The sequence below is a fragment of the Ruminococcus sp. D54t1_190329_F1 genome, from assembly GCF_015551645.1.
GTDB classification, from domain to species: Bacteria; Bacillota; Clostridia; order Lachnospirales; family Lachnospiraceae; genus Blautia_A; species Blautia_A faecis.
The window spans coordinates 1-40,475 of sequence record NZ_JADNDC010000037.1 but is presented as its reverse complement, the minus strand read 5'-3'; the positions used below and the strand labels follow the sequence as shown (position 1 = coordinate 40,475).

Below are 40,475 nucleotides of genomic sequence, written 5' to 3'. Positions count from 1 at the left end.
ATCAATATAACAAGCCCCAGCAAAAAGCCGGGGCTAATACTTCAATTATTTTAGGACATTTTCAAAAACGCTTGACAAAAATTTTTATTCTACTTTTTGAAGTTTTGACATATCCAATCCATGCCGGATCATCATCAGAATATCCCATTTTTAATTCTATGTACATTAAATTGTTAATCATTCTTATTCTCTCCTGATTCCAAATTTTGCAACATCTCAACAAACTGGAAGCTGTAAACCTGATTGTTCCTAAATTAACTGTGGCATACCATTGATAAACATATGCCATGCCTGTCATTTTTCGCACTAAGTTTCCATCCGTGCATTTCAACGATTTCTTTTGAGAGGGCAAGCCCTATTCCGCTGTTTCCGTTTTGTCCCGTATGAAAACGTTCAAACATATGGGAAAAATCCTCTGTGCTAAGTTCTCCTCCATCGTTCCAGATGGAAAGGACTTGATTTTTCCACGATATTTCGATTTGACTACACGCATATTTTACGGAATTAGTTATCAGGTTAGCAACAGCGTGTTCCAGCTTCTCCGGGTCTCCGTTGACATATCCTTCGTCCAGTTCTAACGATACTGAAAGGTTTCGCCTGTTCACAATTCCTTCAAGCGGCATCAAAATATCTTGAACCAGTGATGCCATTTCTATTGGTTCACACTTTAATGGTTCCGTACCGCTTTCCATTTTTGATAAATACAGGATATCCTCAATAAGTTTACTCATACGCTCCGTCTGAGACACTATCATTCTGCCCGCTTGAGAATAATCGGTAATGACTCCCATTTCAATCTCCTCCGCATATCCGCAAATTGCCATAAGCGGGGTTTTTAATTCATGAGATGTATTTTCAAAAAAGGTCTTCTGAGCTTTGTCATTTTGTTCAAGTTTTTTCCCGAGAAAATATCCAATGGCAGCACCGAGAGCGGCAATGACAAAAGCATCCAGCAAAATACCAAAACTGATTTCTTTTACGAGTTCTGGTTCGCCGGTAACATCCACATAAGCAAGTAATCTCTCATTGCCGTCTTCGTAATACTCTGTTCTGGCTTTCATATAATAAGTTGCTTCGTTAATTTTTGCCCTTTGTATTTTATCAGACGGGTGTGTTTCATACCAGTCAATAAGTTTCTTCTCTTTGGGTGTCAGAATCTGATATATGTCATCCCTGTTTTCTGAATCTGCCCCCATATATACAAGTGAGGCATAATATAAAGAGCCCGTATCATTTTCAGATTCGTAATTCAAATATTCGTCTGAATCCAAAGTAAAAGCGTATTTAATTGCCTTCTCAGCTCTCAGCTCTATTTTTTTATTAAAAACTATGTTCAGAATCAGCAGGCTCAAAAGCATGGCTGCCATAACGGCGGAACCTGTAAGTGCGGCAATTTTATAACGTGTCTTATTCATTACAATCCTCCAGTTTATAGCCATAGCCCCAGACAGCACTAATGCGAACTTTGCTGCCTGCTGTCTTCATTTTCTGCCTGACTCTTCTTACTGTCTCATCGACAACTCTGGTTTCTATCTCCGTAGAATCTATTCCCCATACTTTGTCGAGAATTTCATTCCGGGGAACTGCCGTTCCACCATGTTCCATAAGACATCCCAGAAGCGAAAATTCTGTCATAGTCAGACCAATATCATGTTCTTTCACAATGGCATTATGGTTCTCCCATGAAAAACACACATCACCAAAGGAAACATCTGCCTTTACCGGTATATTCATTTCAACTCTTCGGAACAACGCATTTACCCGGACAACAAGAAGTGACGGCGAAAATGGCTTAATCAGATAGTCATCCCCTCCATACATAAATCCCTTCATATGGTCAGACTCTGAATCCTTTGCCGTCAAAATAATAATAGGAACTGATGATATTGTCCTTAGCTTTTTACATATGGAAAGACCGTCTGAACCCGGCATCATAATATCAAGAATAACAAGATCACAGGGCTTCTCCTGAAAAGCAGAAAAGAGTGTATCACCATTCTTGTATGCTGTTACCTCATATCCGGCATTGGATAAAAATTCTGTGAGTATTTCTCGTATATCCTGTTCATCATCTGCCAAATAGATTTTTTTTGCCATATCTTTAACCCCATATGAGGGGAGTCCCTCAGAAATTCTGTGAGACTCCCCATATTATATCTTTCAAAATCAGTATATCTGTATTTTAGTTGCACCCTGCTTTCTCTTCAAGAGCGATTGCCTGTGCCTCCAAAGCATCAATCTCATCTAAATACTTCGCATAGCGAGAAGCAAATTCCTCTTCAGAGAGGTTATCAGAGCCGTTATAAATATTGTCATAGATTGCATCAATTTTATTGTAAATACCGTTAAGCTGATTGACTTCATCTTCGCTCAGATTTCCATAGTATCCCTCATACCACCCCGCTTTCTTTTCAAGCGTTTCAATCTGTGCGTTCAGTGATGTAATCTCGTCATCATACTTTGCATAGCGGGCTTCGATCTCATCGTCTGAAAGATCATCGTCCGTCCACACTTCCGCATCAATTTCTTCGATTCTTTCATATGCTTTCTGAAGCTGTTCTGCTTCCTCTGCGGTGAGCTTGCCTGTATCATACAGAGCACTATACTCATCCTCGGAATATTCATATTCCTCGTTGTCGATCCACCCAGCTTTTTTATCAAGCTCCTCAAGGCGATCCATGAGGGTATCGGTTTCATCCTGATACTGATCGTATCTGGCATAGATATCCTCATCAGAAAGACCATCTGCATCTTTCATTACCTCTTTGTCGATAGCGTCAAGTCGGTCATAAATGGAGTTAAACTCTTCAATCTCCTTCTGAGTGAGAGAACCATAATCTACATTTGTTTGTGTTACCTCTGATGTAGTCACTGTCTCATCCAGTGTCTCCTTCTGGGCAGCCATGGCAGGGATACCTGCGGATGTAGTCATTGCTGCTGCAAGTGCTATTACCATTCCTCTTTTGAATAATCTGTTCATCATTTTAGTTCCTCTTGATTTTTTATTTACCAGTTGTTCGGTATGGCTAAAGTATAGCTCAGGCAAATGTAAAAATATCCTTAGAACAGTCATGAAAATGTCAAGAAAGTGTAACAGCACAAGATTTCCTATAAAACCATATTTACTCTCGCCTCTTAAGGGTTACAATCTTTTTTCAAATACCCACAATTTTTCTAAATCTGCAATTCCGATTTACCTTCACTTTATTTTACCATAGTGCTTTCTAAAGTGCTATTCTAATATATACAAAAGTGTAAAAGAGCGATCTTTTCTCTCACCCTCACACATATACCATGTTTTTCAATATAATCTCTTCTGCACTAACTTTTATATTATTCATTAACCCAACCCACTTCATCTGATCCTGTACCTTTAATTCTTCAGTTACACCCTTTTTTCTTCCATCTGTTTCATAAGCATTTCCACCTGTTCTCTGGCTTCCTGATCTGTCTGATTCAGATGTTCATTCAGTTTCCCAGTCAATAACAGATACTGATACCTTGCTGATCTGTGTTCTTTTAAGAACTGCTTTCGTAACATTCCATATTTTCCATATGTCGGTTCTTCTTCGTTCAAAACCAGATCCGGCAAATAGTAATCTCCATGCAATGTATAACTCATTCCTTTTTTCTCATCATAAATCTGTTTTCTCATAGCTTTAAATCTCCAATCCTTTGTATTTTGTTTTATTCTTTTTACGTTGTTGGTTTTCCATCTGGCTCTTTTGAGTAGCCCATACCAACTGTCTCAGAACACTTCCCTTTGGCATTTGCTCCATTCGACGTTTTTCTTCCAATGCATTTTGTTCTTTAATGTCCTGCTGTACCACAGGCAGATATGCGAAGGTTTTCATTTTCTTCCCATACCTGCCTGTTTTTAATTTATTTGCTATTCTTTACAGCCTTATTTTAAACTTTTTACTCAACAGAAAAACCCCGGAAACCTTACGGTTCCGGGGTATCTTACGTTTGGACACATGTACCTTACGGTACTCAATATATATAATTTAAGATGTTATGCTAAATTATTCGATAACTGTAGCAACACGTCCTGATCCAACAGTACGTCCACCTTCACGATACTTTAATCCCGTTTTATCTCATATTTTTTATGGTTTTCTCTCCAAAATATAGTGAAAAACGGCTGATTTACACCATGTATTTTTATTCGCCTGATTTCTTGGCACCGTTTTGGCACCGGAAAATACTCAAAAAATTTTCTTCTACAGTTGCTGGATTCTGCTCTGCCAATTTTATATTGCACCGACAGTTTCAGACTGTTATAATCAGAACATGGGTGCTACCATAACGGTAGGCGGTTAGTCCTTCTCCAGAGGGACTGTGACCCTCTGATTACATAGAAACCTGTAAAGGAATCCAGTGGAAAGGAGGGCTAAGCCAATGAGTATTGTGGACTTCATAGCAGTAGTGAGCTTCGGCTTAACCTGCTTTAGTATCGGATATACATTAGGCAAAGATAATCATAAACCACAAAAATAACCGCCCCAGCCTGCAAACTGAACGGTTATTTTTGTAATCAATAAGTATGTGGACTAACCGTCTATCGGTAGCACTCTTTTTCTATAATCATATTAGCACGCATCTGTGGAAATGTCAAAAATTTTCTTCTTTCTCAACTACATCTATTTCCATACATTTTTACAACCTATTTCAAGTGTTCCTCAAAAATTGATTCGAGTTTCTTATTCCCCCTCAAGAATTCATACTCTTTCTTATTTTCAATTTCCGAATACAATTCACGAACAAAATTTTTTCCAAGTCCCGAAAAAGCTTTTCCCTGTGCAGTATCTTCATACCTGTAATACAAAGGGGATTGTGTCATATTCCAAGGCTTCTGTGATTCACTTAATAATCGCTTAATTAACTGGATACATTTTTCTACATCTTTTCGATATCCAGCAATCAGCAGATATGGAACTGTGTTGCCATAATTCCATAGTCCAAACAATGATATCATGTGATCTGTAATCTCAGCAATTTTCTCTGCTTTATCATGATTTCCTGTCTCTTCTTCCATTTCTATTAACTTATACAAGTAGCTTTGGATATTGATAACTGCCTGTAGCAATTTCCCTTCTAAGAATAATGCAGCAGTATCTGTTCCTTCCTGATGTGCTAATACACTTGTTTTCATAATCGTTGCATCAATTACAGTATCAGGAATTTTTTTCAAAAGGGCATTTGCTTCTTCATATTTCTCCATTTGGACATATTTTGTTGCAAGTATAAAAACGCTTGAATTTCTCACTCTTTCATCCTGACTATCTGCTGTTCGTTCCAGCCACTCAATAATAGCTGTATTATATTCCATTCGTTCTTCGTCATTAAGATCTGACAAAGTCAAAGATCCGTTCAGAACGGTTGCGATCGTATATATTAATAAGTCGCAATGAGGATACTCCTGTATTTTACGAGATGCCATCTCGAAAGCCTCTGTAAAGCTGTCCAATGAAACTTCCGAAAGTTCATTCACAAATTGTCCAATCTCTTTTTCTGTCAATTCTTCATGAAACGAAAACAATTCATTCATATCAATTTTCAATAGTCGTGCCAAAGCTGGAAGTAATGAGATATCGGGATATGTATTTCCCTTTTCCCATTTATTTACCGCTGGAGTAGAAACACCCAGATAATTTGCCACCTGTTCTTGTGTTAATCCCGCAGTTTTTCGATAGTTTTTTATCTGCTCACCAATACGCATTGTTCACACCTCCTGTCCTTATTTCCATTATAGCGTTCCCAATACATGTTTACAATTGAGCCTTTGTTTACTTATTACTTTCTTTTTTTAACTTTCAATTAATTTTCTCTAATATTTATATCATCAGCAACAAACTGCCCACAAGTTTAAGAACGGGCTACTAACCCTCAAACGACAGTGTATTACATTGCATCAACTAAACCAACCTTGTTATCCTGAATCACCACTCCTTCATCTTCGCTTCATGCCTATTTTTCATAATTTGCAACTGGTATATAATGACAGGGATTAGAAAAATCACAGCAACTATGCCTAAAATAACAGACCGATTTACAGTAGCAAATACCGCGAGCATAAGCATTAATAAAAGCCAGGGATTTCGCAAATTACTGTAATAATTTGCCCTATCTTCATAGGACGTATGAAGGTCAAAAGGTTTTCCATCATTTTCTTTTTCTACAATCAGCAATTCCCTGTTAAATGTTGTAGTGTTTGTTGCAACACGACCGCCAATTTCAGCCCACGGACGCCAGCGAACTTTACCAACAGAATAATTAAGATTGATATTTTTATAGAATACGGAATATCCCATTTCTTCCAAGAAATCATGGTAATCTTCAGCATTAGCTTTTGATTTTTGTCCTATAAACTCCACGCAATATTGAACTTGACCTGGCTTACATTTTTCAAATTCATAGAGTAATTTTCCCGTTCGAATAAGGCGATAACCTTTTTCAGCCATCTTATTCAGCCAGTTTTTCTGTACCGTTAATAGCCCACCAAAAAAACGATAACACTTTTTGCTCATAGTGTACCTCCTACAATTCCGCTTGCAATACCTACAAGTTCACGAAGTCTGATAAGTTCTTTTTCAGCTATCTCCTTTCCTTTTACAGTGATAAGATACTCTTTTTTTCTACCTTCACTATCTCCGAAAAGCTCAATCCATCCCTTTTCCAGCATTGAATTTAATGCACCATATAAAGTGCCTGCTCCCAATGAAAGCCGCCCACCTGTTTTTTCTTCAATGAACTGCATGACAGCATATCCGTGTTTAGGTGAATAGAGTGAAAGCAAAATATAGAATGTCACTTCTGTGAGTGCACCACTTTTCACATTATCCCTCATGGCATTCCCTCCTTATTACGGTTACTGTAATAACTATATCAGTAACCGTAATAAAAATCAAGAGATGTGAAATAAATCTTAATAAGCCGGATAGTATTATGCTTTTCCTGTTCAGTCCTTTACAAACAATACTTATATATAAAGTATTTCTCTCAACACCATTTCTTCTGCACTAGCTTTTATATTATTCATCAGTCTAACCCACTTCGTCCGATTCTGTACCTTTAATTCTTCAGTTACGCCCTGTTTTTCTGCCATCTGTTCCATAAGCATTTCCACCTGCTCTCTGCTCTCCTGATCAATTTGATTCAGGTGTTCCGTCAGCTTTCCAGTCAACAACAAATATTGATATTTTGCTAATCTGTGTTCCTTCAGAAACTGTTTCCTCAGCATTCCATATTTCCCATATATCGGTTCTTCTTCATTCAATACCAAATCCGGCAAATAATAATCTCCATGCAAAGTATAGCTTAATCCGTTCTTTTCATCATAAATGTGTGTTTCCATAATCTTATCTCTCCATTTCTCTGTTTTTTGATTTAGTTTTCTTACGCTGCTGATTCTCCATCTCGCTTTTTTTCATTCCCCATGCCAATCTTTCATGAATATTTCCCTTCGGCATTTGTTCCATCCGTCGCTTTTCTTCCAGGACTTTCTCGTTTTGAATATCCTGCTGTACTGCTGTATCTACAGTTTCTATTCCAAGAACACGCACAACACGATCATACCTATCAGAAACACCTTGTAATATATCTTTTTCTTCTGACAATTTCTGATTATCTTTACGTATATCATCCAGTTCTCTCTGAATAGCATTATATTTTTGTTTCACCTTTTGATATTTTCTCTTCCAACCTTCCACCTCTTTCGTGAGTTCTTTAACCTGAGCCGCCATTACAGCAACCTTATTCTTTATTTGAAGAAACAGTGGTTTAATTTTTTTATCTCGATAGGTTACTGCCCGTTCTAGCGTGCCCGCCTCCGGCAGTAACATTTTAACCGTTCCATATTCTTTGATTTCTTTGCTCACACTATCCATAATCGGTTGTAGCTGTTCTCTGCGATCTTCCAGGCTTTTTAGTTCTTTTTCTGCGCTCCCTGCCTTTTGTTCTGCTTCTTGCTTCGCCTTGATTGCCTGTTCCTTATCGTCTTTTAAATTCTGGATATCTGCTCTGGATTCTGCAATTTGTGCTGTTAATTCTTCTTTTTCAGCAGTTAGATGCTCTTTCTCCTGCTCCAATTCCTGTACTTCCTTTTTCCGTTCTTTTTTCTTGAAGTTATAGACATCCAGATGTTCCTCATGAGTACCTTTCTGTTCCCATTCAATTCCATACTGCTTTGCAGTCTCTGCCAGAACTTCTTTTTCATGATTTATCCACTGATTCAGTTCCGTATCATGCTTATTTCCACCTTGAAATCCAAGACTTTTTAATGCCTGTTTCAGTGAAACTCTGGTATCCATTCCTTTTCCTTTCCAGTCCGTCACATAAGGAATAAAGTCAATATGGAGATGTGGAGTAGCCTCATCCTGATGCAGATAGCAACTAAATACCCGAAGTGTCGGATTCCGTTTCTGGAAATCTTTTACATACTCATCCAGTACGTTTACAGCCAGATCTCCTGCTTCTGTTCCAACAGCCATATCTTCTCGGTTTCCAATCTGGAAAATCACTTCATGGAACAACTTTTCCTGTTTTCCTTGGCGAATCTTTTCATAATAATTTGTAATCTGCCGATCTTTTCTTTTCCCGACATTATACCGTTCTACAGCTTCATCAAACAGCTCTTTATAGACTTCTTTCAGATTCTCATTCCGGTAACAAATATTTAATTGCACTCTGTCTGGATCAACATTTTCTGCTATAAAATCTCGTCTGTTATGAGCCAGAGACCCTGTCCCGATCATACCACTGATTGTTCGTTTCATCGTCATATTCCTCACCCCGCTTTCTAAAACCAGTGCCAGACATGGCACATAAATTTGTATCTTTGCCAGCTATAGTATAAAAAGAAATATTCGCCGGATACGGCGGTTTTGTTACTTTTGTCAAAAGTAACGCAAAAGCACTTTCGACAGCCGTACCGTCCATCAAAAGTACCCTTGCGCCCTCCGGGGGTACAGAGACCTTTACTCCGGTATCCTTGCCCGAATATATTCCAAATCACCACAATACGGTGTCCCTACAAGATACCATTCTCTTGCAGGATTCATTTCCATTCTGGTCTGAAACCATTCATCATCAAGCAACACTTCCAGGTATTCTCCACAGTGAAATCCTGTATCAATCCATAGATCTGATGATAATAATCCATATCTTTTGTTATAACTGTTATATCCTAATCTTCCTTCTCTCATTGTGCCAATCTCCTTTCATCTACCGTTTCCGCAGGGGCGCCCTGAATCAGGGCTCCCTTTTGAAAATTCTCTTCTACGCCAGTCAACTCCCGACTACACCTTACCAACATTCTCCTTATCTGCTATCTACAGGTGCGTGACACGCTCCTGTAATAAAGTGTTCAGAAAGAACCTTTACCATCGAAAGTTCTCCGGTATTCCCCGTCTGTCCAGATATTCCTGCCGGAACTTTTCTCTTTCTTCTTCCGTTGGTGCTGTTTTGGATTTGCTGTATACTTCACGATTCACCATTGCATCCAGTTTTTTCTCCAATCCCAACCGGATTATTTCTTCACCATCGTAGTTATCCATCAAAAAATATTGCAAGAGCTGAAAGAATAACTCGTATGGAATCTGTACACTTTTATTTTGCATCTGTTCTCCTTTCAAGGTAGCAAGATTCCCTCTTCTTAAGAAATGGTAATCTTGCCATCTTCCATTTTTATTCTGGCAACATCCAATACCATTGCTTTCCACGTTTTACGGAATCAATTTCAAGTTCCCGTTTGGCGTTCCATAGCGTTTTACTTTTGATTCCTCTGGCTTCTGCTTCTTCTGCAATTTTCTTCTGAGTCATTCCTCCATTTGCCAGTATCTCAAGGAGAAATTCTTTTGCTTTCCGACTTTTCTGTCCTCTTCCGTCTCCATTAAGAAGTTCATCGGCACTGATATCATATTCTCCAATCCATTCAAACCCATTATTCTTATCCAGTCTGAATGCAATGGACGTTCCTTCCGGTGCAAGAGAACTCTTCGTATGACATACCACTCTTACTTCCGGTTCATCTTTCACTCGCCCGACAATCAAAACACTTCTTGCAGCAGCCTGAAAATCAATGGAGCCAAGTCCTCGATAAGAAGATTTGCCGTTGCTGTTTTTGTTCATATGACCGATTAAAATGACTGCACAGTGATATTTTTCTGACAGCACTGCGATACGCTTCATCAGTGGTCTGATCTCATTTGCCCTGTGCATATCTACGTCCGCTCCCAGAAAGCCCTGTATCGGATCAAGAACAACCATTTTTGCTTTTGTCTGCACGATTGCTTCTTCCAATCTGACATCTGCCATTGTCAGTGGCTGGTCACTGTCATCAATCACCAGCACCTTTGAACAATCTGCACCTGCAGCAAGTAATCTGGGTTTGATAGTATCTCCAAGTCCATCTTCTGCTGTCTGATAGATTACATTTACAGGTGACACAGAAGACTGTTCCTGCATATTATCTTCAGCATCTAAATCTTCATTCTCACTATCGACTTCATCACTTCGTTTTTCTTTTGTTTTCGTTGTATCAGTAACAGGAAGAATCGGCTCTCCTCTGGTCAGTTTTGCAATAATCTGAAGTACCATCGTTGTCTTGCCTTCTCCTGGATCTCCCTGTATAATGGTCACTTTTCCATAAGGAATAAACGGATAAAGCAGCCATTCTACCTGTTCCACCTCTACTGAATCCATATTGATCAGTTTCAGTTTTGGTTCTATTCTACAATTCTCAATTTTATTTTTTTCATTCATATTCATTCCATCATCTCCTCCTGCCCTTCCGGGCAAGTCTCTGATGAACAGATATTCGGGAATTGTCGTATTTCCCGATTCGTGATATACTGAATCTGCCAAGATGGTATATCAGTGAATCTGATTATCAGAGAACTTGCTCAGATTATTTATCTGGGCTTTTTCTTTTGCCTTTTCAACATTCATCTCTTTCTTCTCCCAATCCGGTAACAGCATTTCCATTTTCATTATCCAGAAGATTTGCAATCTTTCTCTGCTGATTTGGATAAAGATGTCCATAAGTGTTCAATGTGATACGAATATCTTTATGACCTAATCTGTCCCGAATCAATAACGGTTCCACACCTTTCTCAATAAGATAAGCCACATGGCTGTGCCTGATATCATGCACTCGAATTTTCTTCACTCCTGCCAGCTCAATCTGCCGTTTCATCTTATGCTGTACCGCTTCTTGAACAACCGGAAATAATCTTTCTGTATCCGGCATTCCGTAATGACCATCTACAAATTCCTTAATTTCCTCTTTCAGAAATTCCGGAATTTCGATTGTCCGAAAGGACTGTTTTGTTTTCGGTTCTGTGATAATATCCTGCATTCCTGTCCGGTAATAAGTCTTATTGATACTAAGCTGATTCTTTTCAAAATTGATATCAGCTTTTGTAATCGCAAGCAGCTCCCCGATCCTGCATCCAGTCCAGAACAGCATCTCAAACATAAGATAATATCTTGTTCCCGGCTCCATTGTCTGTATAAACTGTTTGTACTCGTCCAGTGTCCAGAAGTTCAAACTTCTTGAATCTGAATTTCCCATTCGTTTCACTTTCTTGCATGGATTAACCGGCAAGTCATAGATTTTAGCTGCATGTGTAAACAGACTGGTCAACTGATTCTGAATCATTCTCAGATAAGAATCTGAATAGCCTTTTTTCTGAATTTCATTCTGCCACTGAATAATCTGTGAAGCCTTGATTTCACTCATCATCTGATTTCCGAAGTATGGAACGATATGCTGTTGCATCATATATCTTTTATTTTTGATTGTTCGATCTTTCAGATCATTTTGTTTGTCTGAAAAATAAATCTCAATAAAATCGCTCAGCTTCATATCCATACTTCGCTCATTGCTCAACTTTTTGCTTCGTTCAAACTCCAATGCTTCTCGCTTTGTTTCAAATCCACGCTTTCTGCGTTTTTTCTTCTCACCCATGACATTTGTCTCAAACCACTGGGCTGTCCATTTTTTTGTGTCTTTTTCTCTGTAAGCCATATTGATCCTCCCTAATTTCCTGCTATTTCATAGCCATACATCTTTTTTGCCCAAAACGCCTTTGGTATTCTGCCAGCCATCGTAATATATCCCTGTGCAGATAATTCTTTATTCATAGCTTTCACCAGTTTATAGGCATGAGATTTTGAGCAGTTTAATTCCTGTGCCACTTCATCAGCACTCATCATATAATTGTAACTTGCCATATTGCCTCCTCCTTTCCTCTCCAGATATAGAATACGTTTACTGTATTTCTATATCTGTACGATTTTCGTAAATTGATAATATCATGTATTTCTATCGTTGTCAATATTTCGTAAACACATTTTTACGAACTTCGTACACTATTTTTTCTTTATTTTATTCCACGTCTGTGTTATGATATTTTATAGATTTATGTTTTTCGTAATTTTCTAATATATGAAAAAGGAGGATTCTATGGGTGACGGTAAAAATTTAAAGAAATATCTTGATGAAAAAGGCACAAATGTCCGCAAAATTGCAAAGGCAACCGGAATCAGTGCTACAACCTTATATTCAATTATTCAAAAAGATTCCAATATTCGATTTGATTTTGCATTAAGACTTGCGAATGAATTGCAAATTGATGTGAATGAGATATGTTCTGCCAGTCCATTTTCTGGCACAATTAAGGAAGAAGAGATTTATCCTACACTTCCAGACGGTTTGAACGGAGCATTAGATGCAAGTCGTGTAAAGACTTACTTAAAAAATTCCATGTATCCGCTGATGTACCTTTTCGGTAAGAACAGTATGCCTGATGTAGATAATCTGCTTACATCATTCTATCAGCTTGATGATGAAGCCAGACAAGAGGTTGTGGAAACAATACGTCTGAAGCTGCAATATCATCGTGATCCGGAACGTGCTGAACAGATCAAACAGATCAAAGGCTGGTAAAAAAATTACTCCTGTGAATAGCAAACATTCGCAGGAGTTTCTTTTTGGCACCGTTTTGGCACCGCTAGCCTTATTTTTCAATTTTAAATTTATCCGTATTTCATCTTGCTGATAAATATTTCACTGTTTCTAATCTGATAAATTTACGAACAATTCTTTTCTTAGAGTACAGAAAAACCCCGGAAACCTTGCGGTTCCGGGGTATCTTACGTTTGGACACAACGTTATCTTACGATAACAAATCTATATTCAGATTGTATTACTCGATGATTGTAGCAACACGTCCTGATCCTACAGTACGTCCACCTTCACGGATAGCGAAAGTAAGACCCTGGCTCATAGCGATTGGGTGGATCAGTTCGATTGTCATCTCGATGTTATCTCCAGGCATGCACATCTCTGTTCCTTCTGGAAGGCTGATAACACCTGTAACGTCTGTTGTTCTGAAGTAGAACTGTGGACGATAGTTGTTGAAGAATGGTGTATGACGGCCACCCTCGTCTTTAGTCAGAACGTAAACCTGAGCTGTGAATTTTGTATGGCATGTGATTGTTCCTGGTTTAGCAAGAACCTGTCCACGCTCGATCTCGTTTCTCTGAACACCACGAAGAAGTGCTCCGATGTTATCACCAGCCTGAGCCTCATCAAGAAGTTTACGGAACATCTCGATACCAGTTACAACTACTTTACGAGTCTCTTCTTTGATACCAACGATCTCAACCTCATCAGATACGTGAAGAACACCAGCCTCTACTCTACCAGTAGCAACTGTTCCACGTCCTGTGATAGAGAATACATCCTCTACAGGCATAACGAATGGTTTATCTGTGTCACGCTGTGGATCTGGGATATAGCTGTCAACAGCATCCATAAGATCCATGATTCTGTCGCCCCACTCACCAGCTGGATCCTCAAGAGCTTTAAGAGCAGAACCTTTGATTACCGGGATATCATCTCCTGGGAAGTCATACTCGGAAAGAAGCTCACGAATCTCCATCTCAACCAGCTCAAGAAGCTCTTCATCGTCAACCATATCACATTTGTTCATGAATACAACGATGTAAGGAACACCAACCTGACGAGCAAGAAGAACGTGCTCTTTAGTCTGAGCCATAACACCATCGGTAGCTGCTACAACAAGGATAGCACCATCCATCTGAGCTGCACCAGTGATCATGTTCTTAACGTAGTCAGCATGTCCTGGGCAGTCAACGTGTGCATAATGTCTCTTCTCTGTCTGATACTCAACGTGTGCTGTAGAAATTGTGATACCACGCTCTCTTTCCTCTGGAGCTTTATCGATATCTTCGAAGTTCTCTACTACGTTTCCTGGAACTCTTTCAGCAAGAACTTTTGTGATAGCTGCTGTTAAAGTTGTTTTACCATGGTCAACGTGTCCAATAGTACCAATGTTACAATGCGGTTTTGTTCTCTCAAACTTAGCCTTTGCCATTTTAAAATGTCCTCCTTGATTAGTTGGCTCATTCTCTATAAAAATAGAGCGCCATATCGATTTTAAACTTGCTATCCTTGATTATATTGCAAATCAAGGATATTTGCAAGCTTTTTATTGTTTCATGTGAAATCCTGATTCAGCCTGTAGTTAAATCAGTCTTTCTTTGCCAGAACTTTTTCCTGAACACTCTTTGGAACTGGCTCGTATTTCTCGAAGAACATGGAGTAGTTACCACGTCCCTGAGTTCTGGAACGAAGATCTGTTGCATATCCGAACATTTCGGAAAGCGGAACATATCCACGGATCATCTTACCTCCGCCGATATCATCCATACCTTCGATACGACCACGACGGGAGTTGATATCACCGATAACATCACCCATGTAATCCTCTGGTGTGGTTACTTCAACCTTCATGATAGGCTCAAGAAGGATTGGAGCTGCCTTCTGCATAGCATCCTTGAATGCAAGAGAACCTGCAATGTGGAATGCCATCTCAGAAGAATCGACTTCATGATAAGATCCATCGTATACATTTGCATGTACACCAACAACCGGATATCCACCAAGGATACCAGCCTTCATAGCCTCTTCGATACCTTCTCCTACAGCCGGGATATATTCCTTCGGAATAGCACCGCCGACAACAGTAGACTCGAACTTGTACAGTTCTTCGCCGTTGGCATCCATAGGCTCGAATTTAACTTTACAGTGACCATACTGTCCACGACCACCGGACTGTTTAGCATATTTACTGTCTACGTCAACAGCCTTGGTGATTGTCTCTTTGTAAGCAACCTGAGGAGCACCTACGTTAGCCTCTACGTGGAACTCACGAAGAAGACGGTCAACGATGATCTCAAGGTGAAGCTCACCCATACCAGCGATAATGGTCTGTCCTGTTTCCTGATCTGTATGTGCACGGAAGGTCGGATCCTCTTCTGCAAGTTTTGCAAGAGCCTCACCAAGTTTGCCCTGTCCTGCTTTTGTCTTAGGCTCGATAGCCAGCTCGATAACTGGTTCCGGGAACTCCATGGACTCAAGGATTACTGGATGCTGCTCATCACAGATTGTATCACCAGTTGTGGTGAATTTGAATCCGATAGCTGCAGCAATATCACCGGAGTAAACCTTATCAAGCTCCATACGCTTGTTAGCATGCATCTGAAGGATACGGCCAACACGCTCTTTTTTGCCCTTTGTAGAGTTATATACATAGGATCCGGAATTCATTGTTCCTGAATATACACGGAAATATGCAAGTTTTCCAACGAATGGGTCTGTCATGATCTTGAATGCCAGAGCGGAGAACGGCTCTTCATCAGAAGAATGTCTCACGGTCGGGTTTCCATCCATGTCAACACCATCAATTGGTGGAATATCTGTTGGAGCAGGCATGTACTCCAGGATAGCGTCCAGAAGTTTCTGAACACCTTTGTTTCTATATGCAGAACCGCAGCATACCGGAACAGCTGTACACTCGCATGTACCTTTTCTCAGAGCTGCTTTCAGTCTGTCTGTGCTTGGCTCTTCGCCCTCAAGATATTCCATCATGAGATCGTCATCCAGCTCACAGATCTTCTCGATCAGTTCTGTATGATAAAGCTCAGCATCTTCTTTCATGTCTTCCGGGATATCGGTGATAGTGATATCATCGCCCTTCTCATCATTGTAGATGTAAGCTTTCATTTCGAATAAGTCGATGATTCCCTTGAAGTCATCTTCTTTTCCGATTGGCAGCTGCAGGCAGATTGCATTTTTACCAAGACGAGTCTTGATCTGCTCTACTGCGCCGTAGAAGTTTGCACCAAGGATGTCCATCTTATTGATGAATGCCATACGTGGTACATTGTAGGTATCAGCCTGACGCCAAACGTTCTCAGACTGTGGCTCAACACCACCCTTTGCACAGAATACGCCGACAGCGCCATCCAGTACACGAAGGGAACGCTCAACCTCAACAGTAAAGTCTACGTGGCCTGGGGTATCAATGATGTTGATACGATGCTCCAAAGCGCCTGGCTTCGGTTTGCAGTTCTCTTCCAGTGTCCAGTGACATGTTGTTGCAGCGGATGTGATTGTGATACCACGCTCCTGCTCCTGCTCCATCCAGTCCATGGTAGCAGTACCTTCATGAGTATCACCAATCTTGTAGTTGACACCTGTATAGTACAGAATTCGTTCTGTAAGAGTTGTCTTACCTGCATCGATATGAGCCATAATACCAATGTTTCTGGTTCTCTCGAGCGGGTATTCTCTACCTTCTTTTCCAGCCAATGGATTTTCCTCCTTGATTAGAAGCGATAGTGAGCAAATGCTTTATTTGCTTCAGCCATCTTATGCATGTCTTCTTTCCTCTTTACAGATGCTCCGGTGTTATTGGCTGCATCCATAAGCTCGTTAGCCAGTTTCTCTTCCATGGTCTTCTCGCCTCTCTTGCGGGAGAACATGGTGATCCAGCGAAGAGCCAGAGCCTGACGTCTGTCAGCTCTTACCTCGATCGGAACCTGATAAGTAGCTCCACCGATACGTCTTGCTTTAACTTCAAGCTGAGGCATTACGTTGTTCATTGCCTCTTCAAATACTTCAATTGCTGGCTTGCCAGATTTTTCTTCCATTCTGGCGAATGCTCCGTAAACAATTTTCTGTGCAACACCTTTCTTACCATCTAACATGATGTTATTGATAAGCTTTGTAACAACTTTATTGTTGTACATCGGGTCTGCCAGAACGTCTCTTTTCTGAGTATGTCCTTTACGTGGCACGTTACTTCCCTCCTTAATCATCCTGATTATCTCATCGGTACTCACGCAGTAAACTATTGCATGTTCGCACTGGTAATGGTCCTATATTTAACCCGCAACCGACAGGGTATATGGAATACCGTACAAATCTCTATAGTCTCCGCAGCAATACGGATGGATTATTTTTTAACTTTCGGTCTCTTAGCGCCGTATTTGGAACGGGCCTGTTTTCTGTTAGCAACACCTGCGGTATCAAGAGTACCTCTGATGATGTGGTATCTTGTACCAGGTAAGTCCTTAACCCTTCCTCCACGGATCAGAACAACGCTATGCTCCTGAAGGTTGTGACCTTCTCCTGGGATGTAGCTTGTTACTTCGATTCCGTTGGAAAGACGAACTCTGGCGATTTTTCTAAGAGCTGAGTTAGGCTTCTTAGGAGTAGCTGTTTTAACAGCTGTGCAAACGCCACGTTTCTGTGGTGCAGACTGCTCAACTGCTTTCTTTCTTAAAGAGTTATAAGTTCTCTGCAGAGCCGGAGCTGTAGATTTCTTAACAGCTGTCTGGCGTCCTTTTCTTACTAACTGGTTGAATGTTGGCATTCCATTTCACCTCCCGATTTATTTCTCCATAGATTGTTCTATGGGGTTTCCTTGCGGTTGCTATTATCTTAGTAAGCGCGGAAAAAAATGCCTTATTTCGCACGCTTTTTGATTATATCCTGTCTGCATATCTCTGTCAAGGTGTTTTTCATCAATTTTTCCTTATTTTTTCAAGGTTTTTACAATTTATCACGATGAATTATAAATAGGTTTCTTCTTATTAAAATGTATTTTATTATCAAGCTGTGGTAAATGAATTCAGATGAAATATACATAAACCAGATGTGCGAAATTGCGTGAACAAATTTTTCACCTTCTTTAAGAACAGTTGTGAAAACCCAACTTTACATTGCATTCACGTCTCCGCATTATTATAATAAGAAAAAAAGAACTGTTCAGTACCTTCTCAGTATACGCTTTGTAGAATACTGCCAGCTGAATAGTTAAAAAATCATTACGAACAGGAGCATACATATGCGTTTTCCAAAAGCAATTGCTAAATCCAAGGGATTCTCCCGGATTTTTGCATTTGGACTCATAATTTTTTCCGGAGCAGGACTTATAAATCTGTGCACAGTCTGTGCAGAGACCACTGACGAGCTTCAGGGGCCGCCTGTGGTCCAGTCACATATAATCGGTATTGATCCCGGTCATCAGGGTCCAAATGTGGATATGAGTGACCTTGAACCTCTTGGTCCAGGTTCCACAGAAATGAAAGCCAAAGCCTCAACAGGAACCCAGGGAACTTTTTCCGGTCTGCCTGAATACCAGCTGAATCTGGATGTTTCTTTGAAGCTGCAGCAGATTCTGGAAGACCGTGGCTATCAAACAGTTCTCACCAGAACGGATAATGATACTGCCATCAGCAATAAAGAGCGAGCTGAATATGTAGCTGGACAGGGGGCTGAGGTTTACGTGCGCATCCACGCCAATGGTGCTGAGTCTTCCTCTGCTGCCGGTGCACTTACCATTTCTCCCTCCTCTTCCAATCCTTATGTATCCCAGCTCTATGATGATTCCAACAGCCTTTCCCAGTGCATTCTGGATGCCTATTGTGACGCAACCGGATTTGAAAACCGCGGCGTAACATATGCCGACAATATGACTGGAATCAACTGGAGCACCATTCCGGTAACTATTGTGGAAATGGGATTTATGACCAATGAATCTGACGATCTGAAAATGAGTGATCCGGATTTTCAGGACACAATGGCATCCGGAATCGCTGATGGGATTGATGCATATTTTGAGGAAAAATAAATCTGGATTTACTGCCATAAAATAATGTCTCTTCCAGATATTTCATCGATTCGAAAGGAGAACTTATGAAAAATAATAGAAAGAAACAAACCTCTTCTTATCTGCTGATTTTTCTTGGCATTGTCGCTGCTTTACTGATTCTTATCATTCTTTACCTTACTTTCTTCAGAAAGGACAGCCAGAGCAGTATTAATCTGACAAAAAATGATTCAGCAACAGACCAGACTGAAGATTTCACTGACGGTGAAACTTTCGGATTTACCTCTGGTGACGAGACTTCTGATGACGCCGACCAGAGCGGCTTTATTTCTGATGATGGAAGTTCCGACAGCGAAGCTTCTACTGATGATTCTTCTGGCCAGGGGCCTTCCCAGAGAGAAAGTGCAGGGCCTGTACAGTCTTCTCCAGCTCCGGAGGAAATAACGGTTCCTTATCAGACTCCTGCTGCCAATGCAGAACCAATAGATCCTTCCCAGTCATCCGGTTCCGACTCCTCTCAGACAACAGATGGCACTTCCCAGGGAAAAAAAGATTCTTCCATGACAGCTATTACTCCTGAACTTTCTGATGATGGCACCATCTCTCCCTCCCACGGAAGTTCTGCTTTTGACAACAAGTCCGATGAAAAGATAAATACTCTGGTCACTCAGGTCCAGTCCCAGCTTCCTGGGGCAAACGGTTCCTGGAGTGTTTATATCTGTGACCTTGCAGACGGCTCAGAGGCTACGATCAATGATTCCCCTATGCAGGCAGCCAGCCTGATCAAGCTTTTCATTATGGGTGCAGTATATGAGAATTATGATTCTTTGTCCCAGCAGTATGGTTCTGCCACCCTGGATTCTTATCTGACACCAATGATCACAGTCAGCGACAATGACGCGGCAAACAGTCTGGTTTCCTGCCTGGGAGGTGGCGACAGCACTGCAGGTATGCAGAAGGTAAATAGTTTCTGTCAGTCTCACGGCTACACCAATACTTCCATGGGACGACTGCTTCTTGCCAGCAACGAATTCGGAGATAATTATACTTCTGCCTATGACTGTGGAAAATTCCTGAAAGAGATTTACCAGATCTGCTCTGGTACTACTCAGACACCCAGCCTTTTACATGCAGAAGAAATGTATTCCCTTCTAAAACAGCAGCAACGTACTAACAAGATTCCAGCAGCCCTGCCAGAGGGTGTCAGCGTTGCCAACAAAACCGGTGAGCTTTCCGATGTAGAAAATGATGCCGGAATCCTGTACAACGCACAGGGTGGAAACGATCTGGTCATCGTCTTCCTTTCCCAGAACCTCTCCAGCCCGGGAGAAGCCCAGAATACAATTGCACAGCTTAGCCGCAGTATTTATCTCTACTATAATGATTAACCTTAATTGCTATTAAAAATGCGCAGTGCCTCCAAACAACACTGCGCATTTCTATATTAAGAAATTACCTACTCCTCTTCCCCATTCTCTTCATATGACATTTCCCATATCTCTGAAAAAACAGCCAGCGGACAATCCGTCAAAAGACACATCAGCAGGAAACATTCGTATGGGTTCACAATATAAATCTCGCTCATTCCACACTTCTTCAGAATTCTCTGCGCTTCCTCTATGAAATGATGGTATCTGTCATAGGGATCATCATCCTCCATCTCCTGAGACACAATAAAGAACTCCAGCGTAAGAAGATCAAACCGCTCTACCGGGAACTTGTGATTCAGAATATTGGTAATTCTCTGTCTGCTGAACCTCTTCTGGCTGAAATGTTTCGCCAGGATAGAGGCTGACATTTTTTTCAGATTTCCCATCTTATTGATAGGAATACCATTGCAGATTACCTTCTCCAGGTCAGAAGGAGTAATATTCTCCGGTTTCCAGACCTTATCCCGGCCTTTCTCCTCCTCATCCTTCTGATACATGGCTGCAATGATCTGCTTCGCATGTTCCAGAAGGCGCAGGAACTCCTGAAATGCCTGGCTCTTCTCATTCATTGGATCATCCCAGCCAGCTTTCAGGCATGCCAGATATTTCAGCAATTTTTCCTCTGTATCTATGGTAAAATCGCCGCTGATTACTTCCGCCACTTTGCCTTTATCTGCTGCAGGTTCCATGGATTTGTAATTCTCTTTATATTCCTCTGCCTTGCTGTAAGGAAGCTGCTTACTATAACAATACCAGTAGATCACTTCCTCTGGATTATGGAAATCAAAATCCTGCTCCTTCAGCACCCTTGTCAGAAAGTCTGAAACATCCTCCGCGCTCATGCGAAGCCCGAAGCCCAGCAAAAATACAGTTTCGCGCTTTACTGAGGCCTGGGTAAGCCAATTGTTCACCAACGCAGGAAGCTTAGTTGAAGTAGGATTCATAGACTTGGGTGTGTAGGTTTCCCGGAAAGAATCAACTGCAATATCTCTGTATACCTCCTGGGGCACTTCTCCAAACGGTTCCTCAATCCCGGCTCTTTCATAGATATATCTCTTCAAATGATCTCCGAACGAAACCAGCTCCATCTCTTTATATAAATAATGAAAAATAACGTCCGCATCTTCATCCTCAAATCCATCCAGACTGACTACCTGACGAAATCTCTGGGCAGCCCTTCTGGTAAATTCAAAATCCTTTACGGAATCAAATGCCACTGTCTGTTCAAAATCAAGATCCTGCATACGATTTTTCATCATAAATCACCTTCATTTTCCTATAATCAACTACTTAAATTGTGAAAAAATTTGCCCTCTGATTTATCCCTTCTTCTGCAAAAACCAGGTTTTGAACGGCCGATTATCTGCCCTTACCTCGCAGAGAATGATCGTAGTATTATCTCTGGCCCCTTTATCCAGTACCCTTGTTAAAAGAGTATGGGCAATATCACGAACTGAGTCTTCCTGCTTCATAATTTCTTCAATCTCGCGGTCAGATAACATATCTGTTACCCCGTCTGAGCAAAGCAGATAACGGTCCCTGTCCTGATAAGGAATTGCCGCAATGGCAGGTTCCAGCTTCATCTCGGTCTCCTCCACTCCCAGAAACTGAGTCAGGGGTGCTTTCCCAAATCTGCAGCTTTTCAGCACATGATCTCTGGAAATCTGGGAAAACTCCCCCTTGGAAAACCGATAAATCCTGCTGTCTCCCAGATTACAGATATACGCTTCTTTTTTCCCAAAAGCAATCATCGCCATAGTAGTACCCATGGCACTGATCCGTTGTTCCCGACCGTAATCGCATACAGCCTGATTCATATCCCTACAGGCTTCCGTAAGAAAAAGCTCTGGTGCTTTACGAAGCATCCCCTTATTTTCCCTATAAAAATGCTCCAGGCTGTCAGAAGCAAGCCAGGCAGCCATTTCCCCCTGGCTCTCCCCTCCCATGCCGTCAAAAACAGCCATTACCGGAAGGCTCTCCCGAAGTCTGAGACCAGTACGGATTTCTTCTGTTCCATGATTACTCACTGGAAGGTGCTCTCCACAGCACCAGAAATTGTCCTCGTTATTTGGTCGCACTTTCCCTGCATGGCAGGTATATGCATAATCAATATGATATGTCATTCTATTCCTCTTCGCCTGTCTGTCGATGTTCCAAAGAATCACAGCCACTTCTTATATGACCGGTATCATCATTCATCTAACTGCTCCAGCGCATTTTTCCAGTATTTCTCGCCACGCTTGGTGTACTCAGTACTGTCATTCTCCTTATCGTGGACAGTTCCGTCTGTATCGATCCAGCGGATCAGTTTGCCACGCTTGTCATAGTAATATAATTCCTTCTTATTACCGGTCCATACATATGCAAAAAACAGACGTTCATCCCAATAATAATACTCCTCATAAACTCCATCTTCGGATGTCTCCGGATAAATCAGCGCTTTCACCAGTTTCCCGTTGCTGTCATAGTAGCGAAGCCGGTCGCCTTCCTTGCCAACTTCCTCGCAGTCCGGAAGTTCGCTTACAATTGTATTCGCCTGCTCCTTAATTGTCTGAATTGAAGTAGAAAATTCATCAATTTGAGCAGTACTGTTATCATTAGCTTCCAGAACTTCCATAACGTTCTCCGTATTTTGAGCCTTGCGATTCTCATCATGGATTAATTTCATATAAACACCAATAATAATGCATGCCGCAAGCGCCACTACAATAAGGGAAACTGTCCATGGTGAAATCTGTCTTTCCTGGTTCCACCCGCTTCTCTGCTGCTTCCTTCGCTTAGTGGAAGAGGCATTTACTGACTGTTTCTCATAATTTTTCACTGCATTTTTCGCAGGCTTTCTGAGCTGTGCCTCTTCTTCCCGGACAGCTTTCTCAATCTGAGGGTCTTCTGCCACATGGGTCCGCTCCATACGGTCTTCCGGCTCCTGAGGGGCATATCTTCTCTGATCCCGCTCAAGTTCTGCTGAATTTGTCAGCTCCCACTGGGACTTCTCCCACTCTTTCTCTGCATTCACCGGTGCCAGACGAAGCTTCTCCAAATCCCGCAGCATATCTTCTGGTTTCCTGTAACGTTTCCCCGGCTCATATGCACATGCTTTTAGTATAATGTGGGAAAAAGCAGCACTGGCATTAACTGGTGCCGGCATTTTCTCCCCTGCCATTCTCCGTGCAAGGGCAGTCTCTTTATCTCTGTATGTAATCAACTGCTTATCCAGCGAAAGAAAAGGCAGCCTGTTCTGATTCATCAATTTATATAATACAATTCCAAGGGAATAGATATCAATACTGCTGTCGTACTTCTCACCCTTGTAAATCTCCGGTGCCATGTAGGAATAGGTACCTTTCTTGGACATATTGCTCATGGTATGTGCCTGTTCCCTGGCAATTCCAAAGTCACCCAGCTTAAAATCACCGAATCTGGACACAAAAATATTCTCCGGTTTCACATCACGGTGAATAATATTCAATTTCCTGCAATAAATCAATGCCATAGCCAGGTCACAGCCAAGTTTGATCACTTCCTTCTCAGTAAGCTCCTTGCCTGTGCAGTAATCCATAAAGCTGGTAAGATATTCCATTCTTATGGAAATGTCCCAGCCGATCTCATCCAAATATTCCACCACTTTGAAATCTTCAAATGAAACCACATGGGAATTTCCGCAAAAATGCTCCATAGTATATATTTCCTGAATGCAGTCTTCTACCAGATTTCGAAAATATTCCCTGGTAGACTGCTCATTATTCATCTCTGAGCGTACGCTGTCAAGTTCTCCCTTACTTGCCGGTATGGATATAATCTTGATTGCGGAGTAAAAAGAACGGCCTCGTTCTGTCCGCTTCGCTTTATACACTTTCCCAAAGGATCCTTCGCCTATTTTCTCTATAAGTTCCCATTCTGGCCAGACGGAAACCGGAACATCTTTATCCATGTATGTTCTCCCTCCTCGAACGGGTAATGACTTTTTAAATGGACTGGCAAGTCTTCCCCGTCACGATACACAGAAATCATGGTTTACGTGATTTCGCACCGCTATTCTCGGGTTTTCTGTGAACTACTTTTCCCCCAGAACACCTCGCGGAATACTGCCTTCTGAATAGTTACATAAAACATTATACAGGAATCTTACCACAAATGATAGACCAGGTTGTATTTTCCTCTATCCATATTTTTCCTTACCCTCGCCTACGGCGGATTGTCTCAAGCAGCATTTCCCTTGCTGCTGCAGTGTGTTCCTGCCGGGCTGCACTTTTTTGTGTAACTGTAAGTTCCATAGAATTCTCTGTTACACAAAAATCCCCCAAAGCAACATTTCTGTCACCCTGGGGGATTTCATATTTTATCGTTTATTCTTCACTGTCTTCAGAAGAATCCTCATCCTCAAATGTATCCTCATCCTCATCCACTGCAAGATCTGCCTCATCAGCAGTCTCCAGCTCTTCTGAGTCTTCCGCTACATCCAGCACATCCTGATCCTCGTCGTCCATTTCATCAAATTCGATTTCTTCTGGCTCTTCCGGCATTCCTGTATCAAGCTCTACATCGCTGTAGCACTTCATACCTGTACCAGCTGGAATCAGTTTACCGATGATTACATTCTCTTTCAGACCGATCAGATGGTCAACCTTACCTTTGATGGCAGCTTCGGTCAGAACCTTGGTAGTCTCCTGGAAAGAAGCAGCTGATAAGAAGGAATCAGTTGCCAGAGATGCCTTGGTAATACCAAGCATTCCCTGTTTTCCAATTGCAGGACGTAATCCCTCAGCTTCCAGTTTCTCATTTACTTCCTCATACTCGAGGAAGTCAACAAGTGTACCTGGCAGGAACTCAGAATCTCCGTTATCCTCGATACGGATTTTCTTCAGCATCTGATGAACGATAACCTCGATATGTTTATCGTTGATCTCAACACCCTGAAGACGGTATACACGCTGAACCTCACGGATCATGTAATCCTGAACTGCACGAACACCCTTGATTCGAAGGATATCATGCGGGTTTACACTACCTTCTGTAAGCTCATCACCAGCCTCCATAACCTGTCCGTCCATAATCTTGATACGGGAACCGTATGGAATCAGGTAAGTCTTGGAATCACCAGTCTCCGGATCTGTTACGATGATCTCTCTCTTCTTCTTGGTGTCATTGATTGTAGCAACACCCTTGATTTCAGTGATAACAGCAAGTCCTTTCGGCTTTCTTGCCTCAAAAAGCTCCTCGACACGAGGAAGACCCTGTGTGATATCTCCACCGGCAACACCACCTGTATGGAAAGTACGCATGGTCAGCTGTGTACCTGGCTCACCGATAGACTGTGCAGCGATGATACCGATGGACTCACCAACCTGTACCGGCTCACCGGTAGCCATGTTTGCGCCATAGCACTTCGCACACACACCAACCTTACACTTACAGCTCAGGATGGTACGGATCTTAACCTGCTCAACAGCACCTCCGGTAATGTTGTCTACACCCTCTTTCATGATACGTGCAGCACGCTTCGGAGTGATCATGTGGTTTGCTTTTACAAGGACTTCGCCCTCTTTATTCTTAATGGTCTCGCAGGAGAAACGACCTGTGATACGATCCTGAAGGCTCTCGATCTCCTCCTTGCCATCCATGAAACCTTTTACATACATACCGGAAATCTCTGCTCTGTTCTCACAGCAGTCCATCTCACGTACGATCAGATCCTGAGATACGTCAACAAGACGTCTTGTCAAGTAACCGGAATCGGCTGTACGAAGAGCGGTATCGGAAAGTCCTTTACGAGCTCCATGAGCGGACATGAAATATTCCAGTACGTCCAGACCCTCACGGAAGTTTGACTTGATAGGAAGCTCGATTGTATGTCCGGTTGTATCGGCCATCAATCCACGCATACCTGCAAGCTGTTTGATCTGTTTATCAGATCCACGGGCACCAGAGTCAGCCATCATGAAGATGTTGTTGTACTTATCAAGTCCGGAAAGAAGTGCATGAGTAAGCTCATCGTCAGTCTTCTTCCAGGTATCCACAACCTCTTTATAACGCTCTTCCTCAGTAATAAGACCACGTTTATAGTTCTTTGTGATCTTATCTACAGTATCCTGTGCAGCCTTGATCATCTCAGGCTTCTGCGGCGGCACGGTCATATCAGAAATAGATACAGTCATGGCAGCTCTTGTAGAATACTTGTAACCCATAGCTTTGATAGAGTCCAGAACCTCAGCAGTCTTGGTTGCTCCGTGAGTATTAATAACTTTTTCAAGGATCTGTTTCAGCTGTTTCTTACCAACCAGGAAGTCAACCTCAAGAAGAAGTTCATTTCCCGGAATGCTTCTGTCAACAAATCCAAGATCCTGCGGCAGGATCTCATTGAACAGGAAACGTCCCAGTGTAGACTGTACATTGCCTGTGAAAGTACTTCCATCCGGCATTATCTTGCTGCAGCGGACAAGAATCTTGGACTGCAGAGTAATTACCTGGTTCTCATATGCCAGAATTGCCTCGTTTACACTCTTGAAGAACTTGCCTTCTCCCTTGTTTCCAGGTCTTTCCTGTGTCAGATAGTAAATACCAAGAACCATATCCTGTGAAGGAACAGCTACCGGTCCACCATCAGAAGGTTTCAGAAGGTTGTTCGGAGACAGAAGCAGGAAACGGCACTCTGCCTGTGCTTCCTGTGACAGCGGAAGATGGACAGCCATCTGGTCACCATCGAAGTCAGCGTTGAAAGCGGTACAAACAAGCGGATGAAGCTTAATAGCCTTACCTTCTACAAGGATCGGCTCAAACGCCTGGATACCCAGACGATGCAGTGTAGGTGCACGGTTCAGCATAACCGGATGTTCTTTGATAACGTCTTCCAGAACATCCCATACAGCTGGCTCAAGCTTCTCTACCATCTTCTTGGCATTCTTAATATTGTGAGAGGTGCCGTTTGCTACCAGTTCTTTCATAACGAAAGGCTTAAACAGCTCGATTGCCATCTCTTTTGGCAGACCGCACTGATAAATCTTCAGCTCTGGTCCAACAACGATAACGGAACGTCCGGAGTAGTCAACACGCTTACCAAGAAGGTTCTGACGGAAACGTCCGGATTTACCTTTCAACATATCAGAAAGGGATTTCAGGGCTCTGTTTCCAGGACCTGTAACCGGGCGGCCACGACGACCATTGTCGATCAGGGCGTCAACTGCTTCCTGAAGCATACGTTTCTCATTGCGGACAATGATATCCGGAGCACCAAGCTCCAGCAGTCTTTTCAGACGATTATTACGATTAATGATTCTTCTGTACAGATCATTCAGGTCAGATGTTGCAAAACGTCCACCATCCAGCTGTACCATAGGACGAAGATCCGGCGGGATTACAGGAACAACATCAAGAATCATCCACTCAGGACGGTTTCCTGACTCACGGAAAGATTCAACAACCTCAAGACGTTTGATGATCCTTGCACGCTTCTGGCCTGTTGCCTTAACCAGCTCTGCCTTTAATTCAGCGGAATCCTTCTCAAGGTCGATAGCCATAAGGAGCTCTTTGATAGCCTCAGCACCCATGCCTACGCGGAAGTTATTTCCGTAAGACTCACGGGCATCCTGATATTCTCTCTCAGTAAGGATCTGCTTGTACTGAAGTCCGGAATCTGCCGGATCCAGTACAATATAATTTGCAAAGTAAAGAACTTTCTCCAGTGTTCTTGGAGTCAGATCCAGGATAAGTCCCATACGGGACGGAATACCCTTGAAATACCAGATATGGGAAACAGGAGCAGCAAGCTCAATGTGACCCATACGCTCTCTACGAACGGAAGCCTTGGTAACCTCAACGCCGCATCGGTCGCAGACAACACCTTTATAACGGATTTTCTTATATTTACCACAGTGGCACTCCCAGTCCTTGCTTGGTCCGAAAATTCTTTCACAGAAAAGTCCGTCTTTCTCCGGTTTCAAGGTACGGTAGTTGATGGTTTCCGGTTTTGTAACCTCACCTCTTGACCACTCTCTGATCTTTTCCGGGGACGCCAGTCCGATTTTAATGGCATCAAAAGTCATTGGCTGATATGTTTCATTGGTATTGGTTGATTCTGCCATGTATTCTTTTCCCCTTTCTACTCTTCGATATCATCGTAGGAATCGTCGATTTCGGATTCATAATCCTCTTCTTCGTCCTCGTCCACATCAACAAGTTCCTCTCCGTCAAACTCCTGCTTGGTATAGCCATGTTTGCTGAAGGATTCCTCTCCTCTGTGGCCGCGGGAATCTCCCTCGATAACTGCACGAAGATCGGTTTCGCCGTAATCTACATTCTCCATGATCTGAACTTCTGTCTGATCATCTTTGAGCACACGTACATCCAATGCCAGGGACTGGAGCTCTTTAAGAAGAACCTTAAAGGATTCCGGAATACCAGGCTCAGGGATGTTATCACCCTTGATGATTGCTTCATAAGTCTTCACACGACCGACTACATCATCGGATTTAACTGTCAGGATTTCCTGGAGTGTATAGGATGCACCGTATGCCTCCAGAGCCCAAACCTCCATCTCTCCGAAACGCTGTCCACCGAACTGAGCTTTACCACCCAGTGGCTGCTGTGTAACCAGAGAGTAAGGACCTGTGGAACGGGCATGGATCTTATCATCAACCAGATGATGCAGTTTCAGGTAATGCATGTGTCCGATTGTGGTCGGACCGTCGAAGAACTCTCCGGTACGTCCGTCACGAAGCTGTACTTTACCATCTCTGGAAATCGGAACACCTTTCCACAATGCTCTGTGGGCTTTGTTCTCATCCAGATACTGCATTACATCAGGTGCCAGAATGTCTTTGTATTTCTCACGGAACTCTTCAAAATCTTCTGTATTTACATAGTCATTTGCAAGTTCCAGTGTATCCTGGATATCATTCTCGTTTGCACCATCGAATACCGGTGTGGAAATATTAAAGCCAAGTGCTTTGGCAGCAAGACTTAAATGAATTTCCAGGACCTGTCCAATGTTCATACGGGAAGGTACACCCAGCGGGTTCAGCACGATATCCAGTGGACGTCCGTTCGGAAGGAATGGCATATCCTCAACCGGAAGTACACGGGAAACGACACCCTTGTTACCATGACGACCAGCCATCTTATCACCAACGGAGATTTTTCTCTTCTGTGCGATATAGATACGTACAGACTGATTAACTCCTGGAGACAGCTCATCACCATTTTCTCTTGTGAATACCTTGGCGTCTACAACGATACCATACTCACCGTGTGGTACCTTAAGGGAAGTATCACGAACCTCACGTGCTTTCTCACCGAAGATTGCACGAAGAAGTCTCTCCTCTGCTGTAAGCTCAGTCTCTCCCTTAGGAGTAACCTTACCAACAAGGATATCACCAGCACGAACCTCTGCACCGATACGAATGATTCCGCGCTCATCAAGATCCTTGAGTGCATCATCACCTACGCCTGGAACATCACGAGTGATCTCTTCCGGTCCAAGCTTTGTATCACGGGATTCTGCTTCATATTCTTCAATGTGAACAGATGTATAAACATCGTTCTGTACAAGTTTCTCACTTAACAGTACGGCATCCTCGTAGTTATAACCTTCCCAGGTCATAAATCCGATCAGAGGGTTCTTGCCAAGAGCAAGCTCTCCCTGAGAAGTAGACGGACCATCGGCAATAACATCACCTGCTTCAACGTGCTCGCCCTGATTAACGATCGGACGCTGGTTGTAACAGTTGCTCTGGTTACTGCGCATGAATTTGGTAAGATGATAATCATCTTTTGTTCCATCATCATTCTTGATGCTGATATCGGTAGATGTGGAGCGAAGTACAGTACCAGACTTTCTTGCAACCACACAAACACCGGAGTCAACAGCTGTCTTTGCTTCCATTCCTGTACCAACAACTGGTGCTTCTGTGGTAAGAAGCGGAACGGCCTGACGCTGCATGTTTGATCCCATCAGCGCACGGTTCGCATCATCGTTCTGAAGGAATGGGATCAGGGCTGTAGCTACAGAGAATACCATCTTAGGTGATACGTCCATGTAATCAAACATCTGACGCTCATACTCCTGAGTCTCTTCACGATAACGACCGGAAACGTTCTTACGAACGAAATGTCCTTCTGCGTCAAGTGCCTCATTCGCCTGTGCTACATGGTAGTTATCCTCTTCATCAGCGGTCATGTAAACAACTTCGTCAGTTACACGCGGATTCATAGGATCCGTTTTATCAATCTTACGGTAAGGTGCCTCAACAAATCCGTACTGATTCAGCTTTGCATAAGATGCAAGGGAGTTGATCAGACCGATGTTCGGACCCTCAGGAGTCTCGATCGGGCACATTCTTCCGTAATGGGAATAGTGAACGTCTCGAACCTCGAATCCGGCTCTGTCTCGTGACAAACCGCCAGGTCCAAGTGCGGAAAGACGTCTCTTATGGGTCAGCTCACCAAGAGGGTTGTTCTGATCCATGAACTGTGACAGCTGGGAAGATCCGAAGAACTCTTTTACAGCAGCTGTTACAGGTTTGATATTGATCAAGGACTGCGGGGAAATGCTCTCCACATCCTGTGTTGTCATTCTCTCACGAACCACACGCTCAAGTCTGGAAAGACCGATACGGTACTGATTCTGAAGCAGTTCACCAACCGCACGGATACGACGGTTTCCTAAGTGGTCGATATCGTCGTCATTTCCAATGCCGTATTCCAGATGCATATTGTAATTAATAGAAGCAAAAATATCTTCTCTTGTAATATGTTTCGGAATCAGGTCATGGATATCTCTGCGGATAGCAGCAATTCTATCCTCAAGTGTGTCATTTTCTTCCAGAATTTTTTCGAGTACAGGGTAATATACTAACTCTGTAACCCCAAGCTCTTCCAGGTTCTCAATTTCTGGCAGATAGTGATGCATGTCTACCATTAAGTTAGAAAGGACTTTAATTCTGCGGTCTTCTTCACCCTGGATCCATACAAATGGAACTGCAGCGTTCTGAATGGCATCAGCCAGTTCTCTGGTTACGATAGTACCAGCCTCTGCAAGAATTTCTCCTGTAGAGCCCTCAACCACATCGTCAGCCAGCTTATGACCAACAATTCGTTTATTGAAATGAAGTTTCTTATTAAATTTATAACGTCCGACCTTGGCAAGATCATATCTTCTCGGATCAAAGAACATCGCATTGATCAGGCTCTCTGCGCTCTCAACTGCAAGCGGCTCGCCTGGACGGATTTTCTTATACAGTTCAAGAAGACCTTCTTCATAATTTGTAGAAGTATCCTTTGTGAAACTTGCAAGGATCTTCGGCTCTTCGCCAAACAGATCAATGATCTCTGCATTGGAACCAACACCAAGTGCACGGATCAGTACAGTGATCGGAACCTTACGGGTTCTGTCCACACGCACATAGAATACATCGTTGGAGTCAGTCTCATATTCCAGCCATGCTCCTCTGTTAGGAATTACTGTACAGGAAAACAGTCTCTTACCGATTTTATCGTGTGCAATGGCATAATAGATTCCAGGGGAACGTACTAACTGGCTGACAATAACACGCTCAGCACCGTTAATGACGAAAGTTCCTGTCGCGGTCATAATCGGCAGGTCTCCCATGAAAATCCCGTGTTCGTTGATCTCATCTGTTTCCTTGTTAATCAGTCTCACTCGAACCTTCAAAGGTGCGGCATAAGTTACGTCACGTTCTTTACACTGCTCGATGGTGTATTTAGCCTCTTTTTCATCAAATGTGAAGCCGATGAATTCAAGACTGAGCTTTCCGCCGTAGTCTGCGATTGGAGAAATATCGTCGAATACTTCATTCAATCCTTCGTCGAGAAACCACTGGTAAGAATCCTTCTGGACCTCGATCAAGTTCGGCATTTCCAGGACTTCTTTTTGTCTCTGGTAGCTCATTCGCATGCTTTTTCCAGTTTTTACAGAACGAATTCTGTTTTTTTCCATTGACGTTTCACCCCTGTTTTATTTTATTTATTACAACATCAGCCCGCTCTGCTGCATAAGCATAGTAGGCATATCTTGCCATAATATAGCATTCTTCACTATAGCACAACAAAAAAAGCCTGTCAAGCACTTTTCTGTTGTTTTTTCATTTGTTTTTTATTTGTAATTGCTGAATAGTTATAATTTATTTTACTTTTCTCTTGCTATAAGAAAGGTTTCCATATTTATCCGATAATACAAAGAGAAGCGTCGTTCCTTTTTTCTGTTTTTTGATAGAAATATTATATTTCTTTTTGGAATTGATGCTTCCTCTGCCGATTTTTTTATTCTTGTTTCTGCTTACTGCATAAATTGTAAGCTTCTTTCCACCCGCCGCTTTGCCTGTGATCTTCACTGACTTTCTGGTGATCTTAGACGCAGTAGGCATTTTCACGGAAATGATTCCAGTGCTGTTTTCCGCATAAATTGCATAAGTACTGCCATTATTCTCCAGACGGTTCTTTTTGTTTCCGGAAATCTTTGACCTGCTTACATATAAACCGCATTTTCTGCTGCCAGTAACCGCATTTCCATAAAGTTTTCCAGTCTGGCTTGCGATCACTTGGATCCCTCTGCCGTTCACATTTGTAATCCTGTTAGATTTTATAACAGCATTTCCAATATTTTCCACATATATTCCGTCCAGCATGCAGCCTTTCACCTGATTCGCTGTGATCTGACACTCCTCGCTGCCCCAGAGAACAATTCCGTTCTTTTTTCCGGAGGATATACGGTTCCGGCTTACTTCACACCCGTCAGAGCCATTTTCCATAAGAATTCCATCACCGCCGATACCTGAAATCACATTATCCAGGACTTGATTCTCTGTGGATGGAGTCCCCAGCTTTCCGCCGTCATAAGCGTAGATTCCTACATTTTTACAACCTGATACCTGATTATCTTTTATCACATTTTTGGAAGAAGCAGACAGGTAAATTCCCATATTGGAAAAGGATGCAGTTTTTTGCAGTTTCAACTGATTATTTTCCACTGTACAGCCATCAGCTAGATAAAGGCGAATTCCATTTCCATTCCCTGTGATCATATTTCCCTTTACCTCAACACCGGTTTCCTTATAAATACCTGTCGGAATTCCCTTAGCCTGTGCCTTTGAGCTGTCACTTACCCAGGCTCCCTGGACTTCAATTCCATATCCTCTCCATGTGTTTCCATTGATCTGGCTCACTGAAGAAATAGAAATCTGATTGTTTTTCACGGAAATGCCCGCATTCTGGTGGTTTCCTGCCATTCCCGCAGCAGTTCCTGGCATAAGATGGGTATTCGGGAAATACATGCAGCTCACAAGCACTCCGCCGCCTGCATTCTCTATTATATTGTCCTCCACAGCAGAATCCACGTAATTCAGGCACCAGACAGCTCTCTTTTTCACATTTCGAAAGGTATTCCCCTGAATCACGATGTTCCGGTATGGTCTGTCGTAAATCATGCTGTGACTGCCCACTCCTGCAAACACATTCTCAAAAATGTTATCCGTAATCCTGACATTCTCACAAACTGCTCCATCAAAGGGCTGATATCCTGGAAAAATATAGTCCAGACATGCATCCAGCTGAATGCATTCCTGTCCGCCGCCTTCATATTCCTGCCAATATCCCCGGAATGTACAGCCAGTCACGGTTACATCTTCCGTACCTGCCAGCTCAAGAAAATGAGATTTCAAATTGTTTAGAAATGTTACGTTCTTCACAGTTACGTGTCTGGCATGTCCAATCCTGAAGCCTACAAAACCGCCTGTGCCTTCCTTATCTTCGACAACCGGGTAATTCAGATCCCAGGTTCCGCCTTCAATGGTGATATTGTGATATCCATCATAACCTCCGGCAGAAAGTATGTCATCTCCCAGTCTGAGGACCACATGCTTATCTGTACAGGATTTCGTCAGTACAGCTCCTTCTGCATAAAGAGTAAGATTGCTGTACATATGGATAGTTCCGGAAATCAGATAGCTTCCCTGCGGGATGATTACCGTACAAGGAGTTTCATCTGTAGCTCTCTGCCCCATAAAGTGAAGCACTGTATTCAAGGTTTCGGTAATATCACTTCCATCAGCCACATCTAAAGTCACTACTGTAGCGTTTTCGGGAATAGCCGCCAAAATCTGCTGTTCATTACCAGAAGGTACAGGTGTAAGCGGAGTTTCTTCTGGCTCCTCTTCAAAATCATTATCAGACTCATCTGCTGAAAAAAATCCCACCTCAGCTGTTCCGCCATAGAAGCCAGTCTCATCCTCTTCCATTTCCGGCTCAAGATCGCAATCTGAAAAGCTGTCTTCAAAATTCTCCGTCACATTTTCTGCTGATTCAGCATATATAACAGAACTGCCTCCCAGATATAAAGAAACTCCCAGTAATGTTACAGTCAAAAACATTTTTATATTCATTCAGAATCTCCTTGCACAAAAAGAATCCTGATTGCAGGAAACTCCAACAGAATTTCCTGTTACACAAAAAAATCCCCGCAGTGGCCTGCACGACAGACTTCTGCGGGGAGCATGGTTCGCTTAAATACACCTAAATTATTTAAGAGTAACTTTAGCGCCTTCAGCCTCAAGTTTAGTTTTGATATCCTCAGCCTCTGCTTTGGAAGCGCCCTCTTTAACCATTTTCGGAGCACCATCAACAACTTCTTTAGCTTCTTTAAGACCTAAGCCTGTGATCTCACGAACAACTTTGATAACTTTAACTTTGTTAGGACCTACTTCTGTAAGCTCTACGTCAAACTCATCTTTCTCCTCAGCTGCTTCACCAGCACCTGCTGCTGCTACAACAACGCCTGCTGCTGCGGATACACCGAACTCTTCCTCGCAAGCTTTTACTAAATCATTTAACTCTAATACAGATAACTCTTTGATTGCTTCGATAAACTCAGCTGTTGTTAACTTTGCCATTATAATTTTCCTCCATTTTTAAATTTTTTGTGGAATCAATGATTCGATTCAGCGACAGAAACTTAAATTATTCTGCTGCTGGTGCCTCAGCCTCTCCACCCTTCTGCTCTGCGATCTGATTAAGCACACGAGCAAAGTTGGTAATAGGAGACTGGATACTTCCAAGCAGTTTGCCAAGAAGTTCTTCTCTGGACGGGATCTGGGACAGTGCCTGGATTCCTGCCTGATCGTTGTAGTTACCCTCAACAATACCAGCTACTAACTCAAGTGCCGGATACTGTTTTGCAAATTTAGCAAGGATTCTTGCAGGAGCAGTAGCGTCTGTTGCAGAAATTGCAATAGCGTTTGTTCCATGTAAGTGCTTGTCAAGATCTGCACATGGAGTACCTTCAAATGCACGACGCATTAAAGTGTTTTTGTAAACCTTGTACTGTACGCCGGACTCTCTTAACTCTTTACGTAAAATAGTATCCTGCTCAACTGTAAGACCACTGTAGTCAACAAGAACAACAGCCTGTGCGTCTTTAATATTGTTAGCGATTTCTTCTACGATTGGTTGTTTCAGTTCTACTTTTGCCATGAAATGGTACACCTCCTTATAGAATTTGATATACCGCCAAAAAAAGCCTTACTGTAAGACAGCAAGGCTCAACGTAATTCTTACGAAAGAATACTTAGTCCTCGGTAGGCGTTTTAATCCTTATGCCTTACGGCACCTACTGTCTTCGGCAGCGTTCTGTAATAAAATACCACGTTCGATTTTATTTGTCAATAGTTATTTTTACTTTTTTTACATCTGTTTTCTTACTACTCTGTACTCGTCCCCCATGCGGAAATAAGGGCAATCGTGATAGGTTCCTGTAATAAAACGATACATCTCATCTTCGTCAAGGTTCATATCACAAGTATAGCACTCATAATCATCGTCGTAAGAATAGTTTACACAATATTCGCAGTTCGCCCCCTGCTTCTTTTTCATATTACATACCCTGCCTTCCTTGCGAGTATTTAAAAATCATTCCCGCAATCTGCACGCCCTAGAGAATTTCCATGGTCCAGGAAATCTGGCACTCCCTGCCAGCTTCCAGTGAAATAAGGTTCTTCTGTTCCTCCAGATTTTCTGTAATTCCCTGTCTGGATGGAAGGGAACACCACGGCTCAATGCAAACATAAGGAGCATCCATGCAGGGCATATGCCAGAAACCGACATAAGGCATATCCGCATAAGATACCTTCACTGCCTTTTTGCCCTTCGTACTGTGAAGCAGAACCTCTCCAGAGGTTTTCTCCAGCACAATAGCATCTTCATCAAAAAGATTATGACGAAGAGGAATCCGTCTGCCTTCCAAAAGTTCATAAGACTCCTTCCCCTCCACAAAACACTCCTGTGAAAAAAGAATGCGCTGCGGCTCACATGCCCTGGAAAATTCCAATTCATAATCCTCAAAGGACAGTCCCTCTTCCATAGGAATATTAAATCCCGGGTGACCGCCGATTCCAAAATACATCGTTTTCTCATCCTTATTTTTTACCGAATAGAGAACTTTTAAAGTATTTTTCTCAAGCAGATATCGGATCTCAAAACGAAAATGAAATGGATACTGTTCCAGCGTTTCCCTGGTATCTTCCATTGCAAACACCAGTTCATTCTCCCCTGCTTTCTCACAGGAGAAAACAGAATCCTTGGCAAAACCGTGAATATCCATATGATAAGTTTTCCCCTGAAATATGTAGGATTTCTCCCATAATCTGGCAATATAGGGAAAAAGATTGGCACCATGCTCATTCCAGTATCTGTCATCTCCCTGCCAGATATACTCAAATCCGTCCTTATCTGTCACGGACCACAAAATAGCACCTTCTGCGTCAGCCTTTACTTTAAGAAATTCATTGCTGATCTCGTATTTCATCCCATTCCTCAACTTCCTGGCATCATATCGGGCCATGATAAAATCTCTCTGGCAATGACCTCTTCATAGTTGCCCTCAATATCCTGACTGCGTCCTGCTTCATAAATATTTGTCTCTGCTCCCCAGACACGGTCCTCATACTCCCACACATGAAATTTCAATCCACGAAACAGAAAATCAAGACTTCCGCAGCCATCAATCTCTGTATATTCGTATTTGATATTCTTCTTTTTTAATGCATCCTGTACAATCTGTAACCGCATTTTTGTCACCTTCCTTTAGTCTCAAAGCGATACCTTTTTATGATCATTCTTTTTTCTTCTGACCATTATCTACATGAATTCTGTTCTTACCGGATTTCTTTGAAGCATACATTGCGTTATCCGCCGCCAGATACAGGCTTTCATAGTCGTTTCCAGCTGTAGGATAAGCCGTCGCTCCAATACTCACGGTAAAATGTGGCGTAGTCTCTGACTTCGCCAGAATATCAAGAATTTCCGCACCTTTTGCTTCAACAGCCGAAGCAAGTTCTGTATTTGTCATAAACACAATAAATTCATCACCGCCAAGACGACCGATAATGTCTTCCCTGCGGAAATGTTCCTTCAAAAGTTTTACCAAAGTAATCAATGCAAGGTCACCTATTGCATGCCCCATTGTATCATTTACCGTCTTAAAATCATCAATATCGAGCATAAGAAGGTAACCTTTACACTCTTTATCCTGCATAAGCGCACTGATTTCCTTCAGTCCAAATAAAGTCGTTATATTTGGCGTAAATACCAGTGTTTTTTCCAGACAGTCATATTCAAAAAGAACTGTGTCCGAAAACTCCGACAAAATGTCGTACCTTGCCTGACCTTTCATCACTTTCTTCTGCTGTTTCATATAGAATCGTACAGTAAAAAACACCATGATCAACGCGCATCCAAGAAGCGTAAAAATAATCATGCGGTTTCCATTGATGAGCACTGCTTTATAATTCTTCATTTTGGCGGAACGATATTCTGAAACCAGAATACAATCTCTGCCTTCCAACTTGGATGCCACCAGATAAATATCCGTTTTCTCAAGTTCCGTGAAAATATGAGGTGCTCCATAAGTCAGCTCTTTAAGTGACCTTTCCACCTGGGAAATACTGTTATCCTTCACATGCTGCGAATGAAGCACTGTCGCCACCGTATATTCAATGTCAAAAATCCGCATATCTCCTGCCAGGATTTTCCCATCTGAATTGCACACATAGTGAAGCACATTCCCCTCGTCCTCATTCAGAGCCGCCCAGACTTCCTCCACCTTATCTGCTCCAACTGAACCAGCCAGGAAATTCTCCATTTCTGTCAGTGCTTCCGAATGGGTGGATAAGAGTGATTCTTCCAAGCCGTGACGGCTCTTATTCATTATTTTTCAGTATAAAACCTATATATCCTGCTGTCAAGCTTGTGATTTTTGGTCACTTTTTACAATTCTTGTATTGGAAGGATACTTTTGTTTTATTCATAGGATTCCATCTGCCGCTGAAATAATGTAAGGTGAATAAAACAAAAAGAAGCATATTGTGGCCTATCATGCATCCCCATGCAGACACAAGTCCCAATCCAAGAAGATTGATGCAGATAAAAGTACCCAGAATTCTTACCCCCCACATTCCCGCTACATTGAAAATAAAGGGAGTTACTGTTTTCCCCACACCTTGCATCATGCCCTCGATCACAATAGGTACACCATAAAACGGTTCGGAAACAGCAACCATACGAAGTACCGTACTTCCCAGACGGATAACCTGCGCATCTGAGGAAAACAGCCTGATCAATATCGGCGCAAAAATAAACAACAGACTTCCGGAAATAACCATCAGTCCCACTTCCAACGGCACAATTGCCCTGGCAAGGCTGTTAAGTTTTTTATTGTCATTGGCTCCAAGAGCATTGCCTGCAAGAGTAGCTGCTGCTGTCTGCATTCCATATCCAGGAATATAAAAAGCAGATTCTACTGTATTGGCAATAGTGTGGGCTGCCGTTGCAGTCTCGCCCAAAGAATTGATCATGGATGCAAATGCCACATATCCAAGGGACGTGGCAAAGCGCTGAAACATATTTGGAACAGCCACTTTCAGGCAGGGGCTCAGAACTGCCGAATCCGGCAGGAAGCTCTGACCTTTTGGAGATATATCAGTATGCTTCCATAATTTAACAGTAATTGCAATACCTCCAATGGTATAAGCTATAGCACTCGCTGCTGCTGCACCCTGAACGCCCCATCCTGCGCCTGGGATCACCAGTTCTTTTCCACCGATCAGCACAGTTCTGGTGGAATATATCAAGAAAAAGTTCAGTACAATGTTGATAACATTAAAAGTAACTCCTACCCGCATAGGTGTTTTGGTATCGCCCACTGCCCTTAGGACAGTTCCAAAAATAATGTTCGCAGTTCGAAAAAGCATCGGTGCATAGAGGATCAGGAAATAGCTGGATGCCAGTTTCTGAATAGAAGGATCTACCTGCATCCACACAGGGACTTTACTGCTCAGTCCCATTGTCAGAATTGTAAAAAATATTCCTACGATCACAACTGTCAGCACAGCCTGTCCTGAAGCTTTTTTTGCCTGTTCTTTTTTTCCTGCTCCGATTGACTGGGATATGTATGCCAGAAATCCTATGCTGATCGCAGAAATCGTACTTCCAATCAGCCAGTTTACTGTACTGGTAGCTCCAACAGCGGCCGTTGCACTTGTTCCCAGAACGCCTACCATACCAGTGTCCATATATTGTACTGCAGTCTGCATCAGCTGTTCCAGCATAGTTGGCCACGCAAGAGAAAAAATAACTGGCAGCATTTCTTTTGTTCCCTGATCTGCCAATCTGGATCCGTTTCGAGTTGATTTCATCTTATTTCTTCCTGTTCTGTTACCTGTTATTTTATGAATTGATTTAAAAAATATTTTAGCAGAATATAAAGAAAAAAAACAGGGTAAAAGTAAAGAAAAGGCAACAAAAAAACGATAACCAACCGGCTACCGTTTCCATTCTGTACCTTCAAAACTACATACATGTTACATCCTAATGGAATCATTTTACCTCTGCGTGAGTCTGGCAGCCACTTTATAACTGCCTTCCTCATTTCTTGGTCAAACCCTCACCCTATTAGTAACAGTCAGCTCCGTGTGTTACCACACTTCCACCCCTGCCCTATCTACCTCGTCGTCTTCAAGGGGGTTTACTTCTTTCGAATGGGACATCTCATCTTGAG

Annotated in this window: 35 protein-coding genes, 1 rRNA gene, 1 pseudogene and 1 other annotated feature; of the genes and pseudogenes, 4 read left to right on the top strand and 33 right to left on the bottom strand. The window is 42.3% G+C overall.

Annotation, left to right across the window (positions count from 1 at the left end):
* The coding region (locus I2D69_RS19850; RefSeq protein WP_207739541.1) for a hypothetical protein at positions 1-197 on the top strand (197 nt) is incomplete at its 5' end.
* Positions 198-254: 57 nt separating this feature from the next.
* Here I2D69_RS19850 and I2D69_RS15635 read toward each other — a convergent pair.
* From I2D69_RS15635 to I2D69_RS15565, 15 genes and pseudogenes are all read right to left on the bottom strand, one after another.
* Positions 255-1,367 (bottom strand): HAMP domain-containing sensor histidine kinase, encoded by a 1,113-nt coding sequence (locus tag I2D69_RS15635; protein ID WP_195380203.1) that lies wholly within the window; start codon positions 1,365-1,367, stop codon positions 255-257.
* A gap of 40 nt (positions 1,368-1,407) precedes the next feature.
* Positions 1,408-2,097: a response regulator transcription factor gene (locus I2D69_RS15630; RefSeq protein ID WP_195380202.1), complete on the bottom strand. Its 690-nt coding sequence runs from the start codon at positions 2,095-2,097 to the stop codon at positions 1,408-1,410.
* A gap of 85 nt (positions 2,098-2,182) precedes the next feature.
* Positions 2,183-2,983, bottom strand: coding sequence for a hypothetical protein (locus I2D69_RS15625; RefSeq protein ID WP_195380201.1), 801 nt, complete (start codon positions 2,981-2,983; stop codon positions 2,183-2,185).
* A 298-nt stretch (positions 2,984-3,281) separates the two neighbouring features.
* A pseudogene (locus I2D69_RS15620) lies at positions 3,282-3,655 on the bottom strand (TnpV protein).
* Positions 3,656-3,659: 4 nt separating this feature from the next.
* Entirely contained in the window at positions 3,660-3,854 is a 195-nt protein-coding gene (locus I2D69_RS15615) for a hypothetical protein (RefSeq protein ID WP_195380200.1), read from the bottom strand.
* Positions 3,855-4,666: 812 nt separating this feature from the next.
* Positions 4,667-5,722, bottom strand: a complete 1,056-nt coding sequence (locus tag I2D69_RS15610) for a helix-turn-helix transcriptional regulator (RefSeq protein WP_004850576.1) — start codon at positions 5,720-5,722, stop codon at positions 4,667-4,669.
* 220 nt (positions 5,723-5,942) lie between these two features.
* Positions 5,943-6,530: a DUF2812 domain-containing protein gene (locus tag I2D69_RS15605; RefSeq protein ID WP_004850578.1), complete on the bottom strand. Its 588-nt coding sequence runs from the start codon at positions 6,528-6,530 to the stop codon at positions 5,943-5,945.
* Positions 6,527-6,850 (bottom strand): PadR family transcriptional regulator, encoded by a 324-nt coding sequence (locus tag I2D69_RS15600; RefSeq protein WP_004850579.1) that lies wholly within the window; start codon positions 6,848-6,850, stop codon positions 6,527-6,529. The genes I2D69_RS15605 and I2D69_RS15600 overlap by 4 nt, the downstream gene beginning before the upstream one ends.
* Before the next feature lie 132 nt (positions 6,851-6,982).
* Positions 6,983-7,357: a TnpV protein gene (locus tag I2D69_RS15595; RefSeq protein ID WP_004850581.1), complete on the bottom strand. Its 375-nt coding sequence runs from the start codon at positions 7,355-7,357 to the stop codon at positions 6,983-6,985.
* 4 nt (positions 7,358-7,361) lie between these two features.
* Positions 7,362-8,777, bottom strand: a complete 1,416-nt coding sequence (locus I2D69_RS15590; RefSeq protein ID WP_015541741.1) for a plasmid recombination protein — start codon at positions 8,775-8,777, stop codon at positions 7,362-7,364.
* A gap of 201 nt (positions 8,778-8,978) precedes the next feature.
* Positions 8,979-9,206, bottom strand: coding sequence for a DUF5348 domain-containing protein (locus I2D69_RS15585; RefSeq protein WP_173699593.1), 228 nt, complete (start codon positions 9,204-9,206; stop codon positions 8,979-8,981).
* Positions 9,207-9,380: 174 nt separating this feature from the next.
* Positions 9,381-9,620, bottom strand: a complete 240-nt coding sequence (locus tag I2D69_RS15580; protein WP_004850590.1) for a hypothetical protein — start codon at positions 9,618-9,620, stop codon at positions 9,381-9,383.
* 67 nt (positions 9,621-9,687) lie between these two features.
* Positions 9,688-10,764 (bottom strand): AAA family ATPase, encoded by a 1,077-nt coding sequence (locus tag I2D69_RS15575; protein ID WP_082428273.1) that lies wholly within the window; start codon positions 10,762-10,764, stop codon positions 9,688-9,690.
* A 175-nt stretch (positions 10,765-10,939) separates the two neighbouring features.
* Positions 10,940-12,031, bottom strand: a complete 1,092-nt coding sequence (locus I2D69_RS15570) for a site-specific integrase (protein ID WP_004850597.1) — start codon at positions 12,029-12,031, stop codon at positions 10,940-10,942.
* An 11-nt stretch (positions 12,032-12,042) separates the two neighbouring features.
* Positions 12,043-12,237, bottom strand: coding sequence for a hypothetical protein (locus I2D69_RS15565; protein WP_004850599.1), 195 nt, complete (start codon positions 12,235-12,237; stop codon positions 12,043-12,045).
* A gap of 232 nt (positions 12,238-12,469) precedes the next feature.
* Between I2D69_RS15565 and I2D69_RS15560 the strand changes: the two genes are divergently transcribed.
* On the top strand, positions 12,470-12,952 hold the full coding sequence (locus I2D69_RS15560) for a helix-turn-helix transcriptional regulator (protein WP_015541737.1): 483 nt from the start codon (positions 12,470-12,472) through the stop codon (positions 12,950-12,952).
* Positions 12,953-13,211: 259 nt separating this feature from the next.
* On the opposite strand, the gene tuf is transcribed toward I2D69_RS15560, so the two are convergent.
* The 4 genes from tuf to rpsL all read right to left on the bottom strand — a co-directional run bounded on the left by tuf (position 13,212) and on the right by rpsL (position 17,750).
* A complete protein-coding gene (tuf, locus tag I2D69_RS15555; RefSeq protein ID WP_195380199.1) occupies positions 13,212-14,405 on the bottom strand; it encodes an elongation factor Tu in 1,194 nt (397 codons plus the stop codon).
* 155 nt (positions 14,406-14,560) lie between these two features.
* Positions 14,561-16,684 carry an elongation factor G gene (fusA, locus tag I2D69_RS15550; RefSeq protein ID WP_226815287.1) on the bottom strand — a complete coding sequence of 708 codons (2,124 nt, stop codon included), beginning with the start codon at positions 16,682-16,684 and terminating at the stop codon, positions 14,561-14,563.
* Positions 16,685-16,701: 17 nt separating this feature from the next.
* The gene (gene rpsG / locus I2D69_RS15545; RefSeq protein WP_207664929.1) at positions 16,702-17,172 is read right to left on the bottom strand and encodes a 30S ribosomal protein S7; all 471 of its coding nucleotides are present in this window, start codon (positions 17,170-17,172) and stop codon (positions 16,702-16,704) included.
* Between the two features lie 158 nt (positions 17,173-17,330).
* On the bottom strand, positions 17,331-17,750 hold the full coding sequence (gene rpsL / locus I2D69_RS15540) for a 30S ribosomal protein S12 (RefSeq protein WP_117854826.1): 420 nt from the start codon (positions 17,748-17,750) through the stop codon (positions 17,331-17,333).
* 474 nt (positions 17,751-18,224) lie between these two features.
* Between rpsL and I2D69_RS15535 the strand changes: the two genes are divergently transcribed.
* Together I2D69_RS15535 and I2D69_RS20270 are read left to right on the top strand one after the other, a co-directional pair.
* Positions 18,225-19,010 carry an N-acetylmuramoyl-L-alanine amidase gene (locus I2D69_RS15535; protein ID WP_195380198.1) on the top strand — a complete coding sequence of 262 codons (786 nt, stop codon included), beginning with the start codon at positions 18,225-18,227 and terminating at the stop codon, positions 19,008-19,010.
* Between the two features lie 65 nt (positions 19,011-19,075).
* Positions 19,076-20,377 carry a serine hydrolase gene (locus tag I2D69_RS20270; RefSeq protein WP_227199154.1) on the top strand — a complete coding sequence of 434 codons (1,302 nt, stop codon included), beginning with the start codon at positions 19,076-19,078 and terminating at the stop codon, positions 20,375-20,377.
* Between the two features lie 68 nt (positions 20,378-20,445).
* Here the strand turns inward: I2D69_RS20270 and I2D69_RS15525 are convergent, their stop codons facing one another.
* From I2D69_RS15525 to I2D69_RS15460, 14 genes are all read right to left on the bottom strand, one after another.
* Positions 20,446-21,678 (bottom strand): hypothetical protein, encoded by a 1,233-nt coding sequence (locus I2D69_RS15525; protein WP_330386421.1) that lies wholly within the window; start codon positions 21,676-21,678, stop codon positions 20,446-20,448.
* A 60-nt stretch (positions 21,679-21,738) separates the two neighbouring features.
* Positions 21,739-22,542 carry a protein phosphatase 2C domain-containing protein gene (locus I2D69_RS15520; protein ID WP_195380197.1) on the bottom strand — a complete coding sequence of 268 codons (804 nt, stop codon included), beginning with the start codon at positions 22,540-22,542 and terminating at the stop codon, positions 21,739-21,741.
* Between the two features lie 68 nt (positions 22,543-22,610).
* A complete protein-coding gene (locus I2D69_RS15515) occupies positions 22,611-24,350 on the bottom strand; it encodes a serine/threonine-protein kinase (RefSeq protein ID WP_195380196.1) in 1,740 nt (579 codons plus the stop codon).
* 415 nt (positions 24,351-24,765) lie between these two features.
* Positions 24,766-28,497, bottom strand: coding sequence for a DNA-directed RNA polymerase subunit beta' (rpoC, locus tag I2D69_RS15510; RefSeq protein WP_173716717.1), 3,732 nt, complete (start codon positions 28,495-28,497; stop codon positions 24,766-24,768).
* Positions 28,498-28,514: 17 nt separating this feature from the next.
* On the bottom strand, positions 28,515-32,369 hold the full coding sequence (locus I2D69_RS15505; protein ID WP_195380195.1) for a DNA-directed RNA polymerase subunit beta: 3,855 nt from the start codon (positions 32,367-32,369) through the stop codon (positions 28,515-28,517).
* A gap of 184 nt (positions 32,370-32,553) precedes the next feature.
* Positions 32,554-34,809 carry a right-handed parallel beta-helix repeat-containing protein gene (locus I2D69_RS15500; protein ID WP_195380194.1) on the bottom strand — a complete coding sequence of 752 codons (2,256 nt, stop codon included), beginning with the start codon at positions 34,807-34,809 and terminating at the stop codon, positions 32,554-32,556.
* A 135-nt stretch (positions 34,810-34,944) separates the two neighbouring features.
* Positions 34,945-35,316 (bottom strand): 50S ribosomal protein L7/L12, encoded by a 372-nt coding sequence (gene rplL / locus I2D69_RS15495; RefSeq protein ID WP_118583314.1) that lies wholly within the window; start codon positions 35,314-35,316, stop codon positions 34,945-34,947.
* Between the two features lie 67 nt (positions 35,317-35,383).
* Positions 35,384-35,896 (bottom strand): 50S ribosomal protein L10, encoded by a 513-nt coding sequence (gene rplJ, locus I2D69_RS15490; protein ID WP_118583316.1) that lies wholly within the window; start codon positions 35,894-35,896, stop codon positions 35,384-35,386.
* A gap of 30 nt (positions 35,897-35,926) precedes the next feature.
* Positions 35,927-36,063 (bottom strand) — a sequence feature (ribosomal protein L10 leader region).
* Between the two features lie 43 nt (positions 36,064-36,106).
* Positions 36,107-36,295 carry a DUF6472 family protein gene (locus I2D69_RS15485; protein ID WP_118583318.1) on the bottom strand — a complete coding sequence of 63 codons (189 nt, stop codon included), beginning with the start codon at positions 36,293-36,295 and terminating at the stop codon, positions 36,107-36,109.
* A 58-nt stretch (positions 36,296-36,353) separates the two neighbouring features.
* Positions 36,354-37,226: an aldose 1-epimerase family protein gene (locus I2D69_RS15480; protein ID WP_226841076.1), complete on the bottom strand. Its 873-nt coding sequence runs from the start codon at positions 37,224-37,226 to the stop codon at positions 36,354-36,356.
* A gap of 8 nt (positions 37,227-37,234) precedes the next feature.
* Positions 37,235-37,489 (bottom strand): kinase, encoded by a 255-nt coding sequence (locus I2D69_RS15475; RefSeq protein ID WP_118583324.1) that lies wholly within the window; start codon positions 37,487-37,489, stop codon positions 37,235-37,237.
* Positions 37,490-37,532: 43 nt separating this feature from the next.
* A complete protein-coding gene (locus I2D69_RS15470; RefSeq protein ID WP_195380193.1) occupies positions 37,533-38,606 on the bottom strand; it encodes a GGDEF domain-containing protein in 1,074 nt (357 codons plus the stop codon).
* A gap of 73 nt (positions 38,607-38,679) precedes the next feature.
* Positions 38,680-40,113, bottom strand: coding sequence for an MATE family efflux transporter (locus I2D69_RS15465; protein ID WP_227199155.1), 1,434 nt, complete (start codon positions 40,111-40,113; stop codon positions 38,680-38,682).
* Positions 40,114-40,349: 236 nt separating this feature from the next.
* Positions 40,350-40,475, bottom strand: a 23S ribosomal RNA gene (locus tag I2D69_RS15460); the annotation flags it as partial.

What these genes read in the sequence shown, in the direction of transcription:
- I2D69_RS15635 (WP_195380203.1), bottom strand. Translation starts at nt 1,367, where the DNA reads ATGGCAGCCATGCTTTTGAGCCTGCTGATTCTGAACATAGTTTTTAAT.
- I2D69_RS15585 (WP_173699593.1), bottom strand. Translation starts at nt 9,206, where the DNA reads ATGAGAGAAGGAAGATTAGGATATAACAGTTATAACAAAAGATATGGA.
- rpoC (WP_173716717.1), bottom strand. Translation starts at nt 28,497, where the DNA reads ATGGCAGAATCAACCAATACCAATGAAACATATCAGCCAATGACTTTT.
- I2D69_RS15525 (WP_330386421.1), bottom strand. Translation starts at nt 21,678, where the DNA reads ATGATGAAAAATCGTATGCAGGATCTTGATTTTGAACAGACAGTGGCA.
- I2D69_RS15615 (WP_195380200.1), bottom strand. Translation starts at nt 3,854, where the DNA reads ATGAAAACCTTCGCATATCTGCCTGTGGTACAGCAGGACATTAAAGAA.
- I2D69_RS15600 (WP_004850579.1), bottom strand. Translation starts at nt 6,850, where the DNA reads ATGAGGGATAATGTGAAAAGTGGTGCACTCACAGAAGTGACATTCTAT.
- I2D69_RS15535 (WP_195380198.1), top strand. Translation starts at nt 18,225, where the DNA reads ATGCGTTTTCCAAAAGCAATTGCTAAATCCAAGGGATTCTCCCGGATT.
- I2D69_RS15575 (WP_082428273.1), bottom strand. Translation starts at nt 10,764, where the DNA reads ATGAATGAAAAAAATAAAATTGAGAATTGTAGAATAGAACCAAAACTG.
- I2D69_RS15630 (WP_195380202.1), bottom strand. Translation starts at nt 2,097, where the DNA reads ATGGCAAAAAAAATCTATTTGGCAGATGATGAACAGGATATACGAGAA.
- I2D69_RS15520 (WP_195380197.1), bottom strand. Translation starts at nt 22,542, where the DNA reads ATGACATATCATATTGATTATGCATATACCTGCCATGCAGGGAAAGTG.
- tuf (WP_195380199.1), bottom strand. Translation starts at nt 14,405, where the DNA reads ATGGCAAAGGCTAAGTTTGAGAGAACAAAACCGCATTGTAACATTGGT.
- rplJ (WP_118583316.1), bottom strand. Translation starts at nt 35,896, where the DNA reads ATGGCAAAAGTAGAACTGAAACAACCAATCGTAGAAGAAATCGCTAAC.
- I2D69_RS15610 (WP_004850576.1), bottom strand. Translation starts at nt 5,722, where the DNA reads ATGCGTATTGGTGAGCAGATAAAAAACTATCGAAAAACTGCGGGATTA.
- I2D69_RS15500 (WP_195380194.1), bottom strand. Translation starts at nt 34,809, where the DNA reads ATGAATATAAAAATGTTTTTGACTGTAACATTACTGGGAGTTTCTTTA.
- I2D69_RS15590 (WP_015541741.1), bottom strand. Translation starts at nt 8,777, where the DNA reads ATGAAACGAACAATCAGTGGTATGATCGGGACAGGGTCTCTGGCTCAT.
- I2D69_RS15605 (WP_004850578.1), bottom strand. Translation starts at nt 6,530, where the DNA reads ATGAGCAAAAAGTGTTATCGTTTTTTTGGTGGGCTATTAACGGTACAG.
- I2D69_RS15595 (WP_004850581.1), bottom strand. Translation starts at nt 7,357, where the DNA reads ATGGAAACACACATTTATGATGAAAAGAACGGATTAAGCTATACTTTG.
- I2D69_RS15625 (WP_195380201.1), bottom strand. Translation starts at nt 2,983, where the DNA reads ATGATGAACAGATTATTCAAAAGAGGAATGGTAATAGCACTTGCAGCA.
- I2D69_RS15565 (WP_004850599.1), bottom strand. Translation starts at nt 12,237, where the DNA reads ATGGCAAGTTACAATTATATGATGAGTGCTGATGAAGTGGCACAGGAA.
- I2D69_RS15485 (WP_118583318.1), bottom strand. Translation starts at nt 36,295, where the DNA reads ATGAAAAAGAAGCAGGGGGCGAACTGCGAATATTGTGTAAACTATTCT.
- I2D69_RS15515 (WP_195380196.1), bottom strand. Translation starts at nt 24,350, where the DNA reads ATGGATAAAGATGTTCCGGTTTCCGTCTGGCCAGAATGGGAACTTATA.
- I2D69_RS15475 (WP_118583324.1), bottom strand. Translation starts at nt 37,489, where the DNA reads ATGCGGTTACAGATTGTACAGGATGCATTAAAAAAGAAGAATATCAAA.
- I2D69_RS15580 (WP_004850590.1), bottom strand. Translation starts at nt 9,620, where the DNA reads ATGCAAAATAAAAGTGTACAGATTCCATACGAGTTATTCTTTCAGCTC.
- I2D69_RS15505 (WP_195380195.1), bottom strand. Translation starts at nt 32,369, where the DNA reads ATGGAAAAAAACAGAATTCGTTCTGTAAAAACTGGAAAAAGCATGCGA.
- rpsL (WP_117854826.1), bottom strand. Translation starts at nt 17,750, where the DNA reads ATGCCAACATTCAACCAGTTAGTAAGAAAAGGACGCCAGACAGCTGTT.
- I2D69_RS15570 (WP_004850597.1), bottom strand. Translation starts at nt 12,031, where the DNA reads ATGGCTTACAGAGAAAAAGACACAAAAAAATGGACAGCCCAGTGGTTT.
- I2D69_RS15480 (WP_226841076.1), bottom strand. Translation starts at nt 37,226, where the DNA reads ATGAAATACGAGATCAGCAATGAATTTCTTAAAGTAAAGGCTGACGCA.
- I2D69_RS15465 (WP_227199155.1), bottom strand. Translation starts at nt 40,113, where the DNA reads ATGAAATCAACTCGAAACGGATCCAGATTGGCAGATCAGGGAACAAAA.
- rplL (WP_118583314.1), bottom strand. Translation starts at nt 35,316, where the DNA reads ATGGCAAAGTTAACAACAGCTGAGTTTATCGAAGCAATCAAAGAGTTA.
- I2D69_RS20270 (WP_227199154.1), top strand. Translation starts at nt 19,076, where the DNA reads ATGAAAAATAATAGAAAGAAACAAACCTCTTCTTATCTGCTGATTTTT.
- I2D69_RS15560 (WP_015541737.1), top strand. Translation starts at nt 12,470, where the DNA reads ATGGGTGACGGTAAAAATTTAAAGAAATATCTTGATGAAAAAGGCACA.